Below are 44,194 nucleotides of genomic sequence, written 5' to 3'. Positions count from 1 at the left end.
ATCGTGGACGCGATCATCGATTGAGAAGGACGGACGACGGATCATGGAAAAGCCGATCATCGCCATCACGATGGGAGATCCGGCGGGGATAGGGCCGGAGCTCGTCGTCAAGGTCCTCTCCCAGGATGAGACGTATGCGAGCTGTCGCCCCTTCGTCGTGGGTGACCTGTCGGTCATGCGGGAGGCCGCCGGGATCGTCGGCGCGGATCTGGCGTTCGAGCCGATCTCGTCGCCGGCCGAGGCCAAGTTCGCCCCGCCGCGCGTGGACGTCCTCCGCCCGGAGGGGGTGCGCATCGATCGCATCCCCCGGGGCCAGGTGGACCCGGCCATGGGGCGGGCCGCCGCCCTGTGCCTGCGCAAAGCCTTCGAGCTGGCCATGGCCGGGGAGGTGCATGGCGTGGTCTCGGCGCCCATGAACAAGGAGTCGTTCCACTTGGCCGGGTACGACTACATGGATGAGCTTGCGTACCTGGCCGACTTCACCGGGAGCACCGACGCGTTCATCCTGGGCGTGGTGGACTCCCTGTGGACCGTCGCCGTGACGGAGCACGTCCCCTTCCGTCAGATCGCGGGCCTGATTACGAAGGATCGGGTGCTCCGGTACATCGAGCGGATGCACGAGGCCCTGGTGCGGGCCGGGATCGAGCATCCCAGGATCGCGGTGGCGGCGCTGAACGTCCATGCCGGCGAGAGGGGCCTCTTCGGACGGGAGGAGATCGACGAGATCGGCCCGGCCATCGAGGAGGCGCAACGGCGAGGGATCGACGCCCAGGGCCCCTTCCCGGCCGACACATTGTTCCTGACGGCCATGGATCAAGGATACGCCGGCGTGGTCTGCATGTATCACGACCAGGCCAACATCGCGCGCAAGTTGCTGGCGCGCCGCTCGGGCGCCACGCTGTTCATGGGGCTGCCGGTCGTCTGCGGGACCACCGCGCACGGCACCGCCTTCGATATCGCCGGCCGGGGGATCGCGGACCCGGGCAGCCTGGCGACGGCGCTGAAGTACACGGTGAGGCTGTCCTCGGTAACAGGGTCATAGATGCAATGGCGCATGGCCCTGCGTCCCTATCACATCGAGTGGTAGGGGCAGGTCTCAGACCTGCCCCATGCGCATCAACTTAACGACGTAGGTAAGGACCTTCACTTGCCGCTCTTCACCATGTAGGGGCCGGCACGCCTGAAAGAGTGTAAGGGCGAGGCATCCTCGGAAGCACCGTCAGCATGAACGCTGGCACATCTGATGTAGAGGTCATGCATCGCGGCATCAACGCCGTAGGATGCCTCGCCCCTACGAGCTTAAATTGATACCAATGGGGCGAGTCTCAGACCTGTCCCTACAAAAGGGCGGTTGAGAAGATCCAAGGTGAGGAGGTTGACATTCCGCCACGATGAAGACGAGACAGATCCCGGCTGATGAGCTGTTGTTGCGAGAGTACATGCCGCGGCCGCGCCTGGTCGTCAAGGAGACGCGGATCGAGCGGCCGCGCTTCCCCGTCGTGGACGTCCACAACCATCTGGGGCCGGTCTTCGGCAACTGGGTAAAGCGGCCGGTGGAGGAGCTGCTGGCGCTGATGGACGAGGCGGGCGTGCAAATGATCGTGGACCTGGACGGCGGCTGGGATGACATCCTGGCCGAGCACATCGAGCACTTCCAGCGGCCTTATCCCGACCGCTTCGTCGTCTTCGCCCGGCTGAACTGGGAGCGCTGGGCCGAGGATCCGGATTTCCCGCGATACGCCGTGGAGAGCCTGCGCCGCAGCGCGGCCATGGGCGCTCGCGGCCTGAAGGTGTGGAAGGACCTGGGGCTGGGCATCCGGGATAGCGAGGGGTGCATGGTCCCCGTGGACGACGAGCGGCTGGATCCGTTATGGGAGGCGGCGGGCGAGCTGGGGCTCCCCGTTCTCATCCACATCGCCGATCCCGTCGCCTTCTTCGACCCGTTGGATCGCTTCAACGAGCGTTGGGAGGAGCTCTATGCCCATCCCGACTGGCACTTCTACGGTCCGGGGTTCCCCTCGTTTGAGGCGGTCATCGGCCAATTCGCCAATCTGGTGCGCCGCCATCCGGAGACGATCTTCATCGGCGCTCACGTGGGGGCTTATGCCGAGAATCTCACCTGGGTGGCGAACCTGATGGAAGAGTGCCCCAACTTCTACGTGGACATCGCGGAGCGGATCGCCGAGCTGGGCCGCCAGCCGTACACCGCCCGTCGCTTCCTGATCGAGTATCAGGATCGGGTGCTGTTCGGGATCGACCAGCCGGTGAACCCGGCGCTGTATCGCATCTACTATCGCTTCCTGGAGACGGACGACGAGTACTTCGCCTATGGGATCGAGGGGGTCCCTCGCCAGGGCCGGTGGCGCATCTATGGCGTGTATCTCCCGGATGAGGTGTTGCGCAAGATCTACCATGCTAACGCCTACCGTCTGTTGGGCCTACCTGGATGAAGATCGTCCTGTGATCCATTGTGATCACGAGCAGACCTTTCGTCCTTCGTCTTTCGTCTCTTGTCGCAAGCTCACGACATGACATCATATCTGGACAAGGAGATGCCATGGGGAACGACACACCAACCACAGAACGCGGTCGATACACCTATGAGGAGATCACATCGCAGCCGGAGGTGTGGGGCCAGACGCTGGCCGGCGCCCGCCAGAGCGCCGATGAGGTGCACGCCCTCCTGAGGCGGGACCCGGATGAGGTCCTGTTCATCGGCTGCGGCTCGACCTACTATCTCTCCCTGGCCGCGGCGGCCCTGTTGCAACGGCTCGCCGGCCGACGGGCGCGTGGCCTGCCGTCCTCCGAGCTGTGGTTTTATCCGGATGCGGTGTTGGGATCGGCCCGGCGTCCGCTGCTGGTGGCCGTCTCCCGCTCTGGCACGACCACGGAGACGTTGCGGGCCATAGAGACTTTCCAGGCCCACGGTGGCTCTGATGTGATGGTGGTCACCTGCTATCCGGATACTCCGATGGCCCAGGCCGGGCAGGCGGTGCTGGGGGCTCCCGCCGCGCAGGAGAGGAGCATCGCCCAGACCCGATCCTTTGCCAGCATGTATGTCCTGACGCAGGTGCTGGCGGGCTGGGCTGCCGGCGACGACGCGTATCTGGCCTCGTTGGAGCGGCTGCCCGAGGTGGGGCGGACCCTGCTGGATGATCACGCCGACCTGGCCGAGCGGTTGGGGGGCGATCTGGCGATCGATCGGGTGTTCTTCCTGGGCTCCGGCATCTACTATGGCCTGGCCTGTGAGACCATGCTGAAGATGAAGGAGATGTCCCTCACCTATGCCGAGGCCTTTCACTTCATGGAGTTTCGCCACGGCCCCAAGTCGATGGTGAACGAGCGCACCCTGGTGATCGGGATGGTGTCCGATTCGGTGCGTGAGCATGAGGTGGCCGTGTTGCGGGAGATGCGCGGGCTGGGAGCCCGGGTGTTGGCCATCGCCGAGGATGGCGCGTCGGACGATCTCGGCGGCGCCGAATTCGTCGTCACGTTGAAGAGCGGCCTGCCGGAGACAGCGCGTGGCGTGTTGTATCTGCCGTTGCTCCAGTTGATGGCCTACCATCGCTCCATGGCGAAGAGGCTGGATCCCGATCGGCCGCAGAATCTGGACGCGGTCGTCTATCTGTGAGGCGGCGGATGGCCGAAGCCGAGCATCTGCGAGGGCGTCCCGTCGTCACGCAGGAGCGGATCGCGGCCGACCTGCGCACGTTGGGGCTTGGCGCGGGGGATCGGGTGTTCTTTCACAGTTCCCTGCGCAGCATGGGGTATGTGGACGGCGGGGCGGAGGCGGTGATCCGGGCCTTTCAAGAGGTGGTAGGGCCCACGGGCACGCTGATGGTGCCCACCTTCGCCTGGGAGAGGCGAGGGTTTGATGTGCGGCGCACGCCTTCCCGGGTGGGGCGCATCACCGAGGTGTTCCGGCAGCAGCCGGGCGTGCGGCGGAGCTGGCATCCCACTCACTCGGTGGCGGTCTGGGGGGCGGATGCGGCCGCGCTGATCGAGGGACACCATCTGATGCCGGGGTTGGGGCCGGACAGCCCGCCGGCCCGCCTGGCGCGCCTGGGCGGATATGTGCTGCTGTTGGGTGTGGGTCACAATCGCAATTCCACGATCCACGTGGGCGAGGCGTGTGCGGACGTGCCGTATTGGGGGTATACCTGGCCGAAGCCGGACGAGCCGGTGCCGGTGGTGCTGCCCGATGGGCAGACAGTGTACGTCCCTTTGCTGCGGCCGCCCGGCTGCTCGGCCGGGTTCGAGGCCATCGGCCCGGTCCTGGAGGCGCGAGGGGTCGTGCGCAAGGGAGTCGTGGGGGCGGCTCCCGTCCAGCTCATGCGTGGGCAGGATCTGATCGACGCGGTGGTTGACCTGCTTCGGGGGGATCCGGCCGCGCTGTTGTGCGCCAATCCCGCCTGTGCCTCGTGCAATCGAGCGCGCGAGATCCTGACGAAGACGGGCATCACATCCAACGGAGGGGATGCCCGTGACCGGGACCATGCCTATGGAGTGAGGGAAGGAGGTGGTGCCACTGGTGCGATGAGACGGCGCTCTCAATCGATGGCAGGTAGCTGATAGGTCGGCAGTTTCCAACAATCATCCGTTAGGGAGGAAAGAAATGAGCGCAAAGCGATCTCACGGGATGTCACGGCGGGATTTCCTTCGGCTGGTGGGAACGGGCACAGCCGGTTTGGCCGCAGCCTCATTGGCGGCCGCCTGCGCCGCGCCCTCAGCAGCGCCCGCCGCCGAGTCGGAGAAGCCGACGCCTGCCCCCAGTAAAGTGACTCTCCGCCTGTGGTCCCATAGCAACCCTGCCTTCGTGCAAGCGAATGAGGCCCTCATCGAGAAGTGGCAGGAGAGCCACCCGGATGTGGAGATCAAGTACGAGTACTTCCCCTACGACGAGTTCATCCAGACGATCCAGACCTCGATGGCGGCCAAGAATGAGGCCGATATCATGGAGATGTTCGGGAGCTGGGTCCAGTCCTACGCCAAGGGGGGAACCCTGTCGCCGGCGCCGGAGGACGTGATCACCCTGTCCGAGGCGCGCGATCTGTTCTACGCCGCGCCGCTGGATGGCTACGTCTGGGAGGGCACGCTGTACGGGCTTCCCAACGAGTACAACCTGGAGAACGGCGGTGTCCTGGTCAATAAGCGGATGTACGGGGAGGCCGAACTGCCGTACCCGCCGGAGTGGGGGTCATGGGATGAGCTGGTCCAGGATGCCAAGAAGCTGACCAAGTGGGAAGGGGATGTCATGACCGTGGCCGGTTTCCACTATGTCACCGGCGATGGTTTGGGCTTCCTGCTGTGGGAGGGCATCCTGGAGCGTGGCGGCGACTACTTCGCAGACGACAAGGTCCATCTGAACTTCCTGACGCCCCAGGCTCAGGAGACCGTGCAGTGGCTGGTGGACATGGCGGTCAAGGACAAGGTCGTCGATCCCTTCACCTTCAATCTGGACTCCAACTGGGTCGGCGACGCCTTCTTCCAGGGCCTGGTGGCGATCGGCTACATCGGCCCCTGGATCGTGCCGGTGGCCCGCATCAACCACCCGGACTTCCCGGACGAGTGGAACTATGTCTCCTGCCCATACTACGGAGACCAGATGGCCTTTGCCGCCGACTCCGGCTGGGGCAAGGTGGTGTCGCCCAACAGCGAGAACCTGCAGTCGGCCTGGGAGTTCAGCAAGTTCTGCACCATCGATCAGACCAACGCCCGAGAGTGGAACGTGACCACGGGCACGGTGCCGGCCCTCAAGGCCGTCGCCGAGGATCCCACCCTCCTCAACGACCTCGACTGGCTGGGTCCCAGCCTGAAGGTGCTGCCTTATGGCCGCTATGTGGGAGACCTCCAGGATCGTGACTTCATCTGGTACAACGTCGTGGCGACCCGCCTGGTCGAGACGATGCAGGGACAGCATACGGTGGAAGAGGCGTTGGCCATCATGCATGAAGAGGCGAACGCCATGATCGACAGCAAGATCAAGTCGTGAGTGGAATCAGGGCCTGGGTGACCCCATCGGGGCGTTGCCCAGGCCCCGCCGCTTAGGTGGTGTATCCCTTTCGGTGAGGGTCGCTGCGGGCAGGATTGGAGAGTAGGACGGGTCATCCGGCCCCTGCTTGTGGAGGGGAAACCCTTCACATCGCTTGTCCCTGACCTGCCCGGCCTCGGCCCGGATCCCCGCGAAAAGGGCCGAAGGGGATAGGTGCGGGCTGGAAGAGCGGGGTTTCGTGGAGAGCACGCGGCTGGGGGATGTTCCCAGGCACCTTGGCGGTGAGTTTTCAGACACACTCTTTAGAGAGCGAGGGTCCCATGACGATCCTAGGACGCAGGCAAGGTGGGCTGTCTCGGAGCCAGCGATTCTTCGTCACCACGTCGCTCACTCCGATCATGATCTACATGATGGCCTTCACATTACTGCCCATGATCTGGGCCGTGCTGATCACCTTCTTCCGGTACAGCCCGACCCGACAGGGGGGATTTCTGGGCTTGGGAGGGGAGAATCGTTTTCTGGGCTTAGGGAATTATCTGGATCTGTTCTCCGATTCCCCCTCCGGGCGGCTCTTTCGCGTCGCCGTCAAGAACACCTTCATCTTCGCCCTGTTGGTGCTCCCATTGAATCTGGCGATCACCCTCCCGCTGGCTGTGCTGATCGAGTCGGTGCGTGAGCGGTTCAAGACGATCTTTCGCACGATCTATTTCTTGCCCACCGTCACCTCCCTGGTCGCCGTATCCCTGGTCTGGGGGGTCATCTACAATCCGACGTTTGGGCTCCTCAACCTGCTCTTGCGGTCGGTGGGCCTGAAAGGGATGTCCTGGCTGAGCGATCCGCAGACCACCGTTCTCGGCGTTCCCCTTCCCATGATCTGTCTGATCGTGACCTATGTCTGGCAGGACATGGGCTATAACCTGGTCATCTTCATCGCCGGGATTCAGGGCATCCCGGAGGTGTTTCACGAGGCGGCCCGGGTGGATGGGGCCAACGCCTGGCAGCGGTTCTGGCGCATCACGCTGCCCCTTCTGCGCCCCACGTTGACCTTCGTGATCGTGATGACGATGCTCTCCTCCTGGCAGGTGTTCGTCATCTTCTACGTGATGACGCGTGGGGGGCCGGGTAACGCCACCCGCACGCTCGTTTTGCACATCTATGAGACGGCCTTCCGCCACCAGGAGATGGGACTGGCGGCCACGATGGCGATCGCGCTCTTTGCGATCATCCTGATCACCACCCTGATTCAGTTACGCGTCTTGCGGCAAGAGTGGGAGTATTGATCCATGGCTACTGTACAAAGCGCGGGTGCAATGACGAAGTCCGGCGTTCGGTCGAGGGCGAGGCATAGGATAGGCGTCTCCTTGGGACGTCTCCTGATCTACGGGGTGTTGACGGCGGGCTGCCTGGTGACCCTGGTGCCGTTCCTGTGGATGCTGGGTACCTCCTTCAAGTCCTCTACGGAGATCATCAAGCTGCCCCCGACCCTGATCCCGGAGCATCCCACGTTGCAGAGCTACCGGACGATCTTCACGGATCCCCGGGTGCCATTGGCCCGCTTTTACTTCAACAGCCTCTTCGTCAGCGTCAGCGTGGTGGCCATGATCCTGTTCACCAGCTCGCTGGCGGGCTTTATCTTCGCCAAATACCAGTTCTTTGGGAAGAACCTCCTGTTCACGCTGATCCTGGCGACCATGATGATCCCCTTCCAGGTCACCATGATCCCGGCCTATCTGATCCTGGTCCGCCTGCACCTGACGGACTCCCTGTGGGGGCTGATCGTCCCCTCGGCGGTGAACGCCTTTGGCATCTTCCTCATGAAGCAGTTCATCGAGAGCATTCCCAGCGAGCTGATCGACGCGGCCCGGATCGACGGCGCGTCCGAGTTCAGCATCTACTGGCGGATCATCTTGCCGCAGATGGGACCGGCTCTGGCCACTCTGGGCATCTTTCAGTTCATGGGGACCTGGAATGACTATCTGTGGCCGTTGATCGTCATCACCACGACGGAGCGGCGCACGTTGCCCATCATGCTCACCTGGTATAACTCCCAGCACGGCTCGCGCCAGGACCTCTCCATGGCCGCCTCCGTGCTGGTGATCCTGCCTATCACCATCGTGTATTTCCTGTTCCAGCGTTGGATCGTGCGCGGGATCGCATTGACAGGGTTTAAGTGATTCGCGTCAGCCAAAGGCATGGAAAGCGACCCCCATGAACAGGACAGGGAGGGGCCACCGTGGCGGATTACCTGATCGGCGTCGATTACGGCACGGGGGGTGCCAAGGCGTGCATCATCAACGCCCAGGGCGATGTCCTGGGCTTCGCCTTTGAGGAATATCCCTTCATCCACGAACATCCCGGCTGGTCAGAACACGACCCACATCTCTATTGGGAGATCGCGTGTCGCCTCATCGGGGGCGTGCGCGAGCAATCCGGCGTGGACCCGAGGGAGATACGGGGGATCGCGGTCTCCTCCGCGTTGCCCTCTATGGTGATGGTGGATAAGGATCACAACCCCATCCACCGCGCGTACAACCTGATGGACCGCCGGGCGACGAAAGAGGTCGAATGGCTCAAGGAGCGCATCGGAGAGGATCGGATCTTCCAGATCACCGGCAATCGGCTGGAGGATCACCCTACCCTCGTCAACCTGCTGTGGGAGAAGAACAACCGGCCCGACTCGTTCAAGCAGATATGGAAAGCCTTGACCATCGATGGGTTCATCACGCTTCGACTCACGGGCAAGGCGACGCTGAACTACTCCGCCGCGGCGTTCTATGGCGTAGCCTACAACCTGCGCGAGCGCCGGTTTGAAGAGGGTCTGATGCGGGAGATCGGGATCGACCCGGGCCTGATGCCCGATCTCTTCGAGTGCACGGATGTCGTGGGCGAGGTGACGCCACGGGCCGCGGAGCAGACGGGGCTGGTGCCGGGCATTCCGGTGGCGGCCGGGCAGGTGGATTGCAACGCCGGCTGGGTGGGGGCCGGCGCCGTCGAGGAAGGGGATATCCAGAGCAACCTCGGCAGCGTGGGCAACTTCGGCGTCGTTCACAGAGACTTGGATTTCATCTTCTCGCCTGTGGGCCGGCTGATGATCAACTTCCCCTACACCGTGGACTCCGCGAATACCTACGTCACCGTGCCCTCCACCATGACCGGCGGCCAGTCGATCCGATACCTGCGCGATGTCTTCTCCCAGTATGAGGTCGAGGTGGAGCGGGTACTGGGGGTCTCCTCCTACGATCTCCTGAACCTGCAGGCGCAGAGGGTCCCCCCGGGCAGCGAGGGGCTGATCATCCTGCCGTTCCTGATGGGGGAGCGGACCCCGATCTGGGACCCGCTAGCTCGCGGCGTGATCTTCGGCCTGTCCCTCAATCACACGAAGGGGCACATCGTCCGGGCCATGATGGAGGCGGTCGCCTACGCGCTGTATGACAACTTCCGGCTGATCCGGGAGGCTGGCCTGAAGCTCAATCTCCCGCTGGTGCTGAATGAGGGTGGAGCGGTCAGCAAGTTGTGGCGGCAGATCATCACCGACGTCTTCAACGTGCCGACGGTGCTGGTGAAGCGCCGAACCGGCGCCCCGTTCGGCGATGCCATCCTGGCCGGCGTGGCCACGGGGGTCTTCAAGGACTTCTCCGTGGCCAAGGAATGGGCGGAGTACATCGATCGCATGGAGCCGAACGGGGAAAACCACGAGCTGTACATGCGATACTTCGCGCTGTACAAGCGGCTTTACGAGCACGTGAAAGAGGACTTCAGGGAGCTCGCCCAGCTGGTTTGAAGAGATGACGGCGGACGATGGGCGACGGACCGTTCCATCTGCCCTTTGCCCTTCGTCTTTCGTCCATCGTCGTATGTTCAGACGAGATGGGAGACCCTATGATCATAGATTCGCACGTCCACCTGAAGCACGGAGATGCGCTGCGGACGGAGTACGATGCGGAGACCATCGTGCGGGTCATGGATGAGGTGGGGATCGACAGGTCCGTCGTGTTCGCCATGTCCACCACCACCCAGCATTCCATCAAGATGGCCCAGGCGGCCGTCGAGCGGTTCCCGGATCGGTTGATCCCCTATGTGTACGCTCTACCCAGCTATGAGCGCCCGGTCCTCGAGCAGATCGAGTGGGCGATCTCCGTTGGGGTTCAAGGGGATCAAGATCCACGCCGGGGAGTGCAGCCTGGCGGAATACGTGATCGATCCCGTCATCGATCTCGCCGGCAGGCTGGGGGTTCCCTGTCTCATCGACTGCATGGGCCGATACGATGCCATCGAGCGCATGGCGAAGGCCTTCCCTGAGACGAAGATCATCGTCGCGCACATGGGGAAATACCTCTGCACCGATGAGTCCCTTATCGACCGCTTTATTGCCCTGGCTCAGGCACATCGCAATCTCTTTCTCGACGTCAGTGGCGTCGTCATGCCCTGGAAGATCCAGGAGGCGGCGCAGAGGCTCGGCGCCGACCGGGTCATCTTCGGGACGGACGGCCCGCATGGGAAGCCGGATGTGGTCACCTACGCCCGTCTGGAGTTGGAGAAGATCCGGATGCTGAAGTTGAGCCCAGAGGACGAGGCCGCGATCCTGGGCGGCTCGATCGCGCAGCTTCTTGGTCATGTCTGAGGGCGTCTCTGGCCATGCCACCACAAAGACACCAGGGCACCAAGAGTCGACAACGCCATCACGGCAAGGTGTGTCATCATGGAGCTCTTAGAACATCTGCAGGAACGTGAGGCGCGAGGCGATCCGATCCGTGTCGGCCTGGTGGGTTGTGGGCAGATGGGCTCGGGCATGGCTCACGTGACCCACCAGATGGCGGGTATGGAGACCGTTGCCTTCGCGGATATCGACATCGATCGTCCGCTGCAGACCCTTCGATCGATGGGGCTCTCTGAGTCGCAGGTCTGTGTGACCAACAGGTTGGGCGGGGCTGAGGACGCCCTGCGCGAGGGCAAGTACCTGGTTACGGAGGACGCGCTGCTCCTGACCCGGCTGGAGGGTCTGCATGCCGTCGTGGAGGCCACGGGGCTTGCCGAGGTCGGCGCCCAGGTGGCCTGGAACGGCATCATGAGCCGCAAGACGGTGGTGATGCTGAACGTGGAAGCGGACGTCACCGTGGGCGTGTTGTTGAATCGCCTGGCGGAGCGGGAGGGGGCGGTGTACACCGTGGCCTTTGGCGACGAGCCGGGCGTGTGCATGATGTTGTATCAACAGGCTCGCTCGCTGGGTTTCGAGGTCGTGTGTTTGGGCAAGGGCAAGAACAATCCCATTGACTTCGGGGCCACGCCGGATTCCTGCCGCGAGGAGGCTGAGCGCAAAGGTATGAACCCAAAGATGCTGGCCGCCTTCAAGGATGGCACCAAGACGATGGTGGAGATGGCGGCCGTGTCCAACGCCACCGGCCTGGTGCCGGATGTTCCAGGTATGCACGGGGCGAAGGTGGATATCCCGGACCTGAGCCGGGTTTACGTGCCCAGGGAGGACGGTGGCATCCTCGGCCATCGCGGCTGTGTCGACTTCTCCACGGGTAAGGTCGCCCCCGGCGTCTTCGCCGTCATTACCACGGACGACCCTCGCATCCGGGAAGACATGGCCTTTTACTCCATGGGCCCTGGCCCTTACTACACGCTGTATCGTCCCTATCACCTGTGTAGCGCGGAGACCCCGCTTTCCATCGCGGAGGCGGTCATCTACGGGGAGAGGACCCTGGCCTCCAGGCGGCTGGTCTCCGAGGTCGTCGCCATCGCCAAGCGGGATCTGAAGGCCGGCGAGGTGGTGGGGGACATCGGCAGCGCGGACATCCTGGGACGGATTTACACCTGCGAGGAGGCCAGAGCAGTGAAGGGGATCCCGGTTGGCATCGCTCCGGGCGGCAAGGTCCTCCAGGACGTGCCGAAAGGGGCGATGCTGACCGAGGAGAACTTCGCGCCCGATCCGACGAAGTTCGTGTACAAACTGCGCCAACTCCAGGACGCTATGCTGTCCATGGAAAGCGAAGGGTGACCTCACCCCAGCCTCCTTCCCTCAAGTTTGGCCTTTCGGGTAGCGGAGGGCATTGCCCTCACCCGAATGAGATATGGGGTAGTGCTGCGAAGAAAGTCGTGTGTATGGGGGCTCAAAGGAAAAGGCCAAAGTCCAGGGAAGGAGGTCCGCCGAAGGCGGCGAGGGTGGGCTTAGAGCGCGTCTGAGGAATGCCATTGCTTCTGCGGGGAGGCCCGGAGGGGCGGAGCCCCTCCGGAAAAAGCCCTTCTTCCGCCTTCGACCTGCCCGGCCTCGGCCTGGGTCCTTCGGAAAGGGCCGAGAAAGGCAGGTGCGGGCCGGAAAAGTGGAATTTCCGTGGAGGGGAGGACCCCTCCACACCTTCCCCTGTGGAGCTGATAGCTGAGGGAGACCCTCAAACACCTGATCGGTAAATCTTCAGACACGCTCTTAGGAAGAGGGGAAAGCATGATGGCGGATACGATGAAGGCGATCGTCGTGCGGGCACCGATGAAGTTCGCCCTGGAAGACGTGCCGATGCCCGAGGTGCCCAAAGGCGGCATGCTCCTGAAGGTGATCGCCTGCGGGCTATGCGGCAGCGATCTGCGAACGTTGCGAAGTGGACATCGGCGGGTGGCCTTTCCGTGGATCATCGGGCACGAGATCTGTGGTACGGTGGTTGAGGTGGGGCCAACGTATCAGGGCAGATGGCGGCCGGGGGATCTGTTGGCCGTGGGGCCGCCGGTCCACTGCGACCGGTGCGACTTCTGCATCAATGGGCAGTTCGATCTGTGCGAGAACCATCGGGAGATCGCGCAGGATTGGCCTGGCGGCTTCGCGGAGTATGTCGCTATCCCAGAGGAGGCCATCCGGTGGGGCTCCATCTGGCCGGTGCCCGACGGCCTGGACCCGGTCTACGCCGCCATCTCGGAACCCATCTCCTCGTGCGTCAACGCCCAGGAGCGGGGTCGGGTGGGGCTGGGCGATACTGTGGTGGTCATCGGCGCTGGCCCCATCGGCTGCATTCACATCTCCCTGGCGCGAGCGCGTGGCGCCGACCGCGTCATCCTGGTGAATCGTGGCGAGGCGCGGATCCGCCTGGCCCAGGCTTTCGAGCCCGACGAGGTCGTCGTTTCCTCGAAGATGGACCCGGTTGCCGAGGTGCGACGACTGACCGATGGCAAGGGGGCAGACGTGGTGATCACAGCCACGCCCGCGCCCGTCTCTGTGGTCCAGGCGGTGGAGATGGCCAAGAAGGGCGGCCGCATCCTCATCTTCGGCGGCCTTCCGAAGGATGACAGCAAGCCGCCCGTGGATATCAACGTCGTGCACTACAACGCCCTGCACCTCATCGGCGCGACCACCTTTGCCCCACGACACCAGCGCTTCGCTCTGCAGTTGTTGGCCTCGGGCCGGATCCCCGGCGACAAACTCGTCACCCATCGCTTCCCACTCGCACAATTCGCCGAGGGAGTTCAATTGGCGATGGAAGGGAAGGCGATCAAGGTCGTGTTCCTGCTGTAAGTTTCCTGTCGATCATCGCCGAGGCGCGGGCTCGCGGAGAAGGCGGTTCTTCCGTCTGTTGGCCCGCGGGTGGCACGGTTAGGAGATCGGCCATAGCGCCAGGATATGCCAGGAACGCGGTCTTTCTTTCGTCATTCGTCCGTCGTCGTATTTCCAGACTACACGGAGATGTGTGATGCCAAATACGGATAGGGAAGATCAACTCCCGTTTCTCAAGAACGGGATCGCCCAGGTGGGGATCATCGTGCCGGACCTGGACGCAGCCATGAAGGCTTACTGGGAACGGTTTGGCATTGGCCCCTGGCATGTTTACACATACGGCAAGCCGCTGGTGAAGCGGATGACGTACCGCGGTCGTCCTTCCGAGTACAGGATGCGCATCGCGCTCTCCTGGATCGGGCCTTTGCGTATCGAGCTCATCGAGATGTTGGAGGGGGACACGGTATACGCCGAGTTCGTCCAAGAGCACGGCTATGGGGTGCATCACTTTGGCGTGTTGGTAGAGGACATGGAAGAGGCCCTGGCGTGGGCGGAGGAGGCCGGGCTGGCCATGACGCAGGACGGCGCGGGCTTCGGGCTGGATGGAGATGGGCACTACGCCTATCTGGACACGGAGGAGGAGATCGGCATCACCATCGAGCTCATCCAACGCCCCAAACGCCGCGTGCCGCCGGAGCGGATATACCCTCCGGAGGAATAACGGACCCTCTTCAAGAATGTGGTCTTCGTGCCCGCCGTGAGGGAGCCGTGTCAAGCGCCCTTTCAGGCCGCGGAGATGTCTTGCGAGGAGGAGATGAGCGAGATGAAGATCCCCTATCGCACTGTGCACGAATGGACAGTGCAAAGCGAGCGCGCGTATGAGAACCCGTTCACCGATGTGAGGTTGGACGCCACCTTTACCGCGCCATCCGGCCGGGCGTTCACGATCCCTGGCTTCTACGATGGGGATCGCACCTGGCGGATGCGATTCAACCCGGGCGAAGTCGGGCGGTGGACGTATCGCATCGCCGCGTACCCGGAGGATCCCGATCTCCATCAGGAGGGCGAATTCGAGGTGACGCCGCGGGAGACACGGGGGTTCCTCAAGGCCACCCCCGGGCGTGCCTGGGGCTTCCACTACGAATCGGGCGAGGCGACTTTCATCCTGGGGGACACCACGTACAACCTGTTCGGCATGGCCCACTGCGGCCTGGATGTGCCGTCGTTTCTGCGCCGCCGGGCCGGGCAAGGCTTCAATCTGCTCCGGGTGCGCGTGCCCGTGAGCCCCTTCCACCCGCCCGAGGGCTACAGCGACTGGCAGACCCGCCGCACCTGGCCGTGGGGAGGCAGCGAGCAATCGCCGCGCTTCGATCGCTTCAACCTGGACTACTTCCACACGGTGGATCAGGTGGTGCGTCAGGCGGAGGAGCTGGGCCTGGGCTTCGAGATGATCATGGAAGCTTGGGGGTTCGAGTTCCCCTTCAATAGCCGAAACATCTTCGTCCCCGAGTGGGAGGAGCTATGGATGCGCTATCTCATCGCCCGCTACGACGCCTTCAACTGCGTCTACTTCTGGACGTTGATGAACGAGTATGAGTATTACCCCAATGGTGACTGGCACTACAAGCCGGTGGCCGACCGTTGGGCCATGCGCATGGGGCGCTGGGTGAAGCAGGTGGCGCAGCACGGGCATATCGTGTCGGTCCATAACGGCCCGCGGGAGCCGGCCTTTGCCCGTCGCTTCGCCGCCGACCCCGGTGCGATCGACGCCATCATGTTCCAGGAGTGGGGGACGCGGGACAGGGAGAACGGCTGGCTGGCGATGGGGATCGAGGAGCAGATCGAGCGCAGCCTGGCGGGTTGGTGGTGCTCAGCCGTGTTCGCCGAGTACGGCTACGAGCGGAACCCGGAGCTGCCGCTCGGATTCCCCGCCCATGAGTTCTGCGACCCGGAGCACACGCGGCGGGGCGCCTGGCGCGGCGCCTTCTGCGCGTTGGGGATCATCCATGGCTTCGAGAATACGTGGGGACCGTTCGCCGTCCTGGATCGGGACCAGCCGGGACTGGCCTCCCTGCTCCACCTGCGCCGCTTCTTCACCGAGCTCGTGCCCTTCCATCGAATGCGTCCCGCGCCGGAGCTGATCGCGCAGGGCGCGTATGCGCCCGGTCGGCGCCCGTTGGCGCTGGCAACGGAGGATCGGGAGGTGGTGGCGGCCTATCTGCCCGTGGGCGGCGCGGTCGAGCTTGTATTGCCCGCGAGTAAGCCATACCAGGCGCGATGGTTCGATCCCAGGACGGGCGATCTGCGGACGGCGGATCTGTCTGAGGCCGACGGCCGATGGCGTTTCGTCGCCCCGCCGGGCCAGGACGAACAGGGGCATCCTTGGGATTGGGTACTTGTGGTATCCAATTGAGTAGGGCGCACGGCCGTGCGCCCCTACGAAAGGATTGTGTTGCCTATTCCACTTTATGAACGTGCGGGTTTTGAATAACAAGGGAACTTGGCGCTCTTTGCGCCCTTTGCGGTTCCTATGCCCCTCTCAAGTCCAGGAAAGGAGCGGAGAAGATGGAGCAGGGAAAGGTCACGCTGGGCGTCATCATCGGTAACCGGGATTTCTTCCCCGACGTGCTGGTCACCGAGGCGAGGCAGGACATTTTGAAGGTCCTGGACGAGATGAACATCGACGCGGTGATCCTGGGCGAGACGGACACCAAGCTGGGTGGTGTGGAGACCTGGGAGGATGCCAAGAAGTGCGCCGCGCTGTTCAAGGCGAATCAGGATAGGATCGACGGTATCCTGGTCGTGCTGCCCAACTTCGGCGACGAGAAGGGCGTGGCGGACACGATCAAGCTGTCCGGCCTCGACGTGCCCATCCTGGTCCAGGCCTATCCCGATGATCTGGACGGGTTCCATGTGGAGCGGCGCCGAGATGCCTTCTGCGGCAAGATCTCCGTATGCAACAACCTGCGCCAATACGGCTTCCCGTTCACGCTGACCGAGCTGCACACGGTACACCCGACCAGTGACGAGTTCAAGGCCGATCTGCAGAAGTTCGTGGGCGTCTGTCGCGTGATGAAGGGGCTGCGAAACGCCCGGCTGGGCGCCGTGGGCGCGCGTCCCAACGCCTTCAACACTGTGCGCTTCAGCGAGAAACTGCTCCAGGCCTATGGCATCACCGTCAGCACCATCGATCTCTCCGAGGTGTTCGGCGCGGCCGATAAGCTGGCCGACGACGACCCGAAGGTGAAACAGCGTCTGGAGGAGATCCAGGCGTATCTCCCGGCCGAGGGTGTGCCCTCGCCCGCGCTGGTCAAGATGGCCAAGCTGGGCATCGTCATCGATGACTGGATGGCTGCCAACGACCTCGACGCGACCGCCATCCAGTGCTGGACCTCGGTGCAGCAGAATTACGGGGTCAACGTATGCACGCTCATGAGCATGATGAGCGAGAAGCTGATGCCCAGCGCCTGCGAGGTGGATATCACCGGCGTGGCCTCCATGTATGCGCTGCAGCTGGCCTCCGGCAAGCCCAGCGCGCTGGTGGACTGGAACAACAACTACGGCGGCGACCCGAACAAGTGCGTCCTGTTCCACTGCGGCAACTGGGCCCGGAGCTTCTTCCCGGAGGCGAGGATGGCCTACGCCGATGTGCTGGCCACGATGCTGGGGAGGGAGAACACGTACGGGGCCATCGCCGGCCGCGTGCCTGCCGGCCCCGTGAGTTTCGCTCGGATCACCACGGACGATCGGAACGGTGTGATCCGCACCTATGTGGGCGATGGCACGTTCACCGACGATCCGCTGGATACCTTCGGCAGCCGTGCCGTGGTGGAGGTGCCGGGCCTACAAAAGCTCCTGCGGCATGTCTGCAAGAACGGCTTCGAACACCATGTCGCCATGAACCCATCGCGCTCGGCGGCCATCCTGGCCGAGGCGTTCGAGACGTATTTCGGGTGGGACGTGTATTACCACGAGGGATAAGGGCGGCGGGGTGATCTCGAACATTCTGAGCTATATTCCCCCGCGCCAGATGCAACATGGGCGAGCATCCGGCCTGACCAAGGAGGAACTTCGATGAGGGTCCTGATCTCCGTGGATATGGAGGGGGCATCCGGGATCGCCACCGCCCGGGAATGTGGATATCCGAGGAATCCCGTGGGGGATCCGGAGGCCAATCCGGACTATCTCATCGGGCGCCGGTGGCTGACGGGCGACGTGAACGCGGCCGTGGAGGGTGCTCTCGACGCGGGCGCGACGTCTTTCGTGCTGCACGATTCGCACGGGCTCGACTATCGCAATGTCGTCCTCGACGAGTTGCACCCGGCCGTCGAGGTGGTGCGCGGCGCGCCCATCATCTTCTTCGAGTTGGGGGATCTTGACGACTCATACGACGCCGCCTTCCTGATCGCGATGCATGCTCGCGCCGGGCGGCGGGCTTTGCTCAGCCATGTGCTCAGCTGGCCGCTGCTGCGCGAGGTGCGCGTCAACGGCGAGCCCGTGGGCGAGAGCCAGATCACCGCGGCGCTGGCCGGGCACTTCGGCATCCCCACGGTCCTCATCACCGGCGATGATGTGGTATGCGAGGAGATGAGAGCCTCGACCGGCGGGCAGATCGAGACGGTGGTGGTGAAGCACTCCCTCTCGCGCTACGCGGCGCGTTGTTTGCCGCTCTCCGCCGCCCGCCAGCGCATTCGCGAGGCTGCCTCTCGCGCGGTGAAGCGCGTCGGCGAGATAGAGCCGCTTTGCTATACCCCGCCCATCACGTTGGAGGTGGACCTGAACGATCGGCAGGTGGCTTGGTACATCTCCTGGATGCCGGGGGTGCAGTACAACGGCGATCGCACCGTCGCCTACACGGGCGACGACTTCCTGACCGTCTACCGGGCGCTGATGGCCATGTTCTGGATCGCCACGTCCCGGCTGAATCCGTGAAGGTCATCCCCGGATCGTCGCCAGGATGACCGCAATCGGGCGGCGCTCGTCACGCCGTCCGATCGAGTCGCTGGAGCATTTCCCAGGCGAACTCGTGGACGCGGCTCAAGCAGTCCGGCTCGATCTTATCCACGGTGTCAGACATCTGGTGCCAGTGGACGGCGCCGATGGCCTCGCGCGGCAGGGCGTCTATGGTAAAGGCGCGAAAGCCTCGCTTGAGCAAGAGGGCGGCATCCGTGTAGGCGACGCCCGGGTGTTCGAAGGCGCGGAGCTCGGGTCGATCGGCGGCGATCTGCCGGGCGATGGTCAGCAGATCCGGGTCCACCGGGTGCTTCCGCAGAAGCCCATCGCTGGGCAGGAAGCCGGGATCGCCGGCTCCCACCTGATCCAGGGTGATGAAATAGGCCTGGCGTAGCTCCTCCGGATGAGCCTCGACCAGGGCCGCTGCGCCGTAGCACCCCAATTCCTCGCAGCCGTTGGGCACCAGCCAGACCTCGGTGTGTCGCAGCGGCTCATGGATCAGTCGCTCCCCCAGCGCCAGGACGGTGGCGGCGCCGGAGGCGTTGTCGTTGGCGCCGGGACTGAAGGGCGTCCTATCCGCGTGGAGGCACATCACGAAGGCGAAAAGTGGCATAGCAGCGGCCAGCCCGGCTATCCAATGCAACCACGTCCAGCCGGTCACAGCCAGCAGCGCGTACGTCACGGCTCCGACGATGAGACTGATGAAGGTTCCGCCCACTGTGGTGGTGAACAGCTTATGCCAGAGGGTCGAGCTGTAGAAGATAGGGGTGCGATGGGTATCCAGATGGCCCAGGAGTACAACCCGGCGGCGGGGCTCCTCCCTGGCGGACACCACCCCCACAACGTTTTGGCTCAGCCCCATGGGCAGCAGCCGGCGCATCCAGTTGTCGGTGAAGTCCAGCTCCGCGAACATGCCCCAGGCCCCCAGGGCGTTCAGGAGGGCGGCCAGGAGCGCGGCCGCTGGATGGCGGGTGACCGCGTAAAGGAGGCCTCCCAACAGGGCCACGCCAAAGGCCAGAGCGAAGGGCCGGTACGAGGAGCGAGCAGAGCGAAAGGGTTCCAGCCGGGCGTCGACCCCCAGATCCCGAAGCACGTCGCGGGCGTACTCTGCTGCCTGACGCTCCTGGGGCGTGGTGGAACCTCGAGGGCCGATGACCTCGGACAGGTGCCGGATGTGCTTGAGCGCGATGGGAACATAGGTCTGGGGCTGGGTCATCTCAACCTCCACTGGAGTCCGAAAGGTGGTTTATTATAGCACGAGCGTGCGGCGGAGTTCGACAGTTCCATCTGCAACGTTGGATCGTGATCCCTCGTTTGTGCTTGCTGGGCCCGCGTGCTATCATGATGACGCCAGATGAGGGGAAATAAGGACCTCTCCTTATGTGTTCATCCATCGTGGGTGTTCGGCGGCCTTCGCAGATCGAGGAGACGACGGCTGCTGCTGGCCAGGGGCTCTCGATGGGAGCTCGTGCGGATCGACGCGGTGCTGGGGGAGCGGGAGCGGGCCCTGGCACAAGCGGGGCGGCGGGCTCCGGATGTCCGGGATCACGTCGTTGTGGAATAGTCCGGGACGGAGGATCGTCATGAAGGCAAGGGCCTGCCATCACAGGTGCAGGCCCATTTCTTACGTTAGGAGGAGACTGTGAGGGACTTGATGATTGGCAAGGTGCGCGGGCTGCAGGTCACATCTTCGCCCAGGGGGGTGTTCACCATCCTGGCGCAGGATCATCGCGGCTCGTTGCGTCGGCTCATCGGCCCATCCGACCCGACATCGGTGTCGGATGAACGCTTGGTGGCCTGGAAGCGTCGCATCGTGGGAGCGCTGGGGGGCCGCGCCAGCGCGGTGCTGCTCGACCCGGAGTACGGCGCCGCGCAGTGCATCGCCTCGGGGGACTTGCCGGGGCATGTTGGACTGCTGGTCTCGTTGGAGGAGACCGGCTACGAGGGCGATCCCCTGGCGCGGGAATCACGCCTGATCGAGGGGTGGTCCGTGGCCAAGGTCAAGCGCATGGGCGCGTCGGCCTGCAAGCTGCTGGTGCATTATCACCCGGATGCGAGCACCGAGGCCCGGCAGCGAGCCATGGTCGAGAAGGTGGCGGAGGCCTGCCGTCGCTATGATATCCCGCTCTTCCTGGAGCCGGTGTCCTTCAGCATCCAGCCGGGGGTGAGCAAGGACTCGGACGAGTTCGCCCGCGAGCGGCGGCGCGTGGTGGTGGAGACGGCCCGTCGGCTCTCGGGCATGGGCATCGACGTGCTCAAGGCGGAGTTTCCGGTGGATCCGCTGCGGGAGCAGGACGAGCGGGTCTGGCGAGAGGCGTGCGAAGAGCTGACGGCGGCCTCTGCGGTGCCGTGGGCGCTGCTCAGCGCGGCCGTTCCCTTCGATCTGTTCGAGCGCATGGTGGCGGTGGCATGCGAGGCTGGGGCCTCCGGTTTCATCGCCGGGCGGGCCATCTGGATCGACGCGCTGCGCGTTCCGGAGTCGGATGTGGACCGCGTGCTGGGCGAGGCGGCCGATCGGCTGACGCGCCTGAGCGCTCTGGCCGATGAGAAGGGCACACCCTGGTATGAGCGACACCCACTGGGGCAGACCATCGCGGATCAGGTGCAGGTAGGCTGGCACGCGGCCTATGGAGAGATGTGATGGCTTGGTGGCCAGCCATAATATAGCGGGTAAGAAACTACATGCCGAAAGGGGTGGATCGAAGGGGTGGCCGCCCCTCCGATCCACCCCATACGTGTTGCGCCCCGCTGTGCCCTGCAGTCCCGAGAGCAGATCGGGGATTCATGGTTTCGGATAGAGGTTTGGGCGTAATCGGCGTACCGTTGCTTTCCATTTTCGATTGAGGGAGATCCTATGAAAGCGTTGGTTTATACGGCTCCCCGCCGGATGGAGTTGCAGGACCTGCCGCGGCCGGAGCCGGGCCCGGGCGAGGTCCTGATTCAGGTGGAGGCCGCGGGGATCTGCGGTTCGGACGTGCATGGCTTTCGCGGCCTAAGCGCCCGCCGCAAACCCCCGCTGGTCATGGGGCATGAGTTCACCGGCCGGGTGGCCGCGCTGGGCCCCGGCGTAGACGATCCCCCCGTGGGACAGCGGGTGGTCGTCAACCCGCTGCTGCCATGCGGCACGTGCGAGCTGTGCCTCTCCGGTCGTGGCCACATCTGCCCGAATCGCAAGCTCATCGGCATGGATCGGCCCGGCGCCTTCGCCGAGTATGTGACCGCTCCCCGTCAGTCCGTGTTCCCCCTGCCCGAAGGGATGAGCCCAGTCCTGGGCACCATGGCCGAGGCGTTGGCGAATCCCGTGCATATCATTCGACATAACGTATCGGGCCTGGTGCAGGGCGTGGCCATTGTAGGGGCGGGGACGCAGGGGCTGCTGGCGCTGGAGATGACCCGGCTGGTGGGCATCTCGCCGCGCATCATCACCGATGTGGAGCCGTATCGGCTGGAGGTGGCCCAGCGCCTGGGGGCGGAGGTCGTTGTGAACGCCCGTGAGCAGAACCCGGTGGAGGCCGTGCGCCAGGCCACCCGGGGGCGCGGCGTCGATCTGGTGATCGAGGCGGTGGGACACAACGCAACGCGGGGGCAGGCCATCGCCATGGCCGCCCCGGGCGGTCGCATCGTCTTCCTGGGGCTGCACGAGGTGATGTCGGAGCTGGATTGCCAGGCCATCGTCGCCCAGGAGCTCACCGTGCATGGCTCCTACGCCTACTCGCCCCACGACTTCCTGACGGCGCTGGACCTGCTGGCCAGCGGCCGGGTGGAGGTCTCGGCGTGGCTGGAGGAGGCTCCTCTAGCTGATGGGCAGCAGGTCTTCGAGACGCTGGCCGATCGGCCCGGCCGGCTCATCAAGGTGGCTCTCATCCCATAGGAGGCGGTCATGCGGCGCTACGATGTCCTCGTGATCGGCGAGATCAACGTGGATCTGATCCTGCGGGCCGACGAGATCACGCCGGTCTTCGGACAGGAGAAGTTGGTGGACGATTGCGAGCTGACCATGGGGAGTTCGTCGGTGATCGCGGCCTGCGGCATGGCTCGACTGGGGCTGCGCACGGGCTTCTTTGGCCGGGTGGGCGACGACGAGTTCGGCCGCTTCATGCTGCGGGAGATGGCCGCGCGCGGCATCGACGTGTCGCCGGTGATCGTAGACGATGGCGTGAAGACGGGCATCACGGTGAGCCTGTCGACGCCTCGGGATCGCGCCATGTTGACCCATCTGGGCGGATCCATTGATGGGCTGGAGGCGGGCGACGTCCCCCTGGATCTATTGGGGCAGACGAGACACATCCATGTGGGCAGCTTCTTCCTGCAATCGCGGCTTCAGCCCGGGCTGGCGGGCCTCTTCGCTCAGGCGCACGCGCGCGGTGCTACCACGTCGTTGGACGTGGGATGGGATGTGCACGAGCGATGGGATGGCGGGTTATGGGATACGCTGGCGCATACCGACGTGTTCCTGCCCAATGAGGTCGAGGCCGCGCATATCACGGGACTCGACGACGTAGAGGCGGCGTTGGAGCGCCTGGCGGGGCGTGCGGATATCGTGGCCGTGAAGCTGGGGGCGCAGGGCGCCATCGCCCGCCGCGGCGGTGAGGTGGCGCGAGCGCCGGTGCTGCCGGTGGAAGTGGTGGACACCACCGGCGCGGGCGATTCCTTCAACGCCGGGTTCATCTACGGCTTCCTGCATGGGTGGCCGTTGGAGCTGGCCCTGCGCTTGGGTACGGCGTGCGGATCGCTGTCCACGACGAAGGCGGGCGGCACGGCCGGGCAACCCACGTTGGAGGAGGCGCTGTCCGCGCTGCGCGCCGCGGGCGTGGACCTCTCCGCCATCGATGTCGATGGTTGAAAGCGGCAGGGACGCGGATTTGTGTCCTTGGTGTGTCTGAGAAAAGCCGTTGCTTCTGCTATGGGGAGGCCCGGGGAAGCGAAGTCCCTCCGGGAAAAGCCCTTCTTCCGTCTTTGACCTGCCCCTCTCGGCTTGGGCCTCCGGAAAAGGCTGAGAAAGGCAGGTGCAGTCCGGAAAAGTGAGTTTTCCGTGGAGGGGAAGTCTCTTCCACATCTTCCCCTGTGGAGCTGGTGTCTGAGGGAGCCCTCAGACACCTTACCGGCGAATTTTCAGACACGCCTTGAGCGAAGACCACGGGTTATTTCCTTAACATACCTTCCTTAGCGCGTTGGAGGATTCATCATGCAGTGGGAACAACTGACGGGCGGCGAGTTCGAGGCGGCCGTGGAGAAGGCGGCCGGCGTGTGTGTGATTCCCATCGGCGTGATCGAATATCACGGGCCTCATCTCCCGCTGGGTACGGACTCCTTCACCGTTCACGCCCTGGCCTGTGAGGCGGCGCGTCGGGAGCCGGTCATCGTGTTCCCGTCCTATCACTTCGGTGTGAACACGGAGACGAAGCACTTCCCCGGCGGGATCGTCGTCAAGGATCACCTGCTGTTCGAGCTCCTGGAGAACGTATGCGATGAGATCAGCCGCAATGGGCTGAAGAAGATCGTCCTGCTCAGCGGGCACGGCGGTAACCGCTTCTTCCTGCCGCTGTTCGTTCAGCTCATGCTCGATAAGGGGAAGGATTACACGCTTTACTTCGTGCGCGGTGTCAGCGCGCCCGAGGTGCATCGTCAGGTGATGGAAACGGAGGTGCATGGCCACGCCTGCGAGTGCGAGACCAGCATGGCGCTCCATCTTTACCCGCAATTCGTGAAAATGGAGGCGTTGGACCCAGAGTCTCAGTGGACGCCGCAGAATCGGCTTGGCGAGCTCGGCGAGCGGCTATACACGCCGGCCGATTGGTTCAGCCGCTTCCCAGAACATTGCGCGGGCGATCCTCGGCCGGCCACGGCCGAGAAGGGGAAGGCGCTATTTGAGGCGTTGGTGGCCGAGTTGGCGGAGATCCTGAGGGCCGTGAAGGAGGATCGGTCGGCGCCGGAGGTCTATGCCGCTTTCAACGAGCGTATCTACCGCCGTTAACTGAGCATCTGAGGAATGCCGTTGCTTCTGCTGTGGGGAGGCCCAGAGGGGCGAAGCCCCTCCGGAAAAAGCCTTTCTTCTGCCTTCGACCTGCCCGGCCTCGACCCGAGTCCTTCGGAAAGGGCCGAGAAAGGCAGGTGCAGGCCGGAAAAGAGGGGTTTTCCGTGGAGGGGAGGATCCCTCCACACCTTCCCCTGTGGATCTGGTAGCTGAGGGAGCCCCCCAGACACCTTGCCGGTAAATTTTCAGACACGCTCTAAGCGTTGTTAGCCCTCAAAGATGCGCACGGTGCCGCCGTGTCCCATGGGTATCAAGTTGAGCGATACGGGAGCGTGGTCCCGCATCTCTGGAGTGGCTCGGAGGGGCTTTCCTTCCGCACCTCCCCTTTCAGGTGCGGCCGCCCGTGGAGGGGGAAAGCGACAGGCGGGGGCCTCGCCCATGCTGTTCAGTTGATGCGAATAGGGCCGGCGCCGCCGTGCCCCCGGACTTTGGCCTTTTCCTTTGATGGCCCAGATACACGGCTTTCTTTGCAGCACTGCTCTGTGTCTTGTGCGGATAGCGGAGGGCAATGCCCTCCGTTACCCGAGAGACCAAACTTTAGGACACGAGGGATCGAGGAGGGTTGGGGATATGCCGATCCGAGGCCGGACTTCTGTGATGACGGAACGGGAGCGATTTCGGGAGGCATTGCTCTTCGGCAAGCCGGATAAGGTCCCCTTGCAGCCGGGTAGCCCTCGGGAATCCACCCTGGCGACCTGGCATCAGCAGGGGCTGCCGGAAGGGGTGGACTGGTATGATCACCTCATGGAGCTCCTGGGGATCGAGCGCGAGCCCACCAAGCCACGGATCGATCCGGGCGTCTCCTTTAAGATGATCCCCGCCTTTGAGGAGAAGGTGCTGGAGCACCGTGACGGTCACTACATCGTCCAGGACTGGATGGGGGCCATTACGGAGATCTCCGACAGGTACGACTACACCTATATCCGCTCGCCCAAGGACTTCGTCACTCGCAAGTGGCACCGGTTCCCCGTGCAGAGCCGTCAGGACTGGGAGGAGCGGATGCGGTGGCGTTATGATCCGCGGCACCCGGAGCGGTTCCCCCCTGACTTCGAGGAGCGGTGTCGGGCGTTGCGGGAGCGGGATTACCCCCTCCAGATCACGGTCAACGGCCCCTTCTGGCAGCTGCGGGAGTGGCTGGGCTTTGAGAACCTGTGTGTGCTCCTGATCGACGACCCTGACTTCGTGCAGGAGATGATCGACTTCTGGACCGATTTCGTCCTGCAGACGTTGGAGCCGATCCTGGAGGGGGCGGAGCCGGACAGCATCATGATCTCCGAGGACATGGCCTATAAGGCGCACAGCATGATCTCCCCGGCCATGGTCCGCCGGTTCCTGCTGCCGACGTACAAGAGGTGGGTTCAGGCCATCCGGTCCAGCGGATGTCCCATCGTCAACATGGACTCGGATGGCTACATCGCGGAGCTGATCCCCATCTGGATCGAGGCGGGGATCAACTGCTGCAATCCGGTCGAAGTGGCGGCCGGGAACGATATCGTCGAGTATCGGCGTCGGTTTGGCAGGCAGATGGCCTATATCGGCGGGATCGACAAGCGGGCCCTGGCCGCTGGCGGCGAGAGGATGCGGGCAGAGGTGATGCGGGTGGTGCCGCCGCTTCTGGAGGATGGCGGTTTCATCCCCGGCTGCGACCACGGCGTGCCCCCGGATATCTCCTGGCCGAACTTCGTGGAGTATACACGCCTCCTGGCCGAGCTGACGGGGTGGCTGTGACGATCGGGGAGGGGAGGACAGGCGTATGCGCATCGCGATCATCTCCGATATCCACGGCAATTTGGTCGCTTTGGAGGCCGTCCTGGCCGACCTCGAAGCCCGGCAGGTAGGTGAGGTCGTGTGCCTGGGCGATGTGGCCGCGTTCGGCCCCCAGCCGCGCGAGGTGATTGCACGGCTGAGGGAGTTGAACGGCTCCGTCGTCATGGGGAATACCGATGCCTGGCTTTTGAACCCACGCCCGCATCCGGTGAGGGACGAGGATTCTCACAAGGTCACGGAGATCGAGTTGTGGGGTGCGGAGCAGCTCTCACCGGCCGACCTGGATTACGTGCGCACGTTTCAGCCGATGATTGAGATATCCCTCGGCGACGAAGCGAAGCTTCTCTGTTTTCACGGCTCTCCGCGGTCGGATCGGGATGTGATCGCCCCTGCGACGCCTGAGGAGGACTTAGAGCGCATGCTGCGCGGCTTCCAGGCGACGGTGATGATCGGCGGGCATACGCATACACAGATGTTCCGCCGTTATGGGGATGCGATCTTGATGAATCCGGGCAGCGTAGGCTTCCCCATTGAGCGGGACCTGGCGACGGGCCGGGTGCGCAATCCTCCGTGGGCCGAGTACGCCGTTGTCACTCGAGAGGGGGAGGCCCTTGGCGTGGAGTTACGACGCGTGCCGGTTGACGTTGAGGCGATCCGCCGGGCGGCGCTGGACAGCGGCATGCCACACGTGGAGTGGTGGATGGAGGGTTGGGATAGGGGATAAATGGTGAAGCCTCGGGCATCTCTGGGAGCGTGTCTGAGAAGTCCCGTTGCTCCTGCCATGAGGAGGCCCGGAGGGGCGAAGCCCCTCCAAAAAAGCCCTTTGAATTTTCAGACACACTTGGTGCGCTCTGCCCGGCAGGGCGTGACCATCCGTCGGCGGATCGAAGCTATAGCAGTCGTTCCATCTCCCGGAAGCGATCATCGTCCATGCGGTGAGGTTGTACCTCGTCCTCCAGGACCTCTTGCAGCACGCGGTCCAGGGAGAGCCGATTGAGGTACGCGGTGCGGCCCATCACCTCGAACACGGCCGGCTGGTCCTGTCGCAAGGAGAAGCGCAGGTTGACCGGATAGTAGTCCCTCTGCAGCGGCTTGCCGAGCCGGTCTTGCCATCCCACCCGGGAGACCACATACCAGGTGAACTGGCCCGTGGGCCCTTCATCCTTGCCCTCGAAGTAGATCTCGAAGCGACGGCGCCAGGGAGCCCAGATCCGGCGGGGCCAGCGCTCCTCCCCGAAGGCGATCAGCGCCTCCACGACCATCGGGCTCAGGCGTAGGGCCTCGGCCAGGCGGCTGCCATAGGGCACACGGCCCTCAAAGGGCTCCCAGGGCGGGCGTTTCGTGCGGGGCCAGCGTCGTCTCCTCCACCGGGTCGTCATGAGAGATGTCCTCGTCTGCATTTCTTGACACATTGTATCTCAGTTAGGCCTCGCGGGCAAAGGAGCGGCGGCTTCGGGAGGCGGCGGGGGCGATCCGCCGGGTCGCTCCATGCGCATCGATGGAGCTGCCTAACAGCACGGGTAGGACCCTCGCTGGCCATTGGTTCCCTTTAGGCGCAGTTGCTCGAAGTGGCGTTGTGGGAGCTCCTGCTGGTGGAGCATGGGATCTCCTGCAGGTGGAGCGTGGGAGCTCCTGCAGGTGGAGCATGGGAGCTCCACCTGCTTGGAGAGGGTATGGCGGGCTGCTCCCCTTCCCAGAGATATTCCTTCATTCGATCGATGGCTTTTGGCCCCACGAGGCGGGGAGGGGGATCGCTTGCATGGAGGCCTGTGGAGGCTGCCCCGCCCGGCGGGACGGCTCAAGATTTGCACAGGCCCCAGATCATCTCTGGGGCCTGTGTGATCCGCTGATTTGGGATGGGAAACGGAGCGATCTACCAGAATTGTGGCAGATACTCGCGATATGTCTGCAGGTAATCATCCAGGACCTGTCGGGCCACGTCCAGGTCGGTGATGACGGGATCCAGCAGCAGGCACTGCAGGGCGGCCTGGCGATCGCCGTTCACGGCCGCGTCCACACACAGCCGGGCGACGGTGATCTCACGACGGCATAGCTCGGCCACAGGCTCCGGTAGCGCGCCCACGCTGATCCCTCGCACGCCCAGGCCGCTGACCAGCCCCGGCACCTCGACGATGGCGCCCTCCGGCAGGTTGCTGATGAGCCCCTGATTCGGGACGTTGACGGCCAGGTGGTAGTGGTTCCCGGCCCCGGCGATGCTCTCGATGATCTCCAGCGCCCCCTCGCTATCGGCATCGTGCAGCCGATCGAGGCTCGTCTCCCCGTCCGCCATGCGGGCGATGACCTCATGGAGGTTCTCGCGCCGCTCGTCCCACAGGTCCCAATCATACAGGCTGATGTCGTATTTCTCCCACGGCTTGGTGATGGGGTCGCTCACCCAGGGCAGGTACTCACAGAGGTGCTCGTCCCCGGGGATGGGGAACAGCCTCATGGCCTCGTACACGCGCCGGGTGAGCGGCTCGAACGACGGGTCCAGCGCGGCCCAGCGCTCGGCGAAGAGGGGATAGAGGTCCTCGCCGGTGCGCTTGTCTCGCACGTCCAGCATCCAGGTGAAGTGATTGAGGCCGGCGGCCTTGATATCGATCCGCTTCATGGCCTGCCGCGCCACCTCGATCAACGGCGGCCAGGTCCTCGGGTCCGCGTGGGTGGAGACGACCCCCTCGGGGACCTCGATCCCCAGATCCTCGGCCAGGGCGTACCCGACCATGCCGTATCCGGCGTGGATCTGGTGGCATAGCCCCACCACCTTGATCTTGCTATATCGGGCGATGGCGTCGCAGATGCGGATCATCGGGTTGGTAAAGTTGATGTACCAGGCGTCGGGACACGCCAGCTCCATGTCACGCACGATCTCCATCACCGGGCCGATGTTCCGGGCGGCGTGTGCGAAGCCGCCCGGGCCGCCGTTCTCCCCGTAAGGCTGGCGCACGCCGTACTTGAGAGGGATCTCGTAGTCCGATCGCCATAACTCCTCTCGGGGAGGGACCTCGATGGCGGAGACGACGAACTCGGTTCCTTCCAGGGCCTCCGCGTGGTGCGTGTGCGTGGTGATCGTCATCTGGGCGTCCCACTCCCGGTTCAGGCGTTGGGCCAGCCGGGCCACCAGATCGAGCGTCTCCGCATTGCGATCTACCAGCGCGAGCTGGCTGCCGTGCAGCCGTTCGCTGCGCATGAGGGCGGCCAGCGTGTTGAGCCCGAAGGCGGCGCTGCCTGCGCCGATGACAGTGATCTTGGTCGGTAGCATGTGAACCATCTCCTATCGAAAGGCAGGATATTGGAACTGTGGGCGGCTGGATCAGCCCTTCACGGCGCCGCTGGTCAGCCCCTCCAACAGGTAGCGCTGGAAGGCCAGGGCCAGCAGGATAGGCGGCAGGGAGGCGATCACGCCCACAGTGCTCATGAGCCCGTAGTCCACGGTGAATCGGCCGATGAACTCCGCCAGCGCCACCGGCATCGTCTTCGAGGCCAGGGTGTTGGTCAGCGCCAGCGCGATCATGAACTCGTTCCAGGCGCCCAGGAAGGCGAACACGCCAGTGGCGAACAGGCCGGGCGTGGAGAGCGGGATGACCACCCGGAATAGCGTGCCGATCTGGGAGCAGCCATCGATCATGGCCGCATCCTCCAGATCCTTGGGGATCGTCTCAAAATAGCCTCGCATCATCCACACGATGAACGGCAGGGTAAAGGAGCAGTAGACGATGATCAGCGTGATGCGACGATCCAGCATGTGCAGACGGCTGCCGATCAGGAAGAGCGGGATCAGGATGGCGATGCCTGGCAGCATCTGAGTGAAGAGCAGGATGAAGACCAGCCGGTCCTTGAATGGCATGTCCAGCCGGGCGAAGGCGTAGGCGGCCATGGACCCGGTGACCAGGCACAGCAGGGTGACGCCCAGGCTGACGACCAGGCTGTTCCATAAGGCGACCTTGAATTGATAGTTCACGCCGGCCGTCTGAGGCGTGGCGGCGATGATGGCCTGATAGTTCTTAAAGGTAGGATGGCGCGGGATCCAGCGCAGCGGGATCGTGAGCAGGTCGGTCAGCGGGGTGATGCTGGAGATCACCAGCCAGACGACCGGGGCGAGGGTATACAGCACAACCAGCAGGACCAGGAAATACAGGATAATCCCTCGCAGCAGCTTGCGTTGGCGTCTGGAGAGCCGTGGTCGGGAGATCGCTGTCGTGCTCATCGTGATCTGTGCCCCCTTGGTGTGGATCGGCGGCCTAATAGGACACTTCCGTGCTCAACAGGCGATAGTAGATGATCACCAAGCCCAAGATGATCAGCGTCAGAACGTAGGACATGGCCGCGCCCAGTCCGATGTTCAGGAACTTGAATGAGTTGATGAAGATGTAATAGCTCACCACCTGTGTCGAGTTGGCCGGGCCGCCGCCCGTGAGCACGTAGACGATGTCGAAGATCTTGAAGGTAGCGATGGTCTTCAGCACGGCCATGACCAGCGTGATCGGCGTTAGCAGCGGCAGGGTGATGTTGCGGAACGACTGCCACGCGCTGGCGCCGTCAACGGTGGCGGCCTCATACAGATCTCGCGGGATCGTCTGCAGGCCGGCCAGGTATAGCAGGATGGCGAAGGGGGTCCCCTGCCATAGGTTGGCCAGGATCAGCATGTGCAGCGCCAGCGTGGGGCGGGACAGCCACGGGATATACTCCTGAATGAGCCCCAGTTGTTGGAGAAGCGCATTCAGCGAGCCGTAATCGGAGTTGTAGATCCACTTCCAGAGGAGGCCGTTCACCGTGCCCGGCAACACGTAGGGGATCAGGATCAATGCCCGTACGATGCCGCGCCCGGCGAAGCGCTGGTTGAGCAGCAGGGCGATGGCCAGCCCCAGCGGCATGCCCACGAAGATGTCGTACAGGACGAAGTAGGCAGTGCGTAGCAGCGCCTGCCAGAACTCTTTGTTCTGTAGAACCTCGACATAATTGTCAAATCCCACGAACTGCGGCCCGATGGCCGGCCGGGTGACGTTCATGTCGTGGAAGGTGATGTAGATGGAGTAGACCAGTGGGTAAACCAGTGTGACGAAGACGATGAGGAAGCTGGGCAATACAAGCAGGATCCCGAATTGCCGCTTGCTCAGGCGCAACCCACGATGGGCAGGAAGGCGTGGTCTGGGGTCCCTTTTGGTCTCTGATCGCATGGCCATCCTCGACATGAGGTGATCGGCGGGTGATGGTCCATTCTCGCGCGTCGCCGCGCAGGAGCGTGACGGACATGAGGGCCTGAGAGGCGGTCTCGCGTTCTCAGGCCCTCGCCGGCATTTCTGGCTTCAGAGGGGCGCTAGCCCTTCTTGGACTCGAACTTCTCCTTGATCTCCAGCGTCTTGGCGACGGCGTCGTCCAGGGCCTCCTGTGGAGACTTCTTGTCGGTCAGCGCGTTCTGGAGCTCCACCTGGAGGGTGGTGGAGAACTCGTAGTACCAGGGGACGCGCGGCCGGTTGACCACATGCTTGGCCTGCTCCAGCATGAGGTCGAGGCCGGGGATGGCCTCCAACACCTCCGGATCCTTGAACAGCGAGGCCCACCCGGGGACGATGCCCGCGCCGATCGCGTTGCGCTTGGCCCCCTCACGCCCGGCCCGGAACTGCAGATAGGCCCAGGCGGCCTCCTTATGCTTGGAGCCGGAGGAGATGGCCAACCCCATGGGGCCGGAGCACGTGGCCGTGTGCTGTCCGTCATAGGAGGGCAGCAGGCCGATCTGGCACTGCCCCACGACCTTGGAGATCTCCGGGTTGTTGAGCGGGATCAGGGGCAGCCCCCACTTGAGGAAGTAGGAGATATCACCTGCGTAGGCGGCGTCGTCCACCTCGCGTTCGGACCAGGTGAGCGAGGCGGGGTTGGTGATCTTGTACTCGTAAATGGTGTCTCGCATAAACTGGAGCGCGTTCACAGCGCCCTCGCCGTTGAACAACGGGTTCTGGTCCTCGTCGAAGAACTGCCCGCCGAAGCTGACGGCCAGGGCGACGAAATCGCAGATGATCGCCTCACCCTGCAGCCAGGACCAGGCCGTGGCATACTTGGGGACCACGCCTTTCTCCTGAAGCGTCTGGCAGTCCTTGACGAACTGATCCCAGGTCGTGGCGAGCTCGCTGATCCCCGCCTTCTCCAGGTGCGCCTCGTTGTAGACGAAGGATTTCCACTCGGAGATCCACGGCAGCCCATACCATCGGCCCTTGTACATCATCCCGTCGGCCGCGAAGGGGAGCAGGTCCTGCTTCATCTCGTCGGTGACCCAGTCCGTGATATCCAGCACCCAGCCGGCCTCCACGTACTCGGGGACCTCGATGCAGTCGATGACGAAGAAATCGTACGCGGAGCCGCCCGTCATGAAGGCCGTGGTGAGCTTCTGTCGCTGCTCGCCATACGGGACCGTGGTGACGTTCACCTTGGCGCCGTACTTCTCCTCGAACAGGGCGTTCTCCTTGGCTTCCCACCCCGTGGGATCAGGGCCGCCCAGGGTGTTCAACGTGATCCCCTCGAAAGGCTTTCCCTTGGAGACCGCCGGTGCTTTAGGGGCCTCGGCCGGTGCGGGGGCTGCGGGCGGTGCACAGGCAGCCACATAAGCGGCGGTGGCGCCGGCACCCAACAGCTTCAACATCTTGCGGCGGCTGATACGTTTGTTGGAAAGCGCGTCCATCGAGTCACCTCCTGTAGAGATAGGAGTCGTGAGATGAAATCGACGAAGGGATCAAAAGGGATTCGCTCTCACCTCCTTTCCGATCGTGGTTGGTCGCGCTCGCGAGGGTAGGAGGGTGGTCGGCGCGATGGCGAGCGCGCTTTCGAACGGGTCACGAAGGCACAGATCGCACGGATGCGCGTGTGTGATGCGAAGATTCGCTCATCGAGCATTCCACTCGGAAGGCATCCCGCTGTGCCGGGGGAGAGAGGCATCGCCATGACCCGGCAAGGGGACTCGATGGAAACGATACATGAGCGGATGAGGCTTTTCGACAATCTTACCCGGTCGCCTCGGTCATTATAGCATCCGGCCGCGCGGGTGTCAATGATTTTTCTGGGAGGATCAGGGCTTTTCAAAACTCAGACACCTGCCCCTGAAATCCCACCGTAGGGGCGCCCCTTGTGGGCGCCTGAGGCAGCCACAAGGGCTGCCTCTACAAGATCTGAGGCGTATTGGGTAGGGGCACAATGCCGTTGCGTCTATTCGCATCAACTGAACAGCATGGGCGAGGCCCCCGCCTGCCACCTTTTCCCCTCTACGGGCGGTCGCACCTGAAAGGGGAGGTGCGGAGGGAAGCTTCTCTGCAAAGGAAAGCTGCCTCTCGCCTTTGCCCGTCTGGTGGGGGCTCCGGCCGGCATCCGGCTCCACGGGGCCGGTAAAGGGCTGAGGGTGAGCTTCGCCATCCCGGGGAGGCAGGGCCACGCCTTCGTATCGCTTAAACCGATGCCTGTGGGAGGGAGACCCTCCGGGTCTCCCCGTGGCGGGGGCAGCGGGAGTGTTCGGACGCGCTTCGAACCCGTAAAATCCGACGAGCCGCCCGTGTTGGGCGACTCGTCGGCTACGATATCAATAAGGGCTGCGATCGTCTGATGGTTTACTGCGCCAACATGGCGCCGAGAGCGTCGGCCGTGATGAACGTGGCGTTCTCGGGAGCGCTGAAGGAGAAGTTCTGGTTGATCTGATCCAGCGTGATCTCGAAGTGCAGCTTCGCCGTGGCCGGCTCGGAGGCCTCACCCGAGGCCATCCCCATGAGGGCGTTCAGGTCGACCGCCACGTTGAGGTCAACGGCCACCTTGCGCAGGAGCTGGTCAGCCGTCCCGATCCATTGGGTCACGTTCATGGTGACCTGGGTGTGCTCGAGCACCGCCGGCACCATCTGCCCGGCCATGAGCAGGCTGGCGTCCTGGCCGGCTGCCCCGGCCGCCTCCAGCGTCTGAGCGAGCAGGTTTTGGAACTCCTCGGAGGACAGCAGCGGGTTGAGGTCCACGGTGAGTTGGAAGGGGGACATCGTCTCGCCCATCATCTCGACGTCGGGTTGGCGCACGTAATCCACGACGAAGGAGGGTGTGGGCAGGATAGACGTCATGTCCATGGTGATCATGCCGGCGCTCATACCCAGCAGCCCCATGGCCGCCATGGGGCCCATCCCGGCCATGCCCATCATGCCCTTCATAGCGGGAGCGCCCTCAGACGCCTGCTCCATCTCCTCCATCATGTTCATCGCCATCATGCCCAGTGAGACGACATCCGCCGCCTTCATGCCCACCCACTGGCCGGTGACGGGGTCGGTCCAGTAGCTTGTGCCGTCCACGTATCGGATGCTGATCGGCGTGGTGACCTCTTGTGCCCCGTTGGAGGAGGTGATCGTCATGTTCAGCATCAGGGAGGCGGCGGCGAAGGGGTCTTGCAGCGCCGCGGCCAGATCGCTGGAGACGGGGCCGTCGCCCTCCGCCTTCAGGACGAAGTCGGGCTGGCCTGATTGCCCCATCCATCCACTCAAGGTGATCTCCAGCTGAGACGTCTGGTGGAAGGAGCTGACATGCACACCGGTCTTGGTCAGGGCTTCCGTCAGGAAGGCGCAATCATCCGGCGAGAGATTGAAGCACTGGGGGGGAGCGGCGTCTTCCGCCTGGACGAAGGGCGCCAAAGCCAGGGCTACAGCAAGGAAGAGTAGCACGGGAAACAGACGGGTTCTCATCATCACCTGCCCTCCTGGTAGATAGTCTGACGTGGGGTGCCAGTCCACTACCCACTTGCTCCGATAGTTCCTCAGATGACCTGGAGACTGGCCCAGGGAAAGCCCGTTCGGATTCGTCCGCTGCCGATGTCCGTCAACCAGTCACTGAGATACCAGGATCCCGTTGGGAATGGAGGCGCAAGCCTTTCCGGCGGGGAAGGCCCGGCGTGTCGGGAAGGACTATGGCCTGCGAGGCAGATGCCTTTTCCCTTAACCTTAGTATATCAGCCAATGGCGGGAGTGGCAACTACCAAAAGTGGAAAGAAACGGGTTTTCCTGTGAACTTCCTTCTCCTGAACCCGGGAGAAGGGGAGCTCAACGGTGGGTGGTGAGGCGCGGTGGGCAACGCCGTGTGCCGAAGGGAAGCCAGGAGGGTGCACGCAGGCACAACATCTTGTCGTACCTCATGGGGCCAACTTTACGTCGCATGACACATGCCGAGTCCCTTCCGCTGGCGCCCATTCCGTAGATGGGCCTGGCATCGCGCGCTTTGCACCTCCCGCGCTCTGGCGCTATACTCGAGCGGAGGGGGCCGCTCGGGGGATACCGGACCGGTCCCGGCAAAGCCCTTCTTTTGCCCTCGACCTGCCTGGCCTCGGCCTAGGCTCTTCGGGAAGGGCCGAGAGAGGCAGGTACAGGCCGGAAAAGTGGGATTTCCGTGGAAGGGAGGATCCCTCCACACCTCCCCCTGTGGAGCTGGTCGTTGAGGGAGACCCCTCAAAACATCTTGTCGGTAAATTTTCAGACACGCTTTCAGACCGATGATGGGAAAGGATCTACGGGCGCATGGACACATCGCAGATCGCGGAGAGGATCGCCCATGAGTTGGGCGTGCGGCCGGCCCAGGTTGCCCGGGCCATCGAGCTGTTGGACGAGGGGAACACGATCCCCTTCATCGCCCGGTATCGTAAGGAGGCCACGGGCACACTGGACGAGGAGCAGCTACGGACGATCCAGGCGCGTCTGGCCTATCTGCGCAATCTGGAGGCTCGCAAGCAGACCGTCCTGGCCTCCATCGCCGAGCAGGACAGGCTGACGCCGGATCTGGAGGAGAGGATCCGGGCCGCCGAGACGCTGCAAGAGGTGGAGGACCTGTATCTGCCCTACCGGCCACGGCGGCGCACCCGCGCCCAGGTCGCCCGGGAGCGCGGCCTGGAGCCGCTGGCTCGGCGCCTGCTGGCCCAGGAGGCGGATGCTCCCGATCCGGCCGCGCTCGCCGCCGAGTTCCTGTCCGACGAGGTTCCCACCGTGGAGGACGCGCTGGCGGGCGCCCGCGACATCATCGCCGAGCAGGTGAGCGAGGACGCGGACGTGCGCTCGATGGCGCGTGCGAGCACCCGGAGGGAGGGGATGCTCGTCAGCCGGCTGGCCAAGCCCGGGGCGGATCCCGCGGGCCAGTATGAGGTCTATCACGAGTTCCGGGCGCCGTTGGGGGATCTGAAGCCGCATCAGGTCCTGGCCATCAATCGGGGGGAGGCGGAGGGCGTGCTCAAGGTGCGCGTGGAGGCCCCGGATGACCTGATCCTGGGGCGCATCGAGGCTCGCTATCTCACCCGGCCGCGTTCGCCGGCGGCGCGAGAGGTGCGTGCGGCCATCGAGGACGCGTACAAGCGTCTGATTGCGCCCGCCATCACCCGGGAGGTGCGCAGGGCGCTGACCGAGGCCGCGGATGAGCACGGCATCCAGGTCTTCGCCACGAACCTGCGCAACCTGCTCCTGCAGCCGCCGATCCGGGACAAGGTCGTCATGGGGATCGATCCCGGGTATCGGACCGGCTGCAAGGTGGCAATCGTGGACCCCACGGGCCGTTTCCTGGAGGGGGATACCATCTATCCCCACGAGCCTCAGCGGCAGTGGGACGCGGCCAAGCGGCAGCTCGCCACGCTGATCGCCCGGCACGGCGTGGACGCCATCGCCATCGGAAACGGCACGGCCAGCCGGGAGACGGAGCAGTTGGTCGTGGAGTTGCTGGGCGAGCTGGAGGAGCACGGCGTGGAGAAGTCGGACGTCGGCTACGTGATCGTGAACGAGGCCGGGGCTTCGGTCTACTCGGCCTCTCCGCTGGCTCGGCGGGAGCTTCCGGATCTAGATGTGGCCATGCGCGGCGCGGTGTCCATCGCCCGCCGGCTGCAGGACCCCCTGGCGGAGTTGGTCAAGATCGATCCACGCAGTATCGGCGTGGGGCTGTACCAGCACGACGTGGATCAGAAGCGGCTGGCTGAGGCGCTGGACGCCGTGGTCGAGTCCGTGGTGAACTACGTGGGCGTGAACGTGAACACGGCTTCCCCCGCGCTGCTGGGCTATGTGGCCGGGATCCATCGCCGCGTCGCGGAGGCCATCGTCGCCTACCGGGATGAGCATGGACCGTTCCGCTCCCGGGATGAGCTGAAGCGGGTGCGAGGGTTGGGGGATAAGGCGTTCCAACAGGCCGCCGGCTTCCTTCGTATCCCCGACGCGGAGAACCCGCTGGACGCGACGCCCATCCATCCCGAATCGTACGAGGCCGTGCGCCGGCTGTTCCGGTGGATGGGCGTTCACGGCCGCGAGCGGGACATGGCCGAACGCATCGCCGCCTTTCGGGCCGAACATCCGGATGAGGATGTCGCCGTCCGGATCGGCGTCGGCGTGCCCACGCTGCAGGACATCTACGAGGCGTTGAGCAAGCCGGGACGTGATCCCCGGGACGATCTGCCGGCGCCCATCCTGCGCCGGGACGTGCTCTCCATCGACGATCTCAGGGAGGGGATGGTGTTGCGGGGGACGGTGCGCAACGTGGTGGACTTCGGCGCGTTCGTGGATATCGGCGTGAAGCGGGATGGGCTGGTGCATGTGTCGGAGATGGCGGAACGGTATGTGCGTGATCCATACGAGGTGGTGAGGGTGGGGGATGTGATCGATGTGAAGGTCATCAAGGTGGATCGGGAGCGGGGCCGGATCAGTCTGAGCATGCGGATATGAGCAGAGAATTGCCGTTTCGTTGGAGGGAGAGGCTGGACGCCGATCGGGCGCGGGCGATCCGCGCGGAAGTGCTCTCTCAGGCCGCGGTGGACGATTGGACCGCCGTGTGGGCGGCGCGGCTGGGCCGGGATCCGACCGATGAGCGTTTCGATGTGTGCGATGAGGCCGGACGGCCCACAGGAGTCACGGCGCCGCGCTGGCTCTGTCATCTGCTGGGATTGCGCCATCGGGCGGCCCACGTGCTCCTCCTGGCGCCCAACGGGCTGTTCGTCCTGCAGGTGCGCAGCCATGAGAAGGCGGAGTGGCCGGGGCTGGTGGACGTCTCCGTGGGCGGGCATCTGCGGGCGGGCCAGGGGTACGCGGAGGCCGCCTGGCGGGAGATGGAGGAGGAGCTGGGTGTGATCCCCGAGATGCTGATGCCGCCGGGGCTGGTGCCGGTGGGGGGACCGCAGCCGGGACAGGATGTCGATCCCCGCCGGCCGGAGATGTGGAACCGGCAGTTCAACCAGCTCTACGTGGCCCGGCTGACCGCTGAGGGCCTGGCGGACGTGCGCTTTCGGGATGGCGAGGTGTGCGCGCTGTATCTGTGCGATGAGCGCGAGGTCGAGCGGCTGGTGGAGACGGGGGCGTGTGCCCCTGGGCTGGCCCATGCCTGGCCCATCTACCGGGAGCATCAGGCCCTTGGCTAGCGGGCGACTTGCGGGGCGCCCCTGCTGTATCCCTTGAAGCCTCCCCGCGGCAATGCCTACCGGGAAGGGTATACCGATCCTGGCCGTCATGCCCTTGTCAGCCGGGCGGCGGCATGATAAAATCGAAAGTGCAACCAACACTTTTCGCTTCTCGGCCTCGTTCTGGGTGCGGGATATCTCCTGTTCCCCTCCTCGTTTCCACAAAGAGAGGAAAGATCCCCCATGGTCGATCTGAGCGGCAAGACGCTCGGCAAGTACCGCCTCCTTGAGCGCCTGGGCTCTGGCGGTATGGCTCAGGTTTACAAGGCCTATCATCCCCAGCTTGATCGTTACGTCGCCGTCAAGATCCTCCACCCCCATCTGACAACCGAGGAAGGCTTCCTTCAACGCTTTCGGCGGGAGGGTCGCGCCATCGCGGCCCTGCGCCATCCTCACATCGTGCAGGTGTACGACCTGGATGTGGAGGACGATCTCTGCTACATCGTTATGGAGCTGATCGAGGGTATCAGCCTGAAGCGGTACCTTCAGCAGTTGGACCGTGAGCAGCGGCTCATGCCCCTGTCCGAGGTGGCGCACCTGTTCGATGGACTGTGCGGCGCCCTGGCCCACGCCCACAGCCACGGCATGGTTCATCGAGACATCAAGCCGTCCAACATCATTTTGCGGCGGGAGCGGGCGCAGGAGGAAGGCGAGGGCGGCCCGGGTTGGTCGCCTGTGCTGACCGACTTCGGCATCGCCCGGGTCATGGAGGCGACCTGGAGCACGACCAGCGGTGCCACGCTGGGGACGCCCGCTTACATGTCGCCGGAGCAAGGACAGGGGGAGCCCGGCGATGCCCGCAGCGACATCTATTCCTTGGGCGTGCTTCTCTATCGGGTGCTCACGGGGCGGCTCCCCTTCGACGCTGACACCCCCTACGCGGTGATCCTCAAGCATATCAGCGCGCCCCTGCCGGCCCCGCGAAAGGTGCGCCCGGATCTGCATCCGGCCCTGGAGCGGGTTATCCTCAAGGCGCTGGCCAAATCGCCGGACGATCGATTCCAGACGGCGACCGAGTTCGCCGACGCGCTGCGCCGGGCCACCGATCAGGCGACGGAGGCGGAGCGGGCGACCGTCGTCGAGTCGCCTTCTCCGCAGGTTTCGAGGCCGTCCGGTCTCGGGTGGCGTTGGGGGATTGTGGCTGCTGTCGTCCTCTTGTTCGGCGTGGCGGGGGCTGTCGTATGGTGGGGCTTGGGTGTGGGCAAAGGGCCGCCGCTCGCTCCTGTGGTGAGGCAGCCCGCCGTGTCGTCGGAGGCGACGGCGACCGCCTTGCCCGCCAAGTCGTTCACATCCCCGCTCTCGTTTACCTCTCCCCAGCCCACCCAGGCCCCGCTTGAGACCGCTCGGGTGATCACCCGGGTGCAGAGCTCGCCCGCCCTGGTGGATGCCTGGATCGATCCCGACCTTCCCGACGAGAACTTCTTCGACGCGGGCAAGGTGCATTTGCAGGGGCCGTCCACCCCGGATCGGGTCCTGTTCGGCATCGATTGGGACGCGCTCGTTCCCGAGGGGGCGCGGGCGGTCACCGCCACGCTGGAGGTGTATCTGGTCCCCTGGGGTGAGGAGAATCGCTTCGCGTCCCTATCGGCTCATGCTATCCTGACGCCCTGGGATGCAACTACCGTCACCTATCGGACGCCCTGGAGCGCTGCCGGCATGAAGCCGGGCGTCGATTACACCGCCGATCCGCTGGTTGAGGTCGATCTGACACCCTGGCTGGCCGAGGAAGGATGGCTTCTGCTGGATATTACCTCCCTCGCTCCGGCTCATCGCGAGGGGCCCAATCACGGCGTGATGTTGCGGCTGACCGATGATAGCTTCGGGATGTCCCATTTCTGGGTCTATACATCGGAGTACCAGGATCCCGCCTTGCGACCTCGATTGACCATTGCGTATGAAGGACCGTGATGGTCCCCGTCTCCCTTCCCTGTGCTGGGAGGCGGGGCGGTACGAGCTATCGTCTGATGTTTGTACGATCGGACGCGCCGCGGATAACGACGTGGTGTTGCACGATCCGTTGGCCTCGCGTGCGCACGCTGAGTTGCGTCGCCGGGATGAAGGGTGGCTGCTGTACGACCGGGGCAGCACCAATGGCACGTATCTGAACGGCAGGCGCGTGATCCGGCCGGAGTTTCTGTGCGACGGCGATGAGATTCGCGTCGGCCGGACCACGCTTACGTTCGTCGATCCCGAGGCCACTCTGCATACTGGCTCGATCCCTCGGGTGGTGTATGACCGTTCCACCGGCGATCTGTGGGTGGATCGCCGGCCGATCTCCCTCTCGCCAAAGGAGCGCCTGCTGTTCGATTTCCTGTATCGGCATGCCGGCGTTCCGCAGAGCAAAGACGCGATCGCTGCGGCCGTCTGGCCCGAGTACCGGGCGGCGGTGTTTGACTATCAGGTGGAAAGCCTGGTGAAGCGGCTGCGAGAGAAGATCGAGCGTGATCCCCGCAACCCTTCCCTGCTCCTCACCGACCGCGGGCGCGGCTACCGACTGAACCTGCCTTGAGCTCTTCTCGCCTCGCCATAGGGCCTTTTCCCCTTTGTTGATCCCTCCCATGCCGAAGGCAATACCACACACAACGTTGCCATCGCAACCGCCCACGATTGAGTTCCCTTCTCCCGGGCTCGGGAGAAGGGGGTCTGGGGGATGAGGATCGTCTGTTCGCAAATTGTTGGCGGATTGCTGGCTGGCTGATAGGCAGCCTTGGCGCTTTCTCGTGAAGTTGTAAGAAGAGGGAATCTGCTTTGCCATGTCCGGCTATCTATCGTCAGGAGCAGAGGAGGAGAAACCTATGAACCGTCGAAAGCTTTCCCTCATGGCGATCGCGATGGGGCTGCTGCTGGCTGCCTTCGCCGCGCCACGTGTCGCGCCCGCGAGCCAAGCCTCGCCGCGGGCGCAGGTGGTTCTGGAGCCCGTGACCATGGCCTGGGTCTCCAGCGCGGAGCCGGATGTCAACTTCGGCGGCCGGGGATATGTCTGGGTGGGCTACGGTCACGGGACCGGGGATACCCTCAGCGCCCTGCGCGGCCTGGTGAAATTCGACCTGAGCGGCGTCCCCTCGGACGCCGTCGTCACCGAGGCCCGGCTTTACGCCACCATCATCGATGCCCAGGGACCGCCAGATCACTTCCTGTACTGCCCGGGGCGTCCCAGTGTGGCATGGGATGAGACTACCGTAACCTGGAATAGCAAGCCGGGGATGTTGGGTGGCTCCCCCTGCATCGACCTCAGCGCGACGGCCGGACAGATCGCCTGGGACGTGACCACCGCCGTGCAGGAAATACACGGCGGCCTTGTGCCCAACGATGGCTTCTACCTTGTGCGCATGAACGACGAAACCGATCCCCAGGAACACGCCCGACTTTTCCACAAGCTATCCCTGGTCGTCCGCTACGAGGTCTCCACACCCACAACCACCCCTGCCCCCCTGGTGGAGATCACCAAGTCCGACGACCCCGACCCCGTCGCTCCCGGCGGCGAGGTGCATTACACGATCACCCTGCGTAATCCGACCGGGGAGGTCATTTCTCGGCTGCTCGTGCGCGATACCATCCCGGCGAGCACGACTTTCGTCGAGGCAACGGACGGTGGTGTGTTCAATGGAGATCGCACCGTGGCCTGGCTGATTCAGAACCTGCCGGCGGGTGGCACTCGATCGGTCCGGCTCACGTTAAGGGTTTGGCCGAACGCCCCCTCCGGCGTCGAGCTGACCGACACGGCGTCGGTTACCTACCGTTGCTCTGCAGAGGCCGGCAGTTTAGAGAATGACGTCTGCTCACAAGAGACATCGGAGACAACGTTGGTGAGCGATCAGGCTCAGATGCTACCGACCTCAACGTCCACTCCTGTGTCCTGCCTGCCCGACGAGGCAGGCGATGACATCGTGAATGCCACCGAGTTTCCCTCCGGGGTCAGGGGCGTTCGGGCCTCGATCTGTCCCTCCGGCGATGAGGACTGGTTCAAGTTCCTGGCCCACGAGGGTGACCTCATCATGGGCCGATTGTATAACCTCCCGGCGAATTACCAGGTCGAGCTCTGGTGGGTGGACGGCTCCCGCGTGGCGACCTTTACATCCGATGGCCTGGCCGATGTGCCGTTCTCCTGGCGTGTGGAACCCGGGCGGGATGGCTGGTGGCGAGCGCGCGTGTGGAGTCCTGACGGCGCCTTCTCACAGCAACCCTACTCCCTGATGATCTGGACCCGGGCGTCCACACCGGTACCCACGCTCACTCCCACGCCGACGCGAACCACCACACCAACCCGTACACCCACACCGACGACCCCCGTCAGGATCAACCTGGACATCGAGAAGACGCTGATCACCAGCGGGCCGATCACGCCCAATCAGGACGTGGAATATCGCATCACCGTCCGCAACTCGAGCGATACACCCGCCCGCCAGGTGATCGTTTGGGATATCCTGCCGCGTCACGCGACCTTCGTCTCCGCCTCGCCGGAGGCCACGTACGATGGGGACCGTACGGTCACCTGGCCGACCCAAGATCGGCTCAACCCGGGCGCTCAGGTCACGTATCGGCTGACCCTGCACGTTACCTCCGACACGCCTGACGGTTACGTGCTGAGCAACTGGGCCGAGGTGCGGGCAGAGAACGCCTACCAGACTCAGGACGACGCGAGCGTGACCATCAGCGGCCGGCCTCCTCAGCTTCACGTGAGCAAGCGCACGATGAGCCTACCCCCTCGCGGCGGCGAGGATTTCACCTACGAGATCACCGTCAGCAATGAAGGCGAGGGGCCGGCGTACAACGTCGTCGTGTGGGACGAGGACCTGCCAGCCCCCTTCGTCTCGGCCGACCACAACGGGAGTTACGACTCATCTACCCACAAGGTAACGTGGCCGACGATCCCAACCCTGAACCCCGGCGAGTCGCGGACCTATCATCTGACGGTGCACTTCCCGGATGACATCGCGCATAACAGCATCGTCACGAACAAAGCCTACGCCGACGCGGACAACGCCGGCCGGGCTCAGGCGACATCTTCTGGGAACGTGTGGAATCCGCCGGACCTGATCGCCGATGCGTTGGAGGTCACCCAGGGCGTCCAGGACCTGAACAACTCCGTCGTGCTCATCAAGGGTAAGCGCACCTACGTGCGGTTCCATGTCCACAGCGATCATGGCAATATCTCCGGCGTCACCGCCCGGCTGTGGCGATGGGCCGACGGCCGACGTCTGGAGCCCGGACTGGCTCCCAGCAACTCGGGCGGCACGATCACGATCGTTCCCAACCCGGATCGGGCCGATCTCAACGATAGCTTCTACTTCGAGTTGCCCGATAGCTGGGTCGACGAGGATCTGATCGCCGGAACCCAGGTCCTCGAGGCCGAGGTCAACTACGATGATGCTCTGGCCGAATCAAACGACGGCAACAACGTGGCCCGAACGGGTGTGCTCCACTTCGAGGACACGCCGCCGCTCAAGGTGCGCCTGTATCGCGTGGCATATCGGGACGATAACGGCCACCTGCACACCACGGACAGTTATCACTACCCGTATATCGAGAACTGGCTGCGCCAGGCTTACC

General features: G+C 64.1%; 34 protein-coding genes. 27 read left to right on the top strand and 7 right to left on the bottom strand.

The genetic code is table 11. From position 1 onward, the window contains the following. Positions 1-43 precede the first annotated feature (43 nt). The 15 genes from GXP39_03340 (at position 44) to GXP39_03270 (ending at position 18,404) form a co-directional block, all read left to right on the top strand. Positions 44-1,042: a hypothetical protein gene (locus GXP39_03340; GenBank protein NOZ27073.1), complete on the top strand. Its 999-nt coding sequence runs from the start codon at positions 44-46 to the stop codon at positions 1,040-1,042. Positions 1,043-1,391: 349 nt separating this feature from the next. Beyond that, a complete protein-coding gene (locus GXP39_03335) occupies positions 1,392-2,450 on the top strand; it encodes an amidohydrolase (protein ID NOZ27072.1) in 1,059 nt (352 codons plus the stop codon). A gap of 107 nt (positions 2,451-2,557) precedes the next feature. Beyond that, entirely contained in the window at positions 2,558-3,631 is a 1,074-nt protein-coding gene (locus GXP39_03330) for an SIS domain-containing protein (protein ID NOZ27071.1), read from the top strand. A gap of 8 nt (positions 3,632-3,639) precedes the next feature. Further along, positions 3,640-4,572, top strand: a complete 933-nt coding sequence (locus tag GXP39_03325) for an AAC(3) family N-acetyltransferase (GenBank protein NOZ27070.1) — start codon at positions 3,640-3,642, stop codon at positions 4,570-4,572. A 43-nt stretch (positions 4,573-4,615) separates the two neighbouring features. After that, the gene (locus tag GXP39_03320) at positions 4,616-5,992 is read left to right on the top strand and encodes an extracellular solute-binding protein (GenBank protein ID NOZ27069.1); all 1,377 of its coding nucleotides are present in this window, start codon (positions 4,616-4,618) and stop codon (positions 5,990-5,992) included. A gap of 320 nt (positions 5,993-6,312) precedes the next feature. Next, positions 6,313-7,272: a sugar ABC transporter permease gene (locus GXP39_03315; GenBank protein ID NOZ27068.1), complete on the top strand. Its 960-nt coding sequence runs from the start codon at positions 6,313-6,315 to the stop codon at positions 7,270-7,272. Positions 7,273-7,302: 30 nt separating this feature from the next. After that, entirely contained in the window at positions 7,303-8,166 is an 864-nt protein-coding gene (locus GXP39_03310) for a carbohydrate ABC transporter permease (GenBank protein NOZ27067.1), read from the top strand. Positions 8,167-8,225: 59 nt separating this feature from the next. Continuing rightward, positions 8,226-9,773, top strand: coding sequence for an FGGY-family carbohydrate kinase (locus GXP39_03305; protein NOZ27066.1), 1,548 nt, complete (start codon positions 8,226-8,228; stop codon positions 9,771-9,773). Between the two features lie 357 nt (positions 9,774-10,130). Beyond that, positions 10,131-10,613 (top strand): amidohydrolase family protein, encoded by a 483-nt coding sequence (locus GXP39_03300; protein NOZ27065.1) that lies wholly within the window; start codon positions 10,131-10,133, stop codon positions 10,611-10,613. Positions 10,614-10,691: 78 nt separating this feature from the next. Continuing rightward, entirely contained in the window at positions 10,692-11,993 is a 1,302-nt protein-coding gene (locus GXP39_03295; GenBank protein ID NOZ27064.1) for a hypothetical protein, read from the top strand. A gap of 459 nt (positions 11,994-12,452) precedes the next feature. After that, positions 12,453-13,493, top strand: coding sequence for an alcohol dehydrogenase catalytic domain-containing protein (locus tag GXP39_03290; GenBank protein ID NOZ27063.1), 1,041 nt, complete (start codon positions 12,453-12,455; stop codon positions 13,491-13,493). A 175-nt stretch (positions 13,494-13,668) separates the two neighbouring features. Next, the gene (locus GXP39_03285) at positions 13,669-14,193 is read left to right on the top strand and encodes a hypothetical protein (protein NOZ27062.1); all 525 of its coding nucleotides are present in this window, start codon (positions 13,669-13,671) and stop codon (positions 14,191-14,193) included. 93 nt (positions 14,194-14,286) lie between these two features. Continuing rightward, positions 14,287-15,885, top strand: coding sequence for a DUF5060 domain-containing protein (locus GXP39_03280; GenBank protein ID NOZ27061.1), 1,599 nt, complete (start codon positions 14,287-14,289; stop codon positions 15,883-15,885). A gap of 152 nt (positions 15,886-16,037) precedes the next feature. Then, a complete protein-coding gene (locus tag GXP39_03275) occupies positions 16,038-17,453 on the top strand; it encodes a fucose isomerase (GenBank protein ID NOZ27060.1) in 1,416 nt (471 codons plus the stop codon). Positions 17,454-17,546: 93 nt separating this feature from the next. After that, complete coding sequence (locus tag GXP39_03270; protein NOZ27059.1) at positions 17,547-18,404, top strand: M55 family metallopeptidase; 858 nt, start codon at positions 17,547-17,549, stop codon at positions 18,402-18,404. 49 nt (positions 18,405-18,453) lie between these two features. Here GXP39_03270 and GXP39_03265 read toward each other — a convergent pair whose 3' ends face one another. Next, positions 18,454-19,641: a M28 family peptidase gene (locus GXP39_03265; GenBank protein ID NOZ27058.1), complete on the bottom strand. Its 1,188-nt coding sequence runs from the start codon at positions 19,639-19,641 to the stop codon at positions 18,454-18,456. Between the two features lie 138 nt (positions 19,642-19,779). On the opposite strand from GXP39_03265, the gene GXP39_03260 reads away from it, so the two are divergent. From GXP39_03260 to GXP39_03230, 7 genes are all read left to right on the top strand, one after another. Beyond that, on the top strand, positions 19,780-19,989 hold the full coding sequence (locus GXP39_03260) for a hypothetical protein (protein ID NOZ27057.1): 210 nt from the start codon (positions 19,780-19,782) through the stop codon (positions 19,987-19,989). Between the two features lie 78 nt (positions 19,990-20,067). Next, positions 20,068-21,066 carry a DUF2090 domain-containing protein gene (locus GXP39_03255; protein ID NOZ27056.1) on the top strand — a complete coding sequence of 333 codons (999 nt, stop codon included), beginning with the start codon at positions 20,068-20,070 and terminating at the stop codon, positions 21,064-21,066. 213 nt (positions 21,067-21,279) lie between these two features. Next, a complete protein-coding gene (locus GXP39_03250) occupies positions 21,280-22,296 on the top strand; it encodes a galactitol-1-phosphate 5-dehydrogenase (GenBank protein NOZ27055.1) in 1,017 nt (338 codons plus the stop codon). 9 nt (positions 22,297-22,305) lie between these two features. After that, on the top strand, positions 22,306-23,268 hold the full coding sequence (locus tag GXP39_03245; GenBank protein NOZ27054.1) for a carbohydrate kinase family protein: 963 nt from the start codon (positions 22,306-22,308) through the stop codon (positions 23,266-23,268). Positions 23,269-23,610: 342 nt separating this feature from the next. Beyond that, positions 23,611-24,399: a creatininase family protein gene (locus GXP39_03240; protein ID NOZ27053.1), complete on the top strand. Its 789-nt coding sequence runs from the start codon at positions 23,611-23,613 to the stop codon at positions 24,397-24,399. Between the two features lie 630 nt (positions 24,400-25,029). After that, positions 25,030-26,187, top strand: a complete 1,158-nt coding sequence (locus GXP39_03235; GenBank protein ID NOZ27052.1) for a hypothetical protein — start codon at positions 25,030-25,032, stop codon at positions 26,185-26,187. A gap of 25 nt (positions 26,188-26,212) precedes the next feature. After that, entirely contained in the window at positions 26,213-26,950 is a 738-nt protein-coding gene (locus GXP39_03230) for a metallophosphoesterase family protein (GenBank protein NOZ27051.1), read from the top strand. A gap of 166 nt (positions 26,951-27,116) precedes the next feature. On the opposite strand, the gene GXP39_03225 is transcribed toward GXP39_03230, so the two are convergent. From GXP39_03225 to GXP39_03200, 6 genes are all read right to left on the bottom strand, one after another. Further along, the gene (locus tag GXP39_03225; protein ID NOZ27050.1) at positions 27,117-27,605 is read right to left on the bottom strand and encodes a hypothetical protein; all 489 of its coding nucleotides are present in this window, start codon (positions 27,603-27,605) and stop codon (positions 27,117-27,119) included. Between the two features lie 494 nt (positions 27,606-28,099). Beyond that, entirely contained in the window at positions 28,100-29,488 is a 1,389-nt protein-coding gene (locus GXP39_03220; GenBank protein NOZ27049.1) for a hypothetical protein, read from the bottom strand. Between the two features lie 51 nt (positions 29,489-29,539). Further along, positions 29,540-30,433, bottom strand: a complete 894-nt coding sequence (locus GXP39_03215) for a carbohydrate ABC transporter permease (protein NOZ27048.1) — start codon at positions 30,431-30,433, stop codon at positions 29,540-29,542. A gap of 34 nt (positions 30,434-30,467) precedes the next feature. Beyond that, a complete protein-coding gene (locus GXP39_03210; protein ID NOZ27047.1) occupies positions 30,468-31,403 on the bottom strand; it encodes a sugar ABC transporter permease in 936 nt (311 codons plus the stop codon). A gap of 140 nt (positions 31,404-31,543) precedes the next feature. Beyond that, entirely contained in the window at positions 31,544-32,899 is a 1,356-nt protein-coding gene (locus tag GXP39_03205) for an extracellular solute-binding protein (protein NOZ27046.1), read from the bottom strand. Between the two features lie 916 nt (positions 32,900-33,815). Further along, the gene (locus tag GXP39_03200; protein NOZ27045.1) at positions 33,816-34,922 is read right to left on the bottom strand and encodes a hypothetical protein; all 1,107 of its coding nucleotides are present in this window, start codon (positions 34,920-34,922) and stop codon (positions 33,816-33,818) included. Between the two features lie 837 nt (positions 34,923-35,759). Between GXP39_03200 and GXP39_03195 the strand changes: the two genes are divergently transcribed. The 5 genes from GXP39_03195 to GXP39_03175 form a co-directional block, all read left to right on the top strand. Beyond that, complete coding sequence (locus GXP39_03195) at positions 35,760-37,916, top strand: RNA-binding transcriptional accessory protein (GenBank protein ID NOZ27044.1); 2,157 nt, start codon at positions 35,760-35,762, stop codon at positions 37,914-37,916. Beyond that, positions 37,913-38,605: an NUDIX domain-containing protein gene (locus GXP39_03190; protein NOZ27043.1), complete on the top strand. Its 693-nt coding sequence runs from the start codon at positions 37,913-37,915 to the stop codon at positions 38,603-38,605. Before GXP39_03195 ends, GXP39_03190 begins: the two co-directional genes overlap by 4 nt. Before the next feature lie 222 nt (positions 38,606-38,827). Continuing rightward, positions 38,828-40,552 (top strand): serine/threonine protein kinase, encoded by a 1,725-nt coding sequence (locus GXP39_03185; GenBank protein NOZ27042.1) that lies wholly within the window; start codon positions 38,828-38,830, stop codon positions 40,550-40,552. Continuing rightward, positions 40,539-41,153: an FHA domain-containing protein gene (locus tag GXP39_03180; protein ID NOZ27041.1), complete on the top strand. Its 615-nt coding sequence runs from the start codon at positions 40,539-40,541 to the stop codon at positions 41,151-41,153. The genes GXP39_03185 and GXP39_03180 overlap by 14 nt, the downstream gene beginning before the upstream one ends. Before the next feature lie 286 nt (positions 41,154-41,439). Further along, positions 41,440-44,194: DUF11 domain-containing protein (locus tag GXP39_03175; protein NOZ27040.1), on the top strand; the 2,755-nt coding region annotated here is incomplete at its 3' end.

Source organism: Chloroflexota bacterium (assembly GCA_013152435.1).
Taxonomy (GTDB): Bacteria; Chloroflexota; Anaerolineae; order DUEN01; family DUEN01; genus DUEN01.
The sequence above is the reverse complement of the archived record's forward strand: the minus strand, read 5'-3'. Positions and strand labels throughout refer to the sequence as shown.

What these genes read in the sequence shown, in the direction of transcription:
- GXP39_03325 (NOZ27070.1), top strand. Translation starts at nt 3,640, where the DNA reads ATGGCCGAAGCCGAGCATCTGCGAGGGCGTCCCGTCGTCACGCAGGAG.
- GXP39_03190 (NOZ27043.1), top strand. Translation starts at nt 37,913, where the DNA reads ATGAGCAGAGAATTGCCGTTTCGTTGGAGGGAGAGGCTGGACGCCGAT.
- GXP39_03225 (NOZ27050.1), bottom strand. Translation starts at nt 27,605, where the DNA reads ATGACGACCCGGTGGAGGAGACGACGCTGGCCCCGCACGAAACGCCCG.
- GXP39_03320 (NOZ27069.1), top strand. Translation starts at nt 4,616, where the DNA reads ATGAGCGCAAAGCGATCTCACGGGATGTCACGGCGGGATTTCCTTCGG.
- GXP39_03315 (NOZ27068.1), top strand. Translation starts at nt 6,313, where the DNA reads ATGACGATCCTAGGACGCAGGCAAGGTGGGCTGTCTCGGAGCCAGCGA.
- GXP39_03270 (NOZ27059.1), top strand. Translation starts at nt 17,547, where the DNA reads ATGAGGGTCCTGATCTCCGTGGATATGGAGGGGGCATCCGGGATCGCC.
- GXP39_03290 (NOZ27063.1), top strand. Translation starts at nt 12,453, where the DNA reads ATGAAGGCGATCGTCGTGCGGGCACCGATGAAGTTCGCCCTGGAAGAC.
- GXP39_03200 (NOZ27045.1), bottom strand. Translation starts at nt 34,922, where the DNA reads ATGATGAGAACCCGTCTGTTTCCCGTGCTACTCTTCCTTGCTGTAGCC.
- GXP39_03280 (NOZ27061.1), top strand. Translation starts at nt 14,287, where the DNA reads ATGAGCGAGATGAAGATCCCCTATCGCACTGTGCACGAATGGACAGTG.
- GXP39_03180 (NOZ27041.1), top strand. Translation starts at nt 40,539, where the DNA reads ATGAAGGACCGTGATGGTCCCCGTCTCCCTTCCCTGTGCTGGGAGGCG.
- GXP39_03205 (NOZ27046.1), bottom strand. Translation starts at nt 32,899, where the DNA reads ATGGACGCGCTTTCCAACAAACGTATCAGCCGCCGCAAGATGTTGAAG.
- GXP39_03295 (NOZ27064.1), top strand. Translation starts at nt 10,692, where the DNA reads ATGGAGCTCTTAGAACATCTGCAGGAACGTGAGGCGCGAGGCGATCCG.
- GXP39_03330 (NOZ27071.1), top strand. Translation starts at nt 2,558, where the DNA reads ATGGGGAACGACACACCAACCACAGAACGCGGTCGATACACCTATGAG.
- GXP39_03285 (NOZ27062.1), top strand. Translation starts at nt 13,669, where the DNA reads ATGCCAAATACGGATAGGGAAGATCAACTCCCGTTTCTCAAGAACGGG.
- GXP39_03220 (NOZ27049.1), bottom strand. Translation starts at nt 29,488, where the DNA reads ATGCTACCGACCAAGATCACTGTCATCGGCGCAGGCAGCGCCGCCTTC.
- GXP39_03215 (NOZ27048.1), bottom strand. Translation starts at nt 30,433, where the DNA reads ATGAGCACGACAGCGATCTCCCGACCACGGCTCTCCAGACGCCAACGC.
- GXP39_03245 (NOZ27054.1), top strand. Translation starts at nt 22,306, where the DNA reads ATGCGGCGCTACGATGTCCTCGTGATCGGCGAGATCAACGTGGATCTG.
- GXP39_03275 (NOZ27060.1), top strand. Translation starts at nt 16,038, where the DNA reads ATGGAGCAGGGAAAGGTCACGCTGGGCGTCATCATCGGTAACCGGGAT.
- GXP39_03310 (NOZ27067.1), top strand. Translation starts at nt 7,303, where the DNA reads ATGACGAAGTCCGGCGTTCGGTCGAGGGCGAGGCATAGGATAGGCGTC.
- GXP39_03250 (NOZ27055.1), top strand. Translation starts at nt 21,280, where the DNA reads ATGAAAGCGTTGGTTTATACGGCTCCCCGCCGGATGGAGTTGCAGGAC.
- GXP39_03185 (NOZ27042.1), top strand. Translation starts at nt 38,828, where the DNA reads ATGGTCGATCTGAGCGGCAAGACGCTCGGCAAGTACCGCCTCCTTGAG.
- GXP39_03260 (NOZ27057.1), top strand. Translation starts at nt 19,780, where the DNA reads ATGAGGGGAAATAAGGACCTCTCCTTATGTGTTCATCCATCGTGGGTG.
- GXP39_03340 (NOZ27073.1), top strand. Translation starts at nt 44, where the DNA reads ATGGAAAAGCCGATCATCGCCATCACGATGGGAGATCCGGCGGGGATA.
- GXP39_03230 (NOZ27051.1), top strand. Translation starts at nt 26,213, where the DNA reads ATGCGCATCGCGATCATCTCCGATATCCACGGCAATTTGGTCGCTTTG.
- GXP39_03335 (NOZ27072.1), top strand. Translation starts at nt 1,392, where the DNA reads ATGAAGACGAGACAGATCCCGGCTGATGAGCTGTTGTTGCGAGAGTAC.
- GXP39_03210 (NOZ27047.1), bottom strand. Translation starts at nt 31,403, where the DNA reads ATGCGATCAGAGACCAAAAGGGACCCCAGACCACGCCTTCCTGCCCAT.
- GXP39_03240 (NOZ27053.1), top strand. Translation starts at nt 23,611, where the DNA reads ATGCAGTGGGAACAACTGACGGGCGGCGAGTTCGAGGCGGCCGTGGAG.
- GXP39_03235 (NOZ27052.1), top strand. Translation starts at nt 25,030, where the DNA reads ATGCCGATCCGAGGCCGGACTTCTGTGATGACGGAACGGGAGCGATTT.
- GXP39_03265 (NOZ27058.1), bottom strand. Translation starts at nt 19,641, where the DNA reads ATGACCCAGCCCCAGACCTATGTTCCCATCGCGCTCAAGCACATCCGG.